This is a genomic window from Mycolicibacter sinensis (genome assembly GCF_001673565.1).
Classification (GTDB): Bacteria; Actinomycetota; Actinomycetes; order Mycobacteriales; family Mycobacteriaceae; genus Mycobacterium; species Mycobacterium sinense_C.
Window position 1 is genome coordinate 1 of the sequence record NZ_LZMF01000005.1, and the last position, 57,245, is coordinate 57,245.

At 69.5% G+C, this 57,245-nt stretch carries 50 protein-coding genes (1 of these 50 running past the window's edge); 14 read left to right on the forward strand and 36 right to left on the reverse strand.

From position 1 onward, the window contains the following. The 7 genes from A5648_RS00610 to mutA form a co-directional block, all read right to left on the reverse strand. On the reverse strand, positions 1–899 hold an 899-nt coding region (locus A5648_RS00610), incomplete at its 3' end, for a polyketide synthase (RefSeq protein WP_131810496.1). Between the two features lie 57 nt (positions 900–956). After that, the gene (locus A5648_RS00615) at positions 957–2,714 is read right to left on the reverse strand and encodes an AMP-binding protein (RefSeq protein ID WP_065022689.1); all 1,758 of its coding nucleotides are present in this window, start codon (positions 2,712–2,714) and stop codon (positions 957–959) included. Between the two features lie 573 nt (positions 2,715–3,287). Continuing rightward, on the reverse strand, positions 3,288–3,998 hold the full coding sequence (locus A5648_RS00620) for a thioesterase II family protein (RefSeq protein WP_065022690.1): 711 nt from the start codon (positions 3,996–3,998) through the stop codon (positions 3,288–3,290). Positions 3,999–4,077: 79 nt separating this feature from the next. After that, the gene (locus A5648_RS00625; RefSeq protein ID WP_065022691.1) at positions 4,078–5,343 is read right to left on the reverse strand and encodes a serine hydrolase domain-containing protein; all 1,266 of its coding nucleotides are present in this window, start codon (positions 5,341–5,343) and stop codon (positions 4,078–4,080) included. A gap of 59 nt (positions 5,344–5,402) precedes the next feature. Continuing rightward, on the reverse strand, positions 5,403–6,401 hold the full coding sequence (gene meaB, locus A5648_RS00630) for a methylmalonyl Co-A mutase-associated GTPase MeaB (protein ID WP_065022692.1): 999 nt from the start codon (positions 6,399–6,401) through the stop codon (positions 5,403–5,405). Then, positions 6,402–8,690 carry a methylmalonyl-CoA mutase gene (gene scpA, locus A5648_RS00635; RefSeq protein ID WP_065022693.1) on the reverse strand — a complete coding sequence of 763 codons (2,289 nt, stop codon included), beginning with the start codon at positions 8,688–8,690 and terminating at the stop codon, positions 6,402–6,404. It abuts the gene before it with no gap. Positions 8,691–8,695: 5 nt separating this feature from the next. Further along, positions 8,696–10,609, reverse strand: a complete 1,914-nt coding sequence (gene mutA, locus A5648_RS00640) for a methylmalonyl-CoA mutase small subunit (protein WP_065022694.1) — start codon at positions 10,607–10,609, stop codon at positions 8,696–8,698. A gap of 165 nt (positions 10,610–10,774) precedes the next feature. On the opposite strand from mutA, the gene A5648_RS00645 reads away from it, so the two are divergent. The 3 genes from A5648_RS00645 to A5648_RS00655 all read left to right on the forward strand — a co-directional run bounded on the left by A5648_RS00645 (position 10,775) and on the right by A5648_RS00655 (position 12,807). Next, on the forward strand, positions 10,775–11,527 hold the full coding sequence (locus A5648_RS00645; protein WP_065022695.1) for a TVP38/TMEM64 family protein: 753 nt from the start codon (positions 10,775–10,777) through the stop codon (positions 11,525–11,527). A 2-nt stretch (positions 11,528–11,529) separates the two neighbouring features. After that, positions 11,530–12,000: a nitroreductase family deazaflavin-dependent oxidoreductase gene (locus A5648_RS00650; RefSeq protein ID WP_065022696.1), complete on the forward strand. Its 471-nt coding sequence runs from the start codon at positions 11,530–11,532 to the stop codon at positions 11,998–12,000. Between the two features lie 126 nt (positions 12,001–12,126). Then, complete coding sequence (locus A5648_RS00655) at positions 12,127–12,807, forward strand: MIP/aquaporin family protein (protein WP_207511555.1); 681 nt, start codon at positions 12,127–12,129, stop codon at positions 12,805–12,807. Here the strand turns inward: A5648_RS00655 and A5648_RS00660 are convergent. From A5648_RS00660 to A5648_RS00670, 3 genes are read right to left on the reverse strand one after another with little or no spacing between them, the layout of a single operon-like run. Further along, positions 12,804–13,193 (reverse strand): DoxX family protein, encoded by a 390-nt coding sequence (locus A5648_RS00660; RefSeq protein ID WP_065022697.1) that lies wholly within the window; start codon positions 13,191–13,193, stop codon positions 12,804–12,806. The two genes, A5648_RS00655 and A5648_RS00660, sit on opposite strands and share 4 nt — an antisense overlap. Then, a complete protein-coding gene (locus A5648_RS00665) occupies positions 13,190–14,338 on the reverse strand; it encodes an SPFH domain-containing protein (RefSeq protein ID WP_065022698.1) in 1,149 nt (382 codons plus the stop codon). The genes A5648_RS00660 and A5648_RS00665 overlap by 4 nt, the downstream gene beginning before the upstream one ends. Positions 14,339–14,353: 15 nt before the next feature. Beyond that, complete coding sequence (locus tag A5648_RS00670) at positions 14,354–14,788, reverse strand: NfeD family protein (RefSeq protein ID WP_065022699.1); 435 nt, start codon at positions 14,786–14,788, stop codon at positions 14,354–14,356. A 79-nt stretch (positions 14,789–14,867) separates the two neighbouring features. Here A5648_RS00670 and A5648_RS00675 point away from each other — a divergent pair, with 79 nt between their 5' ends. Next, a complete protein-coding gene (locus A5648_RS00675; protein ID WP_065022700.1) occupies positions 14,868–15,701 on the forward strand; it encodes a hypothetical protein in 834 nt (277 codons plus the stop codon). A gap of 17 nt (positions 15,702–15,718) precedes the next feature. Here the strand turns inward: A5648_RS00675 and A5648_RS00680 are convergent, their stop codons facing one another. The 9 genes from A5648_RS00680 to A5648_RS00720 form a co-directional block, all read right to left on the reverse strand. Continuing rightward, on the reverse strand, positions 15,719–16,735 hold the full coding sequence (locus tag A5648_RS00680; protein WP_065022701.1) for a ferrochelatase: 1,017 nt from the start codon (positions 16,733–16,735) through the stop codon (positions 15,719–15,721). Further along, the gene (inhA, locus tag A5648_RS00685; protein ID WP_065022702.1) at positions 16,736–17,545 is read right to left on the reverse strand and encodes an NADH-dependent enoyl-ACP reductase InhA; all 810 of its coding nucleotides are present in this window, start codon (positions 17,543–17,545) and stop codon (positions 16,736–16,738) included. Between the two features lie 34 nt (positions 17,546–17,579). Then, positions 17,580–18,323, reverse strand: a complete 744-nt coding sequence (gene fabG1, locus A5648_RS00690) for a 3-oxoacyl-ACP reductase FabG1 (protein ID WP_065022703.1) — start codon at positions 18,321–18,323, stop codon at positions 17,580–17,582. A 98-nt stretch (positions 18,324–18,421) separates the two neighbouring features. Continuing rightward, positions 18,422–19,429 carry a VWA domain-containing protein gene (locus A5648_RS00695; RefSeq protein WP_065022704.1) on the reverse strand — a complete coding sequence of 336 codons (1,008 nt, stop codon included), beginning with the start codon at positions 19,427–19,429 and terminating at the stop codon, positions 18,422–18,424. 97 nt (positions 19,430–19,526) lie between these two features. Continuing rightward, positions 19,527–20,438, reverse strand: coding sequence for a DUF58 domain-containing protein (locus tag A5648_RS00700; RefSeq protein ID WP_065022787.1), 912 nt, complete (start codon positions 20,436–20,438; stop codon positions 19,527–19,529). Between the two features lie 59 nt (positions 20,439–20,497). Then, the gene (locus tag A5648_RS00705; protein ID WP_065022788.1) at positions 20,498–21,607 is read right to left on the reverse strand and encodes an AAA family ATPase; all 1,110 of its coding nucleotides are present in this window, start codon (positions 21,605–21,607) and stop codon (positions 20,498–20,500) included. Between the two features lie 121 nt (positions 21,608–21,728). Then, positions 21,729–22,424, reverse strand: coding sequence for an NlpC/P60 family peptidoglycan endopeptidase RipB (gene ripB / locus A5648_RS00710; protein ID WP_065022705.1), 696 nt, complete (start codon positions 22,422–22,424; stop codon positions 21,729–21,731). 11 nt (positions 22,425–22,435) lie between these two features. After that, positions 22,436–23,851 (reverse strand): NlpC/P60 family peptidoglycan endopeptidase RipA, encoded by a 1,416-nt coding sequence (ripA, locus tag A5648_RS00715; RefSeq protein WP_065022706.1) that lies wholly within the window; start codon positions 23,849–23,851, stop codon positions 22,436–22,438. 242 nt (positions 23,852–24,093) lie between these two features. Next, the gene (locus A5648_RS00720; protein WP_065022707.1) at positions 24,094–24,645 is read right to left on the reverse strand and encodes a DUF6676 family protein; all 552 of its coding nucleotides are present in this window, start codon (positions 24,643–24,645) and stop codon (positions 24,094–24,096) included. Positions 24,646–24,798: 153 nt separating this feature from the next. On the opposite strand from A5648_RS00720, the gene acnA reads away from it, so the two are divergent. Next, a complete protein-coding gene (acnA, locus tag A5648_RS00725; RefSeq protein WP_065022789.1) occupies positions 24,799–27,591 on the forward strand; it encodes an aconitate hydratase AcnA in 2,793 nt (930 codons plus the stop codon). Between the two features lie 23 nt (positions 27,592–27,614). Beyond that, on the forward strand, positions 27,615–28,178 hold the full coding sequence (locus tag A5648_RS00730) for a TetR/AcrR family transcriptional regulator (RefSeq protein ID WP_065022708.1): 564 nt from the start codon (positions 27,615–27,617) through the stop codon (positions 28,176–28,178). A 12-nt stretch (positions 28,179–28,190) separates the two neighbouring features. On the opposite strand, the gene A5648_RS00735 is transcribed toward A5648_RS00730, so the two are convergent. From A5648_RS00735 to trxA, 4 genes are all read right to left on the reverse strand, one after another. After that, on the reverse strand, positions 28,191–28,379 hold the full coding sequence (locus A5648_RS00735; protein WP_065022709.1) for a helix-turn-helix domain-containing protein: 189 nt from the start codon (positions 28,377–28,379) through the stop codon (positions 28,191–28,193). Positions 28,380–28,479: 100 nt separating this feature from the next. Beyond that, positions 28,480–30,117 carry an ABC-F family ATP-binding cassette domain-containing protein gene (locus tag A5648_RS00740; RefSeq protein ID WP_065022710.1) on the reverse strand — a complete coding sequence of 546 codons (1,638 nt, stop codon included), beginning with the start codon at positions 30,115–30,117 and terminating at the stop codon, positions 28,480–28,482. A gap of 16 nt (positions 30,118–30,133) precedes the next feature. Beyond that, a complete protein-coding gene (locus A5648_RS00745) occupies positions 30,134–30,955 on the reverse strand; it encodes an enoyl-CoA hydratase (RefSeq protein ID WP_065022711.1) in 822 nt (273 codons plus the stop codon). Between the two features lie 26 nt (positions 30,956–30,981). After that, positions 30,982–31,356: a thioredoxin gene (gene trxA / locus A5648_RS00750; RefSeq protein WP_065022712.1), complete on the reverse strand. Its 375-nt coding sequence runs from the start codon at positions 31,354–31,356 to the stop codon at positions 30,982–30,984. Between the two features lie 177 nt (positions 31,357–31,533). Here trxA and A5648_RS00755 point away from each other — a divergent pair, with 177 nt between their 5' ends. Further along, the gene (locus A5648_RS00755) at positions 31,534–32,187 is read left to right on the forward strand and encodes a DUF5666 domain-containing protein (protein ID WP_065022713.1); all 654 of its coding nucleotides are present in this window, start codon (positions 31,534–31,536) and stop codon (positions 32,185–32,187) included. Positions 32,188–32,446: 259 nt separating this feature from the next. Beyond that, the gene (locus A5648_RS00760) at positions 32,447–37,249 is read left to right on the forward strand and encodes a cation-translocating P-type ATPase (protein ID WP_065022714.1); all 4,803 of its coding nucleotides are present in this window, start codon (positions 32,447–32,449) and stop codon (positions 37,247–37,249) included. A gap of 30 nt (positions 37,250–37,279) precedes the next feature. On the opposite strand, the gene A5648_RS00765 is transcribed toward A5648_RS00760, so the two are convergent. The 9 genes from A5648_RS00765 to A5648_RS00805 form a co-directional block, all read right to left on the reverse strand. Further along, complete coding sequence (locus A5648_RS00765; RefSeq protein ID WP_065022715.1) at positions 37,280–39,016, reverse strand: amidohydrolase; 1,737 nt, start codon at positions 39,014–39,016, stop codon at positions 37,280–37,282. Between the two features lie 119 nt (positions 39,017–39,135). After that, on the reverse strand, positions 39,136–39,948 hold the full coding sequence (locus A5648_RS00770) for an MBL fold metallo-hydrolase (RefSeq protein WP_065022716.1): 813 nt from the start codon (positions 39,946–39,948) through the stop codon (positions 39,136–39,138). 15 nt (positions 39,949–39,963) lie between these two features. Further along, positions 39,964–40,305 carry a metal-sulfur cluster assembly factor gene (locus A5648_RS00775; RefSeq protein WP_064853875.1) on the reverse strand — a complete coding sequence of 114 codons (342 nt, stop codon included), beginning with the start codon at positions 40,303–40,305 and terminating at the stop codon, positions 39,964–39,966. Then, positions 40,302–40,799 (reverse strand): Fe-S cluster assembly sulfur transfer protein SufU, encoded by a 498-nt coding sequence (sufU, locus tag A5648_RS00780; RefSeq protein ID WP_065022717.1) that lies wholly within the window; start codon positions 40,797–40,799, stop codon positions 40,302–40,304. Before sufU ends, A5648_RS00775 begins: the two co-directional genes overlap by 4 nt. A gap of 4 nt (positions 40,800–40,803) precedes the next feature. Continuing rightward, positions 40,804–42,066 carry a cysteine desulfurase gene (locus A5648_RS00785; RefSeq protein WP_065022718.1) on the reverse strand — a complete coding sequence of 421 codons (1,263 nt, stop codon included), beginning with the start codon at positions 42,064–42,066 and terminating at the stop codon, positions 40,804–40,806. Between the two features lie 2 nt (positions 42,067–42,068). Next, positions 42,069–42,854: a Fe-S cluster assembly ATPase SufC gene (gene sufC, locus A5648_RS00790; protein ID WP_065022719.1), complete on the reverse strand. Its 786-nt coding sequence runs from the start codon at positions 42,852–42,854 to the stop codon at positions 42,069–42,071. A gap of 25 nt (positions 42,855–42,879) precedes the next feature. Further along, the gene (gene sufD, locus A5648_RS00795) at positions 42,880–44,076 is read right to left on the reverse strand and encodes a Fe-S cluster assembly protein SufD (RefSeq protein ID WP_082966259.1); all 1,197 of its coding nucleotides are present in this window, start codon (positions 44,074–44,076) and stop codon (positions 42,880–42,882) included. Beyond that, positions 44,076–45,524, reverse strand: a complete 1,449-nt coding sequence (gene sufB / locus A5648_RS00800) for a Fe-S cluster assembly protein SufB (RefSeq protein WP_065022721.1) — start codon at positions 45,522–45,524, stop codon at positions 44,076–44,078. The genes sufD and sufB overlap by 1 nt, the downstream gene beginning before the upstream one ends. 67 nt (positions 45,525–45,591) lie before the next feature. Beyond that, the gene (locus tag A5648_RS00805) at positions 45,592–46,368 is read right to left on the reverse strand and encodes a helix-turn-helix transcriptional regulator (protein WP_065022790.1); all 777 of its coding nucleotides are present in this window, start codon (positions 46,366–46,368) and stop codon (positions 45,592–45,594) included. Between the two features lie 207 nt (positions 46,369–46,575). Between A5648_RS00805 and mptB the strand changes: the two genes are divergently transcribed. The 4 genes from mptB (at position 46,576) to A5648_RS00825 (ending at position 50,976) form a co-directional block, all read left to right on the forward strand. Then, complete coding sequence (gene mptB / locus A5648_RS00810; RefSeq protein ID WP_065022722.1) at positions 46,576–48,261, forward strand: polyprenol phosphomannose-dependent alpha 1,6 mannosyltransferase MptB; 1,686 nt, start codon at positions 46,576–46,578, stop codon at positions 48,259–48,261. Next, a complete protein-coding gene (locus A5648_RS00815; RefSeq protein ID WP_082966261.1) occupies positions 48,258–49,196 on the forward strand; it encodes an ABC transporter ATP-binding protein in 939 nt (312 codons plus the stop codon). Before mptB ends, A5648_RS00815 begins: the two co-directional genes overlap by 4 nt. Next, positions 49,193–49,975: an ABC transporter permease gene (locus A5648_RS00820; RefSeq protein ID WP_065022723.1), complete on the forward strand. Its 783-nt coding sequence runs from the start codon at positions 49,193–49,195 to the stop codon at positions 49,973–49,975. Before A5648_RS00815 ends, A5648_RS00820 begins: the two co-directional genes overlap by 4 nt. A gap of 71 nt (positions 49,976–50,046) precedes the next feature. After that, entirely contained in the window at positions 50,047–50,976 is a 930-nt protein-coding gene (locus A5648_RS00825) for a COX15/CtaA family protein (RefSeq protein ID WP_065022724.1), read from the forward strand. Here the strand turns inward: A5648_RS00825 and A5648_RS00830 are convergent. Next, entirely contained in the window at positions 50,932–51,624 is a 693-nt protein-coding gene (locus A5648_RS00830) for a hypothetical protein (RefSeq protein ID WP_065022792.1), read from the reverse strand. The two genes, A5648_RS00825 and A5648_RS00830, sit on opposite strands and share 45 nt — an antisense overlap. Before the next feature lie 31 nt (positions 51,625–51,655). Between A5648_RS00830 and A5648_RS00835 the strand changes: the two genes are divergently transcribed. Continuing rightward, positions 51,656–52,633 (forward strand): quinone oxidoreductase family protein, encoded by a 978-nt coding sequence (locus tag A5648_RS00835; RefSeq protein ID WP_065022725.1) that lies wholly within the window; start codon positions 51,656–51,658, stop codon positions 52,631–52,633. On the opposite strand, the gene A5648_RS00840 is transcribed toward A5648_RS00835, so the two are convergent. Both A5648_RS00840 and A5648_RS00845 read right to left on the reverse strand, forming a co-directional pair. Continuing rightward, positions 52,630–54,081, reverse strand: a complete 1,452-nt coding sequence (locus tag A5648_RS00840; protein ID WP_065022726.1) for a PPE family protein — start codon at positions 54,079–54,081, stop codon at positions 52,630–52,632. The genes A5648_RS00835 and A5648_RS00840 overlap by 4 nt on opposite strands. Before the next feature lie 62 nt (positions 54,082–54,143). Then, the gene (locus A5648_RS00845; protein ID WP_065022793.1) at positions 54,144–55,703 is read right to left on the reverse strand and encodes a PPE family protein; all 1,560 of its coding nucleotides are present in this window, start codon (positions 55,701–55,703) and stop codon (positions 54,144–54,146) included. Between the two features lie 171 nt (positions 55,704–55,874). On the opposite strand from A5648_RS00845, the gene A5648_RS00850 reads away from it, so the two are divergent. Continuing rightward, complete coding sequence (locus A5648_RS00850) at positions 55,875–56,354, forward strand: NUDIX hydrolase (RefSeq protein WP_065022727.1); 480 nt, start codon at positions 55,875–55,877, stop codon at positions 56,352–56,354. Here A5648_RS00850 and A5648_RS00855 read toward each other — a convergent pair. Further along, on the reverse strand, positions 56,351–57,245 hold the 3' portion of the coding sequence (locus A5648_RS00855; RefSeq protein WP_065022728.1) for a heme o synthase. Its footprint extends 29 nt past the window's final position; the window shows 895 of its 924 coding nt (coding positions 30–924); the start codon falls outside the window, past its right edge; its stop codon occupies positions 56,351–56,353. The two genes, A5648_RS00850 and A5648_RS00855, sit on opposite strands and share 4 nt — an antisense overlap.

A 57,245-nucleotide genomic window follows, 5' to 3' on the forward strand; every position in this document is an offset into this window, starting at 1 on the left:
CGCACCAGCGCCAGAATCCGGTCACCATCACGCTGAGCATCCGAAAGCCGCTTGAGCACCACCACCCCGGCGCCCTCACTGCGCACGTAGCCGTCGGCGCCGGCGTCGAAAGTCTTGCACTGCCCGTCCGGCGCCAACATCCCCCACCGCGACGTCGCCACACTGTTCTGCGGAGTCAGCATCAGGTTCACCCCGGCAGCCAGCGCCTGATCGGACTCGCGGCGCCGCAGACTCGCACACGCCAGATGAATCGTCACCAGCGACGACGAACACGCGGTGTCCACCATGATCGCCGGGCCATGCACGCCAAGGAAATACGACAACCGGCCGGCCGCGAAATTGGCGGCGTTGCCGAACGGAAGGTAAGGATCGATGTCGGCGGCACGGAGCTTGCCGAAAATGTCGACGGCGTAGTCGTAGGCGGTCACACCGACGAAGACACCGGTCTGGGTGCCGCGGATCGCCTCCTTGGTGATCCCGGCATGCTCCAACGCCTCCCAGGCCACCTCCATCAGCAACCGCTGCTGAGGATCCATCGCGTCGGCCTCACGCGGCGAGATACCGAAAAACTCCGCATCGAACTCCGCAGGAGCCCACGACGACAAGAACCCGCCCTCGCGCGAACAAATCGTCCCGGGAACCGAACGGTCCGGCGCGAAAAAGGCATCGGCGTCCCAGCGATCCGCCGGAACCCGAACGATGCCCGAACCCTCATCACACAACAGCTGCCAGAACGCGGCCGGGCCATCCGCCCCGCCCGGAAACCGGCAGCCCATCCCGACCACCGCGATCGGCTCGGTGTCACCGGCCTCAGCCACCGCCAATCGCGCCGTCAGGTCATCGATCTTGCGCAGCGCCTCAGCAACAATCGCCCGGCGGTCCGGCCCCCCGGCCGGCACGGCATTCTTCTCGCTCAACTCAACCTCCCCGAAAGCTGCGCGGCAGCTCGTCATCGCTCACACGGACCGAGCGGAAACATCCAATCGGTCGAACCCGTCCCGCTGGTAGATCTCCACGCAGCTGGAACGGCGGATCTTGCCGCTGGTCGTGATCGGGATGGCGCCTTGGGGCACCAGAACCAGATCACCGACGGCCAGCCCGTGGGCCTTCGACAGCGCGGCCGTGACCTTCCGCCTCACCTCGTTCAGCCTGTCCAGGACCTCCTCGTCCGAGCCCCCCTTGTTCTTGAACTCGGCGATCGTAACAAGCTGCTCCGACCGGCTGTTGGGGACGGAGACCGCGGCGACACGCCCGCCGGTGATCTCCTGGACGGTGGCCTCGATGTCGTCCGGGTAGTGGTTACGCCCGTCGACGATCAGCAGGTCCTTGATCCGGCCGACGATGTAGAGCTCGCCGCCGGAGATGACCCCGAGGTCGCCGGTCTTGAGCCACGGCCCCTGCGACGTGCCCGGCGACGGGTCGGCCAGCTTGCCACTGAAGGTCGCCTCGGTCGCCGGCTGGTTGTGCCAGTAGCCGGCGGCGATGTTGGGGCCACATGCCCAGATCTCGCCGACCTTGCCCTCCGGGTTCTCCGTCTGGGTCTCCGGGTCCACGACGCGAACCGTGCAGGCCCGCGGCACCCCGCAGCTGACCAGCTCGACACCGCCTTCGGGCCCGCTCGGCTCGGCCGACCCGTCCGCCAGCTTGGTGTAGTCGAAACGCGCGGTCGGCGGCGGGCTGCCCGGAGTGTTCGACGTCAGGTACACGGTGGCCTCGGCCAGTCCGTAACCGGGCCGCAGCGCCGCCGGGTTGAGGTTGAACTTGGCGAACCGGTCGGCGAGACGCCGCAGCGTGGCCGCGTGCACCCGCTCCGCGCCGAACGCGAAGGTGTGTACCCGTCCCAGGTCGAGCCCGGCCATGTCCTCGTCGGAGGTCCGCCGGACCGCCAACTCGTAGGCGAAGTTGGGCCCACCGGTGTAGGCGTTGGGATAGCTGGCCACCAGCTGCATCCAGCGGGCCGGCTTGGCCAGGAAGGCCATCGGGCTGAAGATCACCGCCTGGTGGCCGCCCACCAGCGGGAAGATGATGCCGCACATCAGGCCGAGGTCGTGATAGAAGGGCAGCCACGCCACCAGGGTGGTGTCGGCCGGCACCGCCCCACCGATGTCCTCGAACGTGTCGGCGATCATCTGCCGCATGTTCTCGATCGCGTTCTGATGCCCGACCATGACGCCGGCGGGGGTCCGGGTGGACCCGGAGGTGTACTGCAAAAACGCCGTCTTGGTGGGCGCCGTGGCGGTGGCCGTCACCACCGGCTCCGAGTCGAGGTCCAAAGCGTCGACCTCGATCACCACCGGCGGTTTGCCGCCAAGGTCACGAATCGAGTTGGCGATGTCGCCGACCGCCGCCGACGTGGTCAGGATCGCCGCCGGGGTGCAGTCGCGCAGTGCTGCCGTGACCCGCTCGTCGTGCGCCCCGAACATCGGCACCGGCAGCGGAACGGCGATCATCCCCGCCTCCAGCGCGCCGTAGAACCCGACGATGTACTCCATGCTCTGCGGGGCCAGCAGCGCCACCCGGTCGCCCGGCGAGGCGCAGGTCGCCAATTCGGCCGCCACCACTTGCGCGCGGTTGCGCAATTGCGACCAGGTCACGGTCTCGGGGTAGCCGGCCGGGTCGACGTCGAAGTCGATGAAGGTGTACGCAGGCGCATCCGGCTTCTCCCGGGCCCGGTCCGCCAGCAGGCTCGGGATGTGCGATTGACTGACCGCCATTGCGATGTTTTCTCCTTGTGATGTCAAGTCCGCGTACCTCAACTGCTGAAGCACGTCGTCCCCGTCGAGATGTGTCACGCCTGTGGTCCAGCCGGACGGTTTCGCTGCGCGGTCTCGCTGCACAGCGGAGGGATATGCAATTGGATGAGTGACATGTGGGATGCCTCCCGACGTGGGGTCAGGTCCGGTGGCGCTGGTGCCCGGCCTATTTCAGCTGAGTGCTTCAGCCTTGCCCGGGGCCGCTTGCCCGCCATGTCGGATCAAATGTCGGGGCGGGTACATCCAGGCGCCGAGATCGCGCGGCCGGGGCAGCCGGCGCGGGTGATTCGACCATCGACACGGGTACCCCTTCTGGGTGTTTGGAACTTGGGCAAAAACTCCTCGGACCCCGACATCCCAGGCGTTTTCCTCCTGCGGAGGCTACCACGTATGCCCTGTTGACCGGGAATTTATGAGTCTCCTACCGGGCGCACGGAGCAGATCCGGCATATTAGCCCAGGAATCGTCCCTAGCACCAGGGGTCACACCGGCACCAACAGGAATTTCACAGACTGAGGGGCGTCGCAGCCGGGGTCATCCTCGGCAATAAACCGCCAGTTTCTCCTCGATGTCGCCGACGAGCTCGGGCAGATGATCGTTGAGGTAGAAGTGATGACCGGGCGCGGTGAAGGTCCGAACGCTGAATTCGGCGGTGGTGCGCTCGGCCCACGGGGTGACTTTGTCGGCGGTGGCGACGCCGTCCTCGTCACCGTGGAAGGCGACGATCGGGCAGGACACTCGCGCCTCCGGTGGACAGTCGTAGTTGGCGATCGCTTTCAACCCGCGCAGCGTCGGGAGGATCTTCGCCGCGAACTCCTCGTTCTCCAGGAACTCCGGATTGACCCCGGTCATCTGGCTGACCGCCTCGAGCAGGTTCCGGTCGGAGTCGCCGATGTTGTCATATCCCGCTCGCCCGGGCGCGCCCGCCGCGGACACGAACAGCGCAGCGATCGACTTGCCGTCCGCCTCGAACCGGCGGGCCACCTCGAAGGCCAGCAGGGCGCCCATGCTGTGCCCGAAGAAGGCGGCCGGTCCGTCGGTCGGCGAGGGCAGCTTGTCGCAGACCCGGTCGGCGAGGTCCTCGATGCTGGTGAACGCGCCGAGGTCGTGGTTGCCGCCTTTGCCCGGGTACTGCACACCGATGCGTTTGACATCGGTGACAAACGCTTTGGAGAACGGAACGTAGTACTGCGGCGATCCGCCGGCGTGCGGGAAGATGTAGAGCTTCGGCGTACGGTCTGTCACTCGGGACACCCTAATGGGAACGGCGGGCCCGCCCGGAGCCCGGTGTTGGGGTGCTGCTCCGCCTGCGGTGTGCAGACGGCTATCCGATGGCGGCGTCGCGCTCGGCGAACGGCGCCCCGAGCAGCGGGACGGGGTGGAACCCGCGCCGGCGGCCGGCGGCGACGCCCCGGCGGATCAGCGCGGCCGTCCCGACGAAGCCGGCATGGTCAAGCGCCACGAACGGGGTCAGCAGCCGGTTGTGGACGAATCCGAACGCCAGCCCGGATGCCGGGTCGGCCCAGCCCAGCGAGCCGCCCAGCCCGACGTGGCCGAAGCCCGGCAGCACCGGGCCGAACGGGACCGCGTGGTACCCCAGGTGGAAGGCCAGCGGAACCCCGATGGTGCGGTCCAGTTCCATACGGTGCCGGCCGGTGAGGCCTCTTACCAACCGGCGGGACAGGAACTGCGTTCCGTCGATCTGCCCGCCGTTGGCCAGTGCGCCGTAGAGACGGGCCAATCCGCGTGCGGTGGCGACACCGTTGATCGCGGCGGCCTCGGTGTCCAGGAAGGGGGTGTCGCCGCGCACCGTGTTCATCACGCCGGGGAAATAGAACGCGCCGAGCCCGCCGAAGGGCAGCAGTGCGGCAGCCTTGGGGGCCAGGAGATTCACCACCGGGTTCTGACGGTCGCGTTGCGGCATGATGATCTCTGCGGCGACGGTCGGCGCGCCGGCGGGTGGCCGGCCCAGGTGCAGGCCGTCGGTGTTCAACGGGGCGGCCAGTTCGGCGCGGAACAGATCGCGCATGCCGGTGCCGGTGACGGCCCGGGCCAGCCCCGACATGAGCCAGCCGTAGGTCAGCGCGTGGTAGGCGGGCTTTCCGAACTCGCGTCCCGGTGCCGCGGCGGCCATCCGCGCTTCCATGGTCACGTGGTCGAGCAGGTCTGCCCGGCTGGCTCCGTGCAGGTGGGTCAGCCCCACCCGGTGGTCGAGCAGCTGCCGGACGGTGATCGCGGCTTTGCCGCGGGCGCCGAACTCCGGCCAATACTGCGCCACCGGGGCGTCGTAGTCGATGAGGCCCCGGTCGACCAGCCGGTGGATGACCGTCGACGCCGCGCCCTTGGTCGCCGAGAACACCATGGCGCCGGTGTCGGCCGACCACGGCACCCGGCCGGCCCGGTCCGACCATCCGGTCCACACGTCGACGACGGGCCGGCCGTCCAGGTACACCGCCAGCGCGCCGCCGCCGTAGCGGCGGCCGGGGAACATCGCGGCGAAGGCGCGCACGGCGCAGCCGAAGTTCGGGTCGGCCGCGCCGTGCACGTTCGCCGGAAGCATCATCCGGCGAGCGTCGAAATGCTGCATCATGGTGGGCAATCTACCGTGTGACCGGCGCAGATAAGTCGTGTTACTGCACCGGTTCGGTATCAACCCGGCTGCGCGAAGATCGCCGTCAGAATTTGCTGAGCGGCCAGCGCAGGCGTCAGCTCGCCACTGAGCACCTGCTGTTCGACCTCGACGCGAAGCTCGCGCACGGCCGGATCCGACAGCGCCCGCTCCAACACCGCGTCGGCCACCAGCTGGCGGGTCCAGTCCACCTGCTGAGCACGCCGCCTGGTGTCGAACTCACCCGCGTCGATCAGCGTCTGGCGGTGCCGCTCCACGGTCTCCCAGAACTCCGGCAGCCCGGTGCCCTCGACCGCGCTCATCGTCAAAACCGGTGGCCGCCATAAGGTTTCACGCGGATAGATGAGCCGAACCGCGGCGGACAGCTCCCGCGCGGCGACCCGCGCCTCGGCCAGATGCTCGCCATCCGCCTTGTTGACCACGATGACGTCGGCCAGTTCCAGCACGCCCTTTTTGATGCCCTGCAACTGATCGCCGGTGCGGGCCAGGGTCAAGAAGACGAAGGTGTCGACCATGTTGGCCACCGTCACCTCGGACTGGCCGACACCGACGGTTTCGATCAGGATCACGTCGAAGCCGGCGGCCTCCAGCAGCACGACCGTCTCGCGGGTGGCCCGGGCGACTCCGCCCAGGGTGCCCGACGTCGGCGATGGCCGGATGTAGGCGTCCGGGTGGGCGGCCAGCCGCTGCATCCGGGTCTTGTCGCCCAGGATCGAACCGCCGGTACGGGTCGACGACGGGTCGACAGCCAGCACCGCCACCCGGTGGCCGTGCTCGATGAGGTGCATGCCGAGCGCCTCGATGGTGGTCGACTTGCCGACGCCGGGAACGCCGGTGATGCCGACTCGTCGGGCCCCGCCGGCGGCCGATAACAGCTCCAGCAGCAACTCCTGGGCCTGTTGGCGGTGGTCGGCGCGGGTGGACTCGACCAGGGTGATGGCCCGCGGCAGCACGGAGCGATCACCGGAGCGCACCGCCGCCGCCAATTCGGCGACGGTGTCACCTAGGTGGGCGGCCATTTATTTCGGGTCTGCGACCGGTCCGCCCGGCTCGAGCTCGTAGCCTCGCCGGGACGCCAGCGCGTGCAGCAGGTCCACCGCGGCGTCGGCGATCACCGTGCCGGGCGGGAAGATCGCGTTCGCCCCGGCGGCATGGAGTTCGTCGAAGTCGCCGGGCGGGATGACCCCGCCGACCACGATCATGATGTCGGGCCGGCCCGCCTCGGCCAGGGCGTCGCGCAGTGCCGGCACCAGCGTCAGGTGCCCGGCCGCCAGCGAGGACACCCCGACCACGTGCACGTCGTTGTCGGCGGCCTGGCGCGCCACCTCGTCGGGGGTGGAGAACAGCGCGCCCACGTCGACGTCGAAGCCGATGTCGGCGAACGCGGTGGCGATCACCTTCTGACCGCGGTCGTGCCCGTCCTGACCCATCTTGGCGATCAGGATGCGGGGGCGGCGGCCGTCGGCCTCGGCGAACTTCTCCACCAGGGCGGTTGCACTAGAGATGTTGCTGCCCTTCCCGACTTCATCACGGTAGACGCCAGAGATGGTACGGATCTCGGCCTGGTGGCGCCCGTAGACCTTCTCCAGGGCGTCGGAGATCTCCCCGAGGGTCGCCTTGGCCCGCGCGGCGTCGATGGCCAGCGCCAGCAGGTTGTTGCCCAGCCCGTCCTCCCCTGCTGTACCGGTGGCACCGGCGGCCCGGGTCAGCTCGGCCAGCGCGGCCTGGCAGGCGTTTTCGTCGCGCTCGGCGCGCAGCTGCTCCAGTTTGGCCAGCTGTTCGGCGCGTACCCGGCTGTTCTCGACCTTGAGCACCTCGATCTCGGTGTCCTCGGCAACCTGGTACTTGTTGACGCCGATCAGCGGCTGCCGCCCGGAGTCGATTCGGGCCTGGGTGCGCGCGGCGGCCTCCTCGATGCGCAGCTTGGGAATGCCGTCACTGATGGCTTGGGCCATCCCGCCGTGCTGGGCCACTTCCTCGATGTGCGCACGGGCGCGCTGCGCCAGCTGATGGGTCAGCCACTCCACGTAGTAGGAGCCGCCCCAGGGGTCGATCGGCCGGGTGGTGCCCGACTCCTGCTGCAGCAGCAGCTGCGTGTTGCGGGCGATGCGGGCCGAGAAGTCGGTGGGCAGCGCCAGCGCCTCGTCGAGGGCGTTGGTGTGCAGCGACTGGGTGTGGCCTTGCGTGGCGGCCATCGCCTCGATGCAGGTGCGGGCCACGTTGTTGTAGACGTCCTGAGCGGTCAGCGACCATCCCGAGGTTTGCGAATGGGTGCGCAGCGACAGCGATTTGGGGTTGCGCGGGTTGAATTGCGCGACCAGCTCACTCCAGAGCAGCCGGCCCGCGCGCAGCTTGGCGACCTCCATGAAGAAGTTCATCCCGATGCCCCAAAAGAACGACAGCCGGGGCGCGAACTTGTCGATGTCCAAGCCGGCGTCCAGCCCGGCCTTGATGTAGTCCACCCCGTCGGCCAGCGTGTAGGCCAGCTCCAGATCCGCTGTGGCACCGGCTTCTTGGATGTGGTAGCCCGAGATCGAGATCGAGTTGAACTTGGGCATCTTGGCACTGGTGTAGCCGAAGATGTCGGAGATGATCCGCATCGACGGCTTCGGCGGATAGATGTAGGTGTTGCGCACCATGAACTCTTTGAGGATGTCGTTCTGGATGGTGCCGGCCAGCTTCTCCGGCGGCACCCCCTGTTCCTCGGCGGCCACCACGTACAGCGCCAGGATCGGCAGCACCGCGCCGTTCATGGTCATCGAGACACTGACCGCGCTCAAGTCGATACCGTCGAACAACTGCCGCATGTCCAGGATGGAATCGATTGCCACCCCGGCCATTCCGACATCACCCTGCACCCGGGGGTGGTCGGAGTCGTAGCCGCGGTGGGTGGCCAGGTCGAATGCGACCGACAGCCCCTTCTGCCCGGCCGCGAGGTTGCGGCGGTAGAACGCGTTGGAGTCCGCCGCGGTGGAGAACCCGGCGTACTGGCGGATGGTCCAGGGCTGGTTGACATACATCGTCGGGTAGGGCCCGCGCACAAACGGGGCTTCGCCGGGGAAGCTGTCCAGCGGGTAGCCGTCGGCGACCGCTGCGGCGCGGTCCGCGGCGGTGTAGACCGGCTTGACCTCGATACCTTCCGGGGTGTGCCAGTCCAATTGGTCCGGCGTGTAGCCGTGCGCGGCCGCGGCGGCCGCGACGTGCTCGGCGACGGCGCTTGCAGAGACTTCGGCCACCGGTTCGCCATCGCCGTGCAAAGCGACGTCGGCGAAACTTCCGATGGTGCCGGGTGAGGTGCTGGTGGTCATGGCTCTCAGGCCCCCAATCGGGTGAGTAAGTCCGACAACGCCTGCACCGCATCGATTTTCATGGTCAGGTAGTCGTCTGGCTTGGGATCGGTGTCGGGGTTGCCGGCCAAGGCTTTGGCCGGCCCCGCCAGGTAGACCCGGTCGATTCCGGCGTCACGAGCCGCTGCGATGACCGCGGCCGCTTCGGCGCCGTAGCGGGCGTCGCTGCCGCACAGCACTGCCACCCCTGAGCCGGCCTCGGCCACCGCCGTGGCGACCTGCCCGGCGTCGACCGTGCCGGGGTTGATCACCGCGATGCCGCCGGAAGCCAGCAGGTTGGCCGCGAAAGTGGTCCGGATGTTGTGTTCGGCCATCGGTCCCAGCGGCAGCAGCAGCACCTGCGGCCGGGAACCAGTGCGCGCCAGGTGGGCGTCGGAACGGTCCCGCAAGGCCTCGAACTGCGCCGCATAGCGCCGCAATCCGGCCGACACCGACGCGTCGGCCGGCCCGGACGGCACAGCCAGCGGGGGTTCGTCCAGGTTCGGGTACTCGTTGACCCCGGTGATCGCACTGCGCCGGTGCGCGATGTCGTCGGCGCGGGCAGCGGCGACCTCGGCGATCCGCTCGGCGAGGTGGTCGCGGGCGGCCTCGAAACCGCCTAGTGCTGCATGGTTTTCGAGCTGCTGGAACAGCCGCCAGGCCTGCTGCGCCAACTGCTCGGTGAGGTCTTCGACGAACCACGATCCCCCAGCCGGGTCCAGCACCTGGCCCAGATGCGACTCCTCCAGCAGCAACAACTGGGTGTTCCGCGCGATGCGCCGGGCGAACGTGGCCGAGGCTCCCGGCTGACCGCCGGGAATGGCGGCGTCGAAGGGGCGCACCAGCACGGTGTCAGCGCCGCCCACACCGGCTCCGAACGCGGCCAGCGTGGTGCGCAGCATGTTCACCCACGGGTCCCGCTGGGTCATCATCGCCAATGACGTCTCGGCGTGGACGACGGCGCCGCCGGACTCCGGCGCCCCGGCCACCTCGGCCACCCGCGCCCACAGCCGGCGCGCCGCCCGGATCTTGGCGATCGTCATGAACTGGTCGTCGTCAGCGGCGAGCCGGAAACTGATCTGGCGGGCCGCATCGGCGACCGACAGGCCGGCGTCGGTGAGCAGCCGCAGGTAGGCCACGCCGGCGGCCAGCGCACCGGCCAGCTCCTCGGCCGCGCCGGCGCCCAGGTTGTGCAATGCCGGGCCGTTGACGGCGATCGCCCGCACCCCGCGCTGGCCGGCGGCGCGCGAGGCGGCCGCGATCACCTCGTCGATCGCCGGCGCCGGCCGGCCGGCCAGCGGTGCGGTCAGCGGGTCGGCGCCCAGATCCACCGACAGGTTGGCGCGGTTGTCCGGGTCGAGGCCGTCGACCAGCGCCAGCATCACCTCGGCCGCGGCGGTGTAGTCGCCGGCACCGGCCCCGTCGACAAGCACCGGGACCAGCTGCAGGTAGACGTCGTCGAAGACGCCGCGCAGCTCGCCGGCCGGCACGCCGACGTCGCCGACGCGAACGACCAGCGCGCTGACCCCTTCGGTCAGCGCACCCAGGACGGCGCCGTTGGTGTCGGAACCCGATACCAGCCCGTTGGCCGGGAAGACTTCGGCGACCTTCCAGCCGGTGTTGACGTCACGCAGGGCGTCGGCGCCACGCACGTAGGGCCAGCGGCCCGGCAGCGGGTGTTCGGGCAGCGCGTCGAAAGCGGTGTATAGCGCCCGGATCGCGAAACCGTCCGGTCCCTGCACCGGGGTGTCCAACAGCCGCTCGGGCTCACCGCCGGTCTCGGAGTCGATGTCGGCGGGCTCGCGGCGCGAGCTCTTGGCCAGCACCCCGGCCACCGCGGCACGCCAGCGGGCGCGGGCCTGCTCCATCCCGGCGGGTTCGGCGGACACGTCGATGGACACCGGCGGCTCCTGTTGTTACTCATGGGTAGCAGATGGATCGCTACCCGACACGTGTTAACCAGGCTAAATGATGGCTGTCGGGGGGTGCGGCCGAGGTGCGCCGAGCGGCGAAACGCCCGCTACGTGACACGTTGTGTTAACCCTCGGCCCGTAGCCTTGAGCCCCGTGACGCCCGCCGCGACCCGACCCCCCCACGCGCTGCGTGGGGCATGGTCGGTGGTGCTGGGCACCGCGCGGCAGGTGGCGCTGCGGCGGTTGGCGTTGACCACCGTGGTGATCGTCACCCTGGTCGCGGTGGCGCTGCTGGTTCCGGTACCCACCGCCGTGCAATTGCGCGACTGGGCGCAGACCCTCGGCCCCTGGTTTCCGCTGGCGTTTCTGGCGGCGCACACCGTGGTCACGGTGTTCCCGTTCCCGCGGACCGCGTTCACCCTGGCCGCCGGGCTGCTGTTCGGCCCGTGGCTGGGCGTCGTGCTGGCGGTGGCGGCCAGCGCGCTCAGCGCGGTAGCCGTGCTGGTCCTGATGCGGGTGTTCGGCTGGCAGCTCAGCCGGGTGGTGCGCCATCCGCGGATGCATGCGCTGGACGCCCAGCTGCGTCAGCGCGGTTGGCCGGCGGTGGTGTCGCTGCGGCTGATTCCGGCCATCCCGTTCTCGGTGATCAACTACGCCGCCGGCGCGTCGGCGGTGCGGCTGGCGCCCTACGCGGTGGCCACCCTGATCGGGTTGCTGCCGGGCACCGCCGCGGTCGTGGTGCTGGGCGACGCCCTGACCGGCGAGGTGAGCCCGCTGCTGTTCGCCGTGTCGGCGTGCACCGCCGCCGTCGGGGTCGCGCTGCTGGTCTATGAGGTGCGCCGGCACCGTCAGCATCCGGCCGCAACTGAAGCCGCGGCACCCGCCGCACCGGCGGTAACCTGCTGAGCATGCCCGCCCTCGCCGACACCGCCAGCCGCCTGTTGCGGTCGCGGTGGCTGGTGCGGGCCCCGATCTGGCTGTATCGGGCACGCCTGGGCGGCCTGCTCGGTGGACGGCTGCTGATGCTCGAACACCTCGGACGCAAGAGCGGCGCCGTTCGCCGGGTCGTTCTGGAGGTGGTCGATCAGCCCGGCGCCGACCGCTACATCGTGGCATCGGGTTTCGGCGACCGCGCCCAATGGTTCCGCAATATCACCGCCAATCCGCGGGTTCGGGTCTACGCCGGCAGCCGGCGCCCGGCACCGGCCACCGCCCGGGTGCTCGATCAGCGGGAGGCGGACCGCGTGCTGGGTGACTACATCGCGCGCCATCCCCGCACCTGGGAACAGTTCAGCGCGGTGCTCGAGCAGACCCTGGGTGAGCCGGTGACCGCCACCGACACCGCGCTGCCGATGGTCGAGCTGCGGCTGCAGGGCTAACCGCCGCAACACAAAGGATTGCTCAATCCGGCAACAATTCGGTGTAAGGCGGTCCGCAATATCGGGAGACACACCGGTAGGCCGTTAAAGTCTTTTCCTACTGCCGTGTGTGAAGGGACCGGATCAATGGCTGATCAAAACGCCGCCGTGCGCAAATATCTGACCGAAATGATCGGCACGTTTGTTTTCATGTTTGCGGTGATCGGCATCTTGCTATCCGGGACGGAATGCCCCGCCGCGGTCGCCCTGGGCATCGGCTCGGTGCTGATGGTGATGGTCTATGCCAGCGGGCACATCTCCGGGGGCCACCTCAACCCGGCGGTCTCGATCGCCGCCTATTTGCGGGGCGCGCTGCCGCTGGGTGATCTGGGGCCCTACATCGTGGCTCAGTTGGTCGGTGCCCTCGCCGCATTCGGCGTGGGATTCGGGTTGTGGCACGACAAGTACTCGACCGGAACTCTTGATCTGTCCGGCACTATCTGGCCGGCATTGCTCGCCGAGCTGATATTCACCTTCGCGCTCTGCTACATCGTGCTGCACACCGCAACCAGCAAAGACAGCGCCGGCAACAGCTTCTATGGATTGGCGATCGGGTTCATCGTGACCGTCGGCGTGGTGGCGGTCGGTGGCATCTCCGGCGCCGCGTTCAACCCGGCCATCACCTTCGGCCTGATGCTGTCGGGGATCTTCGCCTGGAAATTCCTCTGGGTCTACCTGGTCGCCCAGGTCCTCGGCGGAGTTGTGGCCGCCTACGCCTACAAGGCGACCAGCCTCGACGAGCACACCGCCGCCGCCCGTAAGGGTTAAGCCGCCGTCCCCAGGGCCCGTGCCCCGCCGCCGGCGGCGTGCGGGCCCTGCACCGTCATCACCGCGAACACCGCCAGCAGCAGCACCGCCGGGACGATGTTCGCCGCGCGGTTGCGGACCCGCAGGTGAATGCCGAGCGCCCCGGCGAAATACAGCGTCAACGCCGCGGTGGTGGCCCGGGCGACACCCGGGAAGCGGAACACCGAAGCCAGACCCAGCGCGGTGGCGGCTTTGGCCACCGGGACCGCCCAACGGACCTCGGGCGGGATCCGCATGGCATCCATGTTCGCCGCGACGTAGGGCACCGGAATCGCCGATGCCACCGCGTCACCGGCCAGGAATGCCGCCAGTGCGGCGTAGGTCGCCCGAGCGGTCAGAACGCTCACGCCATGCCGGGATCGAGCTGCGGCGGCAGTATCGCGCCCTCGACCGGCTTGCGCGCATCGGCCTCGGCCTTGGCGACCGCCTGGGCGATCGCCGGGTCGGTCTGGGTGGTGAACCAGTCGGCGACCTCGTCGCTGTCGTCCTCCGGCTGGGTCGCGTGCTCATCGACGGGTGACGGCTGGTAGCGGAAGACCCCGTCCTCGCCGGGGGCACCGAGCAGCTTGGTGAAGCCCTGCAGGGCGGTGTTGAAATCGCTGGGCACCACCCACACCTTGTTGGCCTCGCCGCGGGCCATCTCCGGCAGCACCTGCAGGTACTGGTAGGCCAGCAGCTCCGGGGTGGGCCGGGCGGCCTTGATCGCCGCGAAGGTCTTCTCGATGGCCTTGGCCTGCCCCTGGGCCTGCAGGTAGGCCGCGGCCCGCTCGCCCTGGGCCCGCAGCATCCGGGACTGCCGGTCGGCCTCGGCGGCCAGGATCGCGGCCTGCTTGGCGCCTTCGGCGGTCAGGATCTCGGATTGCTTCTGGCCTTCGGCCTGCTTGATGGCGGCCTCCCGCTGCCCCTCGGCGGTCAGGATCATCGCCCGCTTCTCGCGGTCGGCCTTCATCTGCTTCTCCATCGACGCCTGAATCGACGGCGGCGGGTCGATGCTGCGCAGCTCCACCCGGGCCACCCGCAGTCCCCAGCGGCCGGTCGCCTCGTCGAGCACGCCGCGCAGCTGGCTGTTGATCACCTCGCGGGAAGTCAGGGTCTGCTCCAGCGTCATCCCGCCCACCACGTTGCGCAGGGTGGTGGTGGTCAGCTGCTCGACGCCGACGATGTAGTTGCTGATCTCATACACCGCGGCTTTGGGGTTGGTGACCTGGAAGTAGACGACGGTGTCGATGTTCAGCGTCAGGTTGTCCTCGGTGATCACCGGCTGCGGCGGGAACGACACCACCCGCTCACGCAGGTCGATGCGGGCGCGCACCCGGTCGATGAACGGCACCAGCAGGGTCAACTGGCCGCTGACCGTGCGGCTGTAGCGGCCCAGGCGTTCGATCACCGCCGCCTCGGCCTGTGGAATCAGCGCCACCGATTTGGCGACCACGATCGCCGCGAAGATCACCAGTACTGCCAGCAACACCAGGCCGGTCGTAGCGCCTTCCATGAGCACTCCTTTTCTCTACAGGACCTTGCCGACCACCGCGGTGGCCCCGTCGATATGCATCACCGTGACCTGCTCGCCGGGCTCGAAGACGTCACCGTCGGCCAGCGGGCGCGCCGTCCACACCTCACCGTCGAGCTTCACCTGGCCGCCGTGTTGTTCGACGCGGTCAAGCACCAGCGCGGTCTTGCCCTGCAGCGCCCGCACCCCGGTCTCACTGCCCGTCCCGGCCCACAACCGCCGCCGCAGGGCCGGGCGCACCAGCACCAGCAGCAGTACCGAGATCACCAAAAACACCGCGCCGTCGGTCCACAGCGGCCAGTCCGTCAGCCAGCTGGCCCCGGCCGCCGACAGCGCGCCGCCGGACAGCATCAGCAGGAACATGTCGCCGGTGAGCGCCTCGGCACCGGCGAGCCCGAGCGCGAAGACCAACCAGACCAGCGCAGCCGACATGCGGCCAGGATAGCCCGAGAATCACCCGAACCCGTGCGGACCGGGACGGGTGGCGCGGACAACTACACTGCCTTGCATCATGTGGTGCCCGAGTGTCTCTCTGTCGGTGTGGGCCAACGCCTGGCTTGCCGGCCGGGCCGCGCCCGACGACCTGTTGGACGCACTATCGGCTTGGGCGCCAGTGCAATCGGTGGCCGCCTACAATGCGGTGGTCGCGAGCAGCATCGGCCTGTCATGGCCGGACACGTGCGACGGCGGCGCCGCGTCACTGCTGCAGGTGGTGCGCGGCGCGGCGGCGCCCGGCGCCGGTGCTCGTATCCACCCGGTGTTTCCGGTGCCCGGCGACGTGCGCGGGCTGCCGGCCGGAACCGCGTTCGCACAAGAAGCGATCCTGGCCGGCGAGGCGGTGCTCATCGGTTCCTCTGACGCATCACCGCCGGTCGGGTTGGTGCCGGCGTATCTGGAGGACGCCGACTCCCCCGACGTCGCCGAATTGTGCTGGACGGCTTTCCCGCTGACCAGCGTGCCGGTGGCCGAGCAGCACGATCTGGGCGACGCCGAGTACGCGTTGCGCTCGGCGGTCCGGACGGCCGCCGAGGCGCTGGGGTCCACCGCTTCGCGGTGGGCCGACTACGGTGTCGAGGATCCGCGATTGCGGGTCGAGCAGATGATGGAAGCCGTACTCCGGCATCGCATTCCGGACCATGCGCCGACCCGCGCGGTGCGGGTGCTGCACAGTGCGGCGCACGTCGAGGCGATCATCGCGGTCAGCGCCGATCTGCTGACCGCCAGCGCGCATTCCTCGGCTGCGCTGCACAGCGCCGTCAATGCGGTGCGGCCGCTGGTGGCGGTGGTGCGTTCGTCGCGCAGCGCCGCGGTGACCGCGATCCTGCAGTCGGCCTGGCGGAACTGACCCGTGGCGGCGATCCGCTAGCGCGGGTCTGCCACGTCGGCGACGCAGTGCGCGGATCCGCACCGGGCACCGTTGACGCCGAACCCGCAGCCCAGCCCGACCGTGTCCGCGACCCCTCCGTCGCGCAGTTCTTCGATGAGTCCGCGCGCCAGGCGGGCCAAGCGGCGGTCGGCGTTCGGGGTGCTGGCACGCGCGTAGGCGATTCCGGCGGCCTGCGCCTGCGCGCGCACTTCGTGGTCGAGGTCCCACAGCACCTCGATGTTGTCGCTGAGGAATCCGATCGGGCACACGATCACCGCGCCCACCCCGGCCTCGGCCAGGGCAGCCAGGTGGTCTTCGACGTCGGGCTCCAGCCAGGGCACCTGCGGCGGCCCGGAGCGCGACTGCCACACCTGGTCGTAGTCGGGATATCCGGCCGCGGCGGCGACGCGGGCGGTGGCGTGGGCGACCTGGCGGCTGTAGAGCTGCGGGCCGTAGCGTTCGTCGGCGGCCACCGGAATCGAGTGCGCGGTGAACACCAGCCGAGCGGTGTCGCGTAGATCGGCGGGCAGGGTGTCGGCGGCCGCGACGATCGCCTCGGCGAACATCGCCACGAACAACGGATGATCGAAGTACTGGCGCAGCTTCACCAATTCGGGGGCCCGCTCCCCGACCGCGCGGCGCGCCCGGGCGATGTCCTCGGCGTACTGATCGCAGCCGGAGTACCCGCCCCAGGCCGAGGTCGCGAAGACCGCGGCGCGGCGGATCCCGTCGTCGGCCATCCGGGCGACGACGTCCTCGACGTAAGGCTCCCAGTTTCGGTTACCGAAATAGATTGGCAGCCCGGGCAATTCGGCCTGCAACGCCTGCGCCAGCGCGCGGTTGATCGCGTTGATCGGCGACACCCCGCCGAAATGCAGGTAGTGCTGCGCGACGGCGTCGAGCCGGGCCGGTGGCACGCCGCGTCCCCGGGTGACGTTCTCCAGGAACGGCCGCACTTGCTCGGGGCCTTCGGGTCCGCCGAAGGACAGGAGCAGGACGGCGTCTGGCTCCATCTACAGCAACTGGGTGTGGGCGCCGCCGTCGGCGTAGACGACCGTGCCGGTGGTGGCGGGCAGCCAATCCGACAGCAGTGCGCAGACGGTCTTGGCCACCGGGGCCGGGTCCTTCATGTCCCAGCCGACCGGGGCGCGCTGGTCCCAGCCCTCCTCGAGCAGCCGGATCTGCTCACCGGCGCCCTCGCCGAGCGCACCGCCGACGATCGCGCTCATCGCCAGGGTCCGGATCGGACCGGCCGCAACGAGATTCGACCGCACGCCGTGCGGGCCGGCTTCGCGGGCGACGAAGCGGTTCACCGACTCCAGCGCGCTCTTGGCCACCGTCATCCAGTTGTAGGCCGGCATCGCCCGGGTCGGGTCGAAGTCCATGCCCACGATCGACCCGCCCGGGTTGATGATCGGCAGGGTCGCCTTGGCCAGCGAGGCGTAGGAGTAGGCGGAGATGTGGATGCCCTTGGCGACGTCCTCGTAGGGAGCATCGAAGAACGGGTTGACGCCCATTCCGGTCTGCGGCATGAACCCGATCGAGTGCACCACGCCGTCGAGCTTGTTGCCCTCCCCGATCACCTCGGTGATCCGGTCGGCCAGGGTGTCGAGGTGCTCGGTGTTCTGCACGTCGAGCTCGAGCAGCGGCGCGGGCTCGGGGAGCCGGTCAATGATGCGCTGGATCAGCCGCAGCCGATCGAAGCCGGTGCAGACCAGCTGGGCGCCGGCCTCCTGCGCCACCTTGGCGATGTGAAACGCGATGGAGGAGTCGGTGATGATCCCGGTGACCAGGATCCGCTTGCCGTCGAGAATGCCTGCCATGAAATGTCCTCTGTTTTCGTGAGTGAACGAGTCGCTAGTGGCCCATGCCCATGCCGCCGTCGACCGGGATGACCGCACCGGCGATGTACCCGGCGTCCTCGGAGGCCAGGAAGCTGACCGCCCCGGCGACCTCCTCGGCGGTGCCGACCCGCTTGGCCGGGATGAACTCCAACGCGCCCTCCTGGATCCGCTCGTCGAGGGCCCGGGTCATCTCGGTGTCGATGTAGCCGGGTGCGACGACGTTGGCGGTGACGCCCGCCTTGGACAGTTCGCGGGAGATCGAGCGGGCCATGCCGATCAGACCCGCCTTGGCCGCCGCGTAGTTGGCCTGGTTGCCGATGCCCCACATGCCCGAGACCGATCCGATGTAGATGATCCGGCCGAAGCGCTTGCGCTGCATGCTGCGCGAGGCGCGCTGGGTCACCCGGAAGGCGCCGGTGAGGTTGGCGTTGATGACCTCTTCGAAGCGTTCCTCGGTCATCCGCATCAGGAACGCGTCCTTGGAGATGCCGGCGTTGGCCACCAGCACCTCGACGGGTCCCTGGTGCTCTTCGACCTCTTTGAAGGCGCGGTCGACGGCGTCGTTGTCGGTGACATCGCACACCACCCCGAACAGGCCCTCGGGGGCCCCGGAGCCGCGGTGGGTCACCGCCACCTTGTGGCCGTCGGCGGCCAGCCGCTGCGCGATCGCCAATCCGATGCCGCGGTTTCCGCCGGTGACCAGGACCGAACGGGACACGAACGCGGGCTTGGCGGCGGGTGTTTGGCTGTCTGTCACCCGGCCAACTTATCGGACCAATGCGTTGACTCTGCGCTGAGGGCGCGCGCTACTCGCACTTTTGCGCCGTGAGCGCAGGGTCAACGGGGCCTCAGCCGTCAGGCGGGCAGCCGCCGGTTCAGCAGCAGCGCCGCCAGCCCGGCCAGCGCGAGGATGAGCGAGCCGAGGCGCAGCCAGCCGGTGGACGCGTCGCCGCGGATCGTCTCGTAGCCGATCTGGTCCTGCAAGGTCGAGTAGACCTCTTTGAGCTGGGCCAGGCTCGAGGCGGTGTAGGCGCTGCCGCCGGACAGGTCGGCGATCTTCTTCAGCGAGTCGTCGTCGACCGGCACCGGCTGGCGTTGCTCGTTGATCTCGACGTAGCCGTAGGCCGTGCCGAACGAGATCGTCGAGACCGGCACCCCCTGGTCCTTGGCGGTGCGCGCCGCGGTGAACGCCCCCTTGGGGTTGTCCGGGTTGGACGGGACGGTCTCCTTGCCGTCGGAGAGCAGCACGATGCGGGCCGGCGGGGGCGTGTCGCCGCCGCCGATGACCGCGCCCACGGTGGCGATCGCCTGCAGCGCGGTGAAGATGCCCTCCCCGGTAGCGGTCCGGTCGGCCAGTTGCAGCTTGTCGATCGCGGCCTTGGTGGCCTCGCGGTTGGTGGTCGGCGAGGTCAGCACGGTCGCGGTGCCGGCGTAGGCGATCAGACCGAGGTTGATGCCCGCGGTCAGCTCGTCGGCGAACTGCTTGCCGGCCTCCTGCGCCGCGGCCAGCCGGGTCGGTTCGACGTCGGTGGCCCGCATCGACTGGGACACGTCGATCACCAGCATCACCACCGCACGGTTGCGCGGGATCCGCACGTCATGGGTGGGGCCGGCCATCGCGACGGTGAACAGCATCAGCGAGGCCACCAGCAGGGCCGCCGACAGGTGCCGCCAGCGGGTCGGCGCCTTGGGCGCCACACTCTCCAGCAGCTCCATGTTGGCGAACCGCAGGATGCGCCGCTGCCGCGCCACCTGCACGAGGATGTACAGCGCGACCAGGCCCAGGACGACGAACAGGAACAGGAAGAACCACGGGTGAGCGAAGCCGGACAACGTCATCGGCCCGAGCAGCGGCAATGTCATAGCAGACCTGTCTTTTGGCCGGCGAGCAGTCGCGAAAGCCCCCATTCAGTGGCTGAAATCGGGGCTTTCACGTCTGTTCGCCGAGGGAAGGTGAGCGTCACGGCATCCCCGCCAGCGCGCCGCGCCGGCGTGACTCGACGAATCGGACGATATCGGCGATCCAGTCCCGGTCGGTGCGCAGCGACAACAACGGGGCGCCGCAACTGCGCAGCGCATGTGCGACGTCGGCGCGGTGGGCGGCTGCGGCCCGGGCGAAGTCGTCACGCAGCTTGGCGTCGATGGTGAACTCGCGGGTGACGCCGGATTCGGTGTCCTGCAACACCACATCGCCGACGTCGGGCAGTTCGACGTCACGCGGGTCGAGCACCTCGATACCCAGCACCTCGTGGCGGGCCGCGATCGCGCGCAGCGGGCGCATCCAGTTGACCGGTCCGAGGAAGTCGCTGATCACGACCGCCATGCCGCGCCGCCGTTCGGGCCGGCGCAGCGCGTCGATGGCCGCCGCCAGATCACCGCGCACCCCGAGCGGGGCCCGCGGCACGGTGGCGATGGTGCGCAGCAGCGTCTGCTCGTGGTTGCGCCCGGAGCGCGCCGGCACGCGCACCACCCGTTCGCCGTTGGCCACCAGCGCGCCCAGCCGGTTACCGCCGCCGCTGTTGAGGAAGACGATCGCCGCGGCCGCGGCCACCGCCAGGTCGCGCTTCTCACAGGTCGAGGTGCCGAAATCCATGCTGGCCGACATGTCGATCACCAGCCAGGTCTCCAGCTCGCGGTCGGCGATCATCTGGCGCACGTGCGGGTGGGTGGTACGCGCGGTGACCGACCAGTCCATCCGGCGCACGTCGTCGCCGGGCTGGTAGAGCCGCGACTCGCCGGGTTCGGAACCCGGGCCGGGGATCAAGCCCAGGTGATCGCCGTGCAGCACCCCGTCGAGCTTGCGTTTGACCGTCAGTTCCAGGGTGCGCAGCGCCGCCGCCAGCTTGGGGTCACGGATCCCGCCGCGCAGCATCGACGGCGGCGCGGTGCTGGTTCCCGGGTCTGCTGCGCCCTGCCCGGTGCCCGCGTCGCTCACCGACCGCTGGCCACTGCCGCCGCGGTCGGGGCACCCGGCGACGCCGAATGCGGCTGCTGCGGAACGGCATTCACCTGCGGCAGCGGCACCGTCTGCAGCACCCGGTTGATGACGATCTCCGAGGTGATCTCATCGGCCAGGGCATCGTAGGACAACACCAGCCGGTGCCGCAGCACATCGGGGATGACCTCGATGACGTCCTGCGGGATCACGTAGTCGCGCCCGCGCACCAACGCCAGCGCCCGGGACGCGGAGATGATGCCCAGCGAGGCACGCGGGGAGGCCCCGAAGGACAGCCAGTTCTTGACATCGGGCATCCCGAACTGCTCGGGCTGGCGCGTCGCGGTGATGACCCGGACCACGTAGTCGACCAGCGCGTGGTGCACGAAGTTGTTGGCCGCCAGACCCTGCAACCGCAGCAGGTCGCCGGGGTTGAGGATCTGCTTGGGCTCCGGCGGGGTGACACCCATCCGGTAGATGATCTCCCGCTCCTCCTCGGGCGAGGGATAGCCGACGTTGATCTTGAACAGGAAGCGGTCGCGCTGCGCCTCCGGCAGCGGGTAGACGCCCTCGTGCTCGATCGGGTTCTGGGTGGCCATCACCAGGAACGGGGTGGGCAGCGGGATGGTCTTGCCGCCGATGGAGACCTTGCGCTCCTGCATGACCTCCAGCAGCGCCGACTGCACCTTGGCCGGCGCCCGGTTGATCTCGTCGGCGAGCAGGAAGTTGACCATCACCGGGCCAAGCTCGGTGTCGAACTCCTCGCGGCCCTGCCGGTAGATGCGGGTACCGATGATGTCGGTCGGCACCAGGTCCGGGGTGAACTGGATGCGGGCGAACGACCCGCCGACCACCTTGGCGAAGGTCTCCACGGCGAGGGTCTTGGCGACACCGGGCACGCCCTCGAGCAGCACGTGCCCCTTGGCCAGCAGCCCGACCAGGATCCGCTCGACGAGCTGGTCCTGCCCGACGATGACGCGCTTGACCTCGAAGATGGCCCGCTCCAGCGCGTGTACGTCGGCGGCCAGGCCTGAGCCGGGGCCCTGGGCGCCCTCCGGGCCGGGGAAACCGCTGGCGCCCGCGGGCGTCCCATCCGATGACGTCATCGAGAAATCCTCCACAAAGGTCGGTCAGACACAACTGCTTGCACGGCACACGGCCGCGGGGCAGCGTCGTGCCCGCGTTTCACTATTCCAGGGTTCGCAGCATCCGTCGACGTACGGGCCGTCAGTACTCGATGATGCGGGTCAGATACGGCGTCATGCCGGCCGTGCGCACCGGACTGACGACGACTTTGCCGGCGCTGCCGGATGCTTCCAGCATCTTGCCGCCGCCGAGGAACATCGCGACGTGCTGGCCGCCGCCGGGCCCCCAGAACATCAGGTCGCCGCGGCGGGCCTGACTGGGCGGAATCTGCCGGCCGGCCTTGTACTGGTCGCCGGAGAACCGCGGAATCAACACCCCGACGCCGGCGAACGCGTACCGCATCAGCCCCGAGCAGTCGAAGCCGACGGTGCCCGCCCCGGAGTCGATGCCCTTGCTGGGGCCGGTGAGCGAACCGCCGCCCCAAGAGTAGGGCACGCCCATCTGGGACCCGGCGCGGCGGATGACGTATTCGATGGCCTGCTTGCCGTGCACCCGCTGACCGGGTGACACGTTGGCCTGCTCGCCGACGTTGAACCCGAGTCCGGACAAGAACTTGCGGCCCAGGTCCATCGTGGTCTGGGTGGCCTGCGCGGTGGCCTGCAGCGACGCGTTGGCCACCGCCAGCGGGTCACCGGGCGCCCCGGCGCTGATCGTCGCCGGCAGGGTGGGATCCCATCCCGGCTCCGCCGCGGCCGGTGTGGCCAAGCCCAGCATCACCGGGCCCGCCACCAGCAACGAGGCGATAAGCCGGGATAGACGTCGTGCACTCTGTCGCATTCGCTCCACCGTCAGTATTCGATGTATCGGACTACAAAAGGCGTCATGCCGCTTTTCCGTACCGGCGACACCTTCACCACCTGACCCACGTCGGGGGCCTCGAGCATCAGGCCGTTGCCTAGGTACAGCGTCACGTGCTGGCTGCCGCCGGGGCCGTAGAAGATGACGTCGCCGCGCCGCGCCATTGCGGTCGGGATCTGGCGGCCCATCTTGTACTGCGAGCCCGAGTAGTGCGGCAGCTTGATGCCCACCCCGGCGAAGGCGTAAAGGATCAGCCCGGAGCAGTCGAACCCGACGGTCCCCGAACCGGATCCGATACCGCGGCCGGGTCCCGCGGCGGTGCCGCCGCCCCAGGAGTAGGGCACCCCGCGCTGCGACAGGGCGCGGCGGATCACGTATTCGGAGGCCTGCCGGCCGTACACCCGCGGGATTTTGCCGTTGTTGATGCCGGTGTCATCGGGTTTGGCCAGCCCGATCGACTGCAGGAACTGGCGGCCCAGGTTCGAGGTCACCTGCGCCGAGGTCTGGGAGATTCCGAGCACCTGGTTGATGACGGCGATCGGGTCGCCGGGGACGTTGGCGCTGGGCACCGCCGGCAGGGTGGGATCCCATGGGCCGTCCCACGTCTCGGCGCGCTTGGCGGCCGGCGGGCCGGCCGGGTTGCCCCACCGGTCCCCTGCCGGCGCGGGCCCTTCCTGGGGTTGCTGCCGGCCGCGGGCGGCGGCGAGCTTGGCCTGGGCCTCGTTGCGCTGGGCGGCCAGCCGGTCGATCTCGCCCTGCTGTTCGCCGAACTTGCGCTGGGTATCGGTGAGCGAGGCCACCGCGGCGTCCTGGCTGGACTGGGCGTCGGCGACCGCCTGGTCGGCCTTCTGCTTGGCCAGTCGGGCCGCTGACTCCTTGTTCAGCTGCTCGGTGCGGGCCCGCTTGAGGTTGTCCAATGCCTGCTGGGAGGACAGCGCCAGGGTCCGGCCGGCGGCCGCGGTGGCGATCATCTCCGACGGGTCGGTCGCGGTGAGGTAGCTCTCCGAGGGCCCGTTGACATAGGTCGATGCGGCGAAGGTGTTGAACCGCTGCTGGGCGGCAACGATCTTGGCGTCGGCTTCGACGATCGCCGCCCGGCCGGCCTCCACCTCCTGTTGGGCCGAGGTTGCGTCTTCCCGCGCGGTCTGCAGGTCGACCAGGGCCTTATTGACACTTTCCTTCTGTTGCTGGATCTGGGCGCCCAGGTCTTGCAGCTGCTGGTTGGCCTCGGCGACGTCGGCGATCAGCCTGGCGATGCCGTCGGGGTCCGGTGCCGGTTGGGCCGCGGCCAGTCCGGGGGTTCCCAGCAGCAGCGCGGAACTCAGCACCGACGCTGCGGCGGTGCGGGTGAGCCTGGCGACCGGCGGGAAGACCGAGACCTCGGAGCCACAGCGGATGCGTCTCATTCGGCTTGGATCTCCTCGGACTCGGGCAGGCGGAGCCACGCTTCGACCGGCGGCAAAGCACAGTTACAACAGCAACGCCTTTTGAACCATACGTCACATCAGTCACTGGAGAAACGTTCGTAACAAACTACGTTATTGTAATTAAGCCGGTTGTGACCGACTGGTGACCTAGTTCTTTGCAGCAACGCGAATAGAAGCGATCACGGATCGCCGAGGAAGATGCGTTTCAGCAGGTGAGCGCGCTACTCAGGAGCGTCGACGCGAGCGAGGGCGCGTTTGCTGCGCCGCTGCAGCAAGCGGGTGCCGACGGCCGCTGCCGCCACCCCGATCAGCAGTACGACCGTCAGGCCCGTCCAGGGCAGATCAGGCTTGTTCAATTCATTGACGAAATTCTGCGCCGAGGTCACCGCATCGCCGGTTTTGGCGTGGTCTTCGGCGGCCTCCAATTTGGCGCGGTGAAACTGCCCGCTATAGCTGCCGACGTAGGTAGTACTGAGCACCAGCACGGTGGCATCGGGATAGTCATAGCCCACCACCGTGGCGACGTCGCGCAGCGCGGTGTCCATCCCCGGGTTGCGGGCGACCTCGACGATCTTGAGGTCGATACCGTCGCGCGCCGCGTCGGCGACCACGTTGCGCAGCGCCGGCACGTCGGCGGCCGGGGCGCTCACCCCGTCGACGGCCACGGCGACCTTGACCAGCGCCATGCACTCGTCCGGCGGAGTGGCCGGGTCGAGGCCGACGGTGATGCAGAGCTCGCCGGGAATATAGGCCGGCGGGTGCGGGGTGGTCACGAGCGATGACGGTAGCAAAGTGCGGCTCAGGTGAGGTGATCCTTACTTCATACAGGACAACCGTACTGTTAGGGTTTATGACGCCCGTCGGCGCGGACCCGTCGACGGAGGAGAACTCGATCTCGGGGAGTTGAAGTGACCAGCAAAGATTCGGTGAATTCGTTCGGAGCCCGCGACACCCTGACGGTGGGTGACGACGAATATCAGATCTACCGCCTCGACGCCGTCCCGGGCACCGAGAAACTCCCCTACAGCCTCAAGGTGCTGGCCGAAAACCTGCTGCGCACCGAGGACGGCGCCAACATCACCAAAGACCACATCACCGCGATCGCCAACTGGGACCCGGAAGCAGAGCCCAGCGTCGAGATCCAGTTCACCCCCGCCCGGGTGGTCATGCAGGACTTCACCGGCGTGCCCTGCATCGTCGACCTGGCCACCATGCGCGAAGCCGTCGCCGCCTTGGGCGGTGACCCCGCGAAGGTCAACCCGCTGGCGCCGGCCGAGCTGGTGATCGACCACTCGGTGATCCTGGACGTGTTCGGCCGCGCCGACGCCTTCGAGCGCAACGTCGAACTGGAGTACCAGCGCAACGGCGAGCGCTATCAGTTCCTGCGCTGGGGCCAGGGCGCCTTCGACGACTTCAAGGTCGTCCCGCCGGGCACCGGCATCGTCCACCAGGTCAACATCGAGTACCTGGCCCGCACCGTGATGGTGCGTGACGGGGTGGCCTACCCGGACACCTGCGTGGGCACCGACAGCCACACCACCATGGTCAACGGCCTCGGCGTGCTCGGCTGGGGCGTCGGTGGCATCGAGGCCGAGGCCGCCATGCTGGGTCAGCCGGTGTCGATGCTGATCCCCCGCGTCGTCGGGTTCAAGCTGACCGGTGAGATCAAACCGGGCGTGACCGCCACCGACGTGGTGCTCACGGTCACCGACATGCTGCGCCGGCACGGTGTGGTGGGCAAGTTCGTCGAGTTCTACGGCAAGGGCGTCGCCGAGGTGCCGCTGGCCAACCGCGCCACCCTGGGCAACATGAGCCCCGAATTCGGTTCCACCGCAGCGATTTTCCCGATCGACGACGAGACGATCAGCTACCTGCGGCTGACCGGCCGCAGCGAACAGCAGCTGGCGCTGGTGGAGGCCTACGCCAAGGCTCAGGGCATGTGGCACGACCCCGCCCGGGAGCCGGCCTACTCCGAATACATCGAACTGGACCTGGGCACCGTGGTCCCCTCGATCGCCGGCCCCAAGCGCCCGCAGGACCGCATCGAACTCTCCGACGCAAAGACCGCCTTCCGCAAGGACATTCACAACTACGTGGGTGAGGACCGCGACGCCCCGCACAGTCAGCTCGACGAGGCGGTCGAAGAGTCGTTCCCGGCGTCCGACCCCGCGGTGCTGTCCTTCGCCGACGACGACGCGGCGGTGCCCTCGGCGGCGCAGGACTGCGACGGCCGGCCGAGCAAGCCGGTCAAGGTGTCCTCGGCCGAGCGCGGTGACTTCGTGCTCGACCACGGCGCCGTCGTCGTCGCCGGGATCACCTCATGCACCAACACCTCCAACCCCGAGGTGATGCTGGGTGCGGCGCTGCTGGCCAAGAAGGCCGTCGAGAAGGGCCTGACCTCCAAGCCGTGGGTCAAGACCAACATGGCGCCGGGCTCGCAGGTGGTGACCGACTACTACAACAAGGCCGGCCTGTGGCCGTACCTGGAGAAGCTCGGCTTCTACCTCGGCGGCTACGGCTGCACCACCTGCATCGGCAACACCGGCCCGCTGCCCGAGGAGATCTCGAAGGCCATCAACGACAACGACCTGTCGGTGACGGCGGTGCTGTCGGGCAACCGCAACTTCGAGGGCCGCATTCAGCCGGACGTGAAGATGAACTACCTGGCCTCCCCGCCGCTGGTCATCGCCTACGCCATCGCCGGGACCATGGACTTCGACTTCGCCTCCCAGCCGCTGGGCCAGGACACCGACGGCAACGACGTGTTCCTCACCGACATCTGGCCCTCCACCGCCGAGATCCAGGAGACCATCGCCTCCTCGATCGACCGCGACATGTTCACCAGCTCGTATGCCGACGTGTTCAAGGGCGACGAGCGGTGGCGCTCGCTGCCCACCCCGGAGGGCAACACCTTCGCCTGGGACGAGAAGTCGACCTACGTGCGCAAGGCGCCGTACTTCGACGGCATGCCCGCCGAGCCGGCACCGGTCGAAGACATCACCGGCGCCCGGGTCCTTGCGCTGCTGGGTGATTCGGTCACCACCGACCACATCAGCCCGGCCGGTGCGATCAAGAAGGGCACCCCGGCCGCCCAGTACCTGGAAGCCAACGGGGTCTCCCCCCGCGACTACAACTCGCTGGGTTCGCGGCGCGGCAACCACGAGGTGATGATCCGCGGCACGTTCGCCAACATCCGGCTGCGCAACCAGCTGCTCGACGATGTGTCCGGCGGCTACACCCGCGACTTCACCCAGGACGGCGGCCCGCAGGAGTTCATCTTCGACGCCGCGCAGAACTATGCGGCGCAGAACGTTCCGCTGGTCGTGCTGGGCGGCAAGGAATACGGGTCGGGCTCGTCGCGCGACTGGGCCGCCAAGGGCACCGTGCTGTTGGGGGTGCGTGCGGTGATCACCGAGTCGTTCGAGCGCATCCACCGCTCCAACCTGATCGGCATGGGCGTGATCCCGCTGCAGTTCCCCGCCGGCGAGTCCGCGGCGTCGCTGAAGCTGGACGGCACCGAGGTCTTCGACATCACCGGCATCGAGGAGCTCAACAAGGGCAAGACCCCGAAGACGGTGCACGTCAAGGCCACCAAGGCCGATGGCAGTGCCGTCGAATTTGACGCGGTGGTGCGCATCGACACCCCCGGTGAAGCCGATTACTACCGCAACGGCGGCATCCTGCAGTACGTGCTGCGCAACATGCTGACCTCGAAGTAGCCCGCGTAGGCGGCGAAAAGCTGATGCCCAGGGTCAGCGAGGATCACCTGGCGGCCCGGCGTCGCCAGATCCTTGACGGCGCGCGGCGGTGCTTCGCCGCCTACGGCTACGACGGGGCCACGGTGCGCCGTCTGGAGCAGACGGTCGGGCTGTCGCGGGGGGCGATCTTTCATCACTTCCGCGACAAGGACACCTTGTTCTTCGAGCTGGCCCAAGAGGATGCCGCGCAGATGGCGGAGGTGGCCGCCCGGGCCGGCCTGATCGGCGTCATGCGTGACATGCTGGCCGCGCCCGAGCAGTACGACTGGCTGGCGACCCGGCTCGAGATCGCGCGCAAACTGCGCCACGACCCCGAGTTCAGCCGTGGCTGGGCGGAGCGGTCAGCTGAATTGTCCGCTGCGACAACGGATCGGCTCAATCGGCAGAAGCAGGCCGGCCGGCTGCGCGGCGACGTTCCCGCCGACGTGTTGCACACCTATCTAGACCTGGTGCTCGACGGCCTGGTGGCCCGGCTGGCCTCCGGCGAGGACCCCCAGCGGCTGTCCGCGGTGCTCGATCTGGTCGAGGATTCGGTGCGGCAGCGCTGATTTCGCGAGAAGTCAGCGCGACCGCGTGCGGTGGTTGGGTCCGCCGCGGCTGCGCATCGCCACCCCCGACTCGCGCAGCATGCTGTGTACGGATCCATACGATCGCCCGGTTGAGGCCGCCAGGGTGCGGATGCTGGCCCCGCGCTCATAGGCGTTACGCAACTCGACCAGCTGTCGATCGCGCAGCTTGTCCGGTTTCATCGTGGCCACGTCCCCTCACCATCCCCTCGCCGACCCAACGGGTTCAGCGTAAAAAGGCGTCGGCGATACCGGGCGGCTTTGGCCGAAAAACAGCCGGCACTCAGGCCAGCTCGATCAGATCCCGGTAATCGGTCGACCAGTGGTCCTCGGTGCCGTCGGGCAGCAACACCACCCGCTGCGGGTCGAGCGCCTCGGCCGCCCCGGGGTCGTGGGTGACCAGCACGACGGCCCCGGTGTAGCTGCGCAGCGCGTCGAGCACCTGCTCCCGCGAGGCGGGATCGAGGTTGTTGGTCGGCTCGTCGAGCAACAGCACGTTCGCGGTCGAGGCCACCAGGCCGGCCAGCGCCAGGCGGGTCTTCTCACCACCGGACAGCGTGCCGGCCGGTTGGTCCAACTGCGCCCCGGTGAACATGAACGCGCCCAGCAGTCCGCGCAGATCCTGTTCGGAGGTGTTCGGTGCGGCGTGAACTGTGTTCTCCCACACCGTCGCTGCGTTATCGATGGTGTCGTGTTCCTGGGCGAAGTAGCCGATCTTGCAGCCGTGCCCGGGCTCGAGCTGACCGGCATCGGGGGTTTCAACTCCGGCCAGCACGCGCAGCAGCGTGGTCTTGCCGGCACCGTTGAGGCCCAGCACGACCACCCGCGATCCGCGGTCGATGGCCAGGTCCACGCCGCTGAACACCTCCAGCGAGCCGTACATCTTGGTCAGGCCGCTGGCCATCAGCGGAGTTTTTCCGCACGCGGCCGGAGTCGGAAACTTGATCCTGGCCACCTTGTCGGCGACCCGTTCCTCGTCCAGGGCGGCCAGCATCCGGTCGGCGCGACGCAACATGTTCTGCGCGGCAACGGCTTTGGTGGCCTTGGCGCCCAGTTTCGCGGCCTGGGTGCGCAGCGCGGCGACCTTGCGTTCGGCGTTGGCGCGCTCGCGGCGGCGGCGCTGCTCATCGGTGGCCCGGGCGTCGAGGTACTTCTGCCAGCCCATGTTGTAGACGTCGGCTTCACCGCGTACCGCGTCGAGAAACCACACCCGGTTGACCACGTCGGCCAGCAGATCCACGTCGTGACTGATCAGCACCAGTCCCCCGCTGTGGTTCTTCAGGAAGTCGCGCAGCCAGCCGATCGAATCGGCGTCGAGGTGGTTGGTCGGTTCGTCGAGCAGCAGCGTGGTGTCCGAGCCGGCGCCACCGGAGCCACCCTCGCCGGCAGCGAACAGGATGCGGGCCAACTCCACTCGGCGGCGCTGGCCGCCGGACAGGGTGCGCAGCGGCTGGGTCAGCACCCGCTCCGGCAGGCCCAAGCTGGTGCAGATCCGGCCCGCTTCGCTCTCGGCGGCATAGCCGCCCAGCGCGGCGAACCGCTCCTCGAGTTGGCCGTAGCGGCGGATGGCGCGGTCCCGCGCGGCGTCGTCGACGACTTCGGCCATCAACACCTGCTGCTTCTCCAGGTCGGCCAGGATGGTGTCGAGGCCGCGGGCCGACAGCACCCGGTCCCGGGCCAGGATCTCGAGATTGCCTTCGCGGGGATCCTGCGGCAGGTAGCCGACCTCGCCGGTACGGGCGATGGTGCCCGCGTACGGCTCGCCCTCACCGGCCAGGATGCGCAGCGTGGTGGTCTTGCCGGCGCCGTTGCGACCGACCAGACCGATCCGGTCGCCGGGCTGCACCCGCAACACCGATCCGACCGAGTCGAGCAGGGTGCGCGCTCCGGCGCGGACCTCCAGGTCCGTAGCGGTGATCACGCACGTACTCCTGTTGCTATTTGTCGTCAGTGAAGGCCGGTGGGCGCTTCTCGGCGCGCGCAGCGACGGCTTCCTCGAAGTTGCTGGTCAACAGGCGCACATAGAGCTGTCCAAGGCCCTCGGCCTGCATATGCCCCTCCAGACTACCGGCATCGAGTCCGCTCCACAGCGTCCGCTTGGTCAGTTCGGTGCCCGGCCGGGAGAACCCGGCGATCCGCTCGGCCAGCTCATAGCAGGTGTCCAGCAGATCCGGCTGCTCGACCACCCGGGAGACCAAGCCGATCCGCTCGGCCTCGGCAGCGTCGACGTCGCGGCCGGTGAGCATGATCTCGAACGCCCGCGACGCCCCGATCGCCCGCGGGAGCAGGTAGCTCAGGCCCAGTTCGCTGGCGGTCAGGCCGTTGTTGATGCCGGCCGCCCGGAAGTAGGCGTCCGTCGCGGCGACCCGGATGTCGGCCGCCAGTGCGAGGCAGAGTCCGCCGCCGATCGCCGCGCCGTTGACCGCGGCGATCACCGGCTGGTGCAGCCGGCGCAGCGCCAAGATGATGTCGTCGAGCAGCTCCATCGACCGCAACCCGAAACTGGGCCGGGTCAGCCCGGCCACGTGCGGCACCGATCCGGCCGATTTGTGGTCGGCGCCGGACGAGAATCCCCGCCCCGCTCCGGTCAGGACCACCACCCGCACCGCGTTGTCGTAGCTGATCTGCGCCAGGACGTCACGCAGCGGCACCATCACGTCGAACGCCATCGAGTTCATCCGCTCCGGGCGGTTCAGCGTGATCAGAGCGACCTGCGGACGGGGGCGTTCGATGACGACGTACTCGGATGCGGCGGCCACGGTTGCACGCTATCGCGTGCGGCGGATCAGACCTGTTCTGGCTTGTCCTGGGACGCCTGCTCGGCCAGGGCAGCCTCGACGTCGAGGTCCTTGACCTGCTGGACGAGGTGTTCCAGCGCCGCTGGGGGCAGCGCGCCGGCCTGGTTGAACACCAGGGTGCCCTTCTTGAACGCCATCAGGGTCGGGATGGACCGGATCTGGGCGGCAGCGGCCAGTTGCTGCTCGGCCTCGGTGTCGACCTTGGCGAAAACCACGTCGGGGTGGTTCTCGGAGGCGGCCGAGAATGTCGGCGCGAACGAGCGGCACGGTCCGCACCAGGACGCCCAGAAGTCGACCAGCACGATGTCGTTATCGGCGATGGTTTCTTCGAATTTCGCTGCGGTGAGGTCTTGAGTTGCCATGATTGGGCCAACGCCCGGGCTTCCCGCGGTGTTCCCGGCCCGGCCGGGCAATGGCGGAGCCGCTTACACAGCGGGCTCACAGCACAGAGCTAGCTGTGCGCTAAGTCGGCCATTGACGGTGGTAGCACCTGTCCGGCGGCACACCCGTCGCCGACATCGACGATCGGAGAAACGCTGATGTCCGCTCGCCCCAGCACCCTTGCCCCGGCGATGAGCACGCTCACCGGCGCCGCCGCGCTGTTCGCTGCCGCGCTGTTCGTTCCGGCGCCGGCCCACGCTGAAGGCGACCGGGTGATCGGCCCGGTGTCCTCGGTGACCGGCAGCACCTTCGAGGTGGCCAGGCCCGCCGGCGCCACCACGGTGGCCTTCAGCGAGTCCACCCGCATCGTCGAGCCGGTACCTGCGCAGCTCGGCGAGATCACCGCCGGCACCTGCATCAAGGCCGGCGCCACCCCGGACAGCGCCCCGGCCGACAGCGGGGCGATCTCGGCGAAATGGGTGGCGATCAGCACTCCGGTCGACGGCAAGTGCCCGCAGCGCCCGGGCGGTGCCGACGCCCCGGCACCGCCGGCACCGCATCGCGGCGTGCGCGGCGTTGTCGACTCCGTCGCCGGCAACACCATCACCGTGACCGGCGCCGCCGGGCAGACCACCGTGACCGTCACCGACGACACCCACCTGCGCCGGATGGTCACCGCCGGCGCCGGGGTGATCAGCGACGGCAAGTGCGTCGCGGCCCGCGGCGACAGGGATGCCGACGGCGTGCTGCAGGCGACCAGGATCTCGGTCTGGGCGCCCGACGGTGGTGCCTGCCCCGAGCCGCCGCGGTAGGGAGACCGGCTCCCGCCGGCCCGTTCTCCGCGAGCGGGATCCGCACCCACGGATCCGCTTCCACACCGCGTCGATCATCTGATGCGTCTGCTTGCGGCCGGCGTCGCGCTCGCTGGCCTCCCCCACACGTCGACGCAGCGATTTTGCCTAGCTGCGACCGGGTCGTCGTAACCGAGTCGCACGGTGCCGAGGATCAATCACGGCACTATGGGTTGGTACGCAACCTGCTTTTGCGACGACGTCCTCGAGGGGTGAGGCAATGATGATGCCGGGTATAGCCACCGCTGTCGGTGGTATCACCGATGGTGCGGTGCAGATGCTGCGAGCCGGCGTGAAGGACGCAGCCGAAAGCACCGCCCGGTTGCGCGACAGTGCCACCGATGCGGTGCAGTTGCTCCTGGGCCCGGCGGTCGAGTCGGTGAGCCAATCCGCCGGCCGCTTTCTCGGTGGTTCGAGCGGCGCTTCCCGTGCCAGCGCGGCCATGCCGGTGCGCTGGCGCAGCAAGCAGCGGGTGCACCTGGACCTTGAGCAACTGCTGCCGTTTTCGCTCTGGCATGAAAATGCCGACGCGGTCGAGCAACCGGTCGCCACCATCGCCGGAGTGGCCAGCGCACACATCGAGGGAGCACTGGGCCGGCTGGTGGTCGATCTGGAGCCGGATGCCGACTCCGACGAGGTGCTTGATGAGGTCCGCGTGGCGGTCTGTGCGGTGGCCGCCAAGGTGGGCCGGTCGGCACCGCGGTCGGCGTCGCGCACCGCGCCGTTCGCCGATCCGGGTAACCCGCTGGCGTTGCTCGTACCGATGGCCGCCGCGGCCATGGACGTGGTAGCCGTCGGTGCCGCGGTAGGTGGCTGGGTGGGCCGCCTGCCCGGCGCCCCGCTGGCCACTCGCGGTGCCGCCGCCGTCGTCAGCCACCAACCGCGCATCGTGTCGATGCTGGAATCGCGGCTGGGCCGTGTCGGCACCGATCTCGCGCTGGCCGCCTCGCTGGCGACCACCAACGGGCTGACGCAGGCCGTCGGTGCCCCGCTGCTGGATCTGGCCCAGCGCGGTCTGCAGATCTCCGAGGCCGCGGCTCATCGGCGTCGGTGGCAGGACCGGGAGCCCCAACTGGCGTCACCGAGACGGCCGCAGGCCGCGGTGGTTCCGGTCATTTCGTCGGCCGGACCCGAGTCGCACACGCGCCGACACAACTCGCCGGCTGCGGCGGCCGGTGAGGCCTCGCACGTCGTGGTCGACGGCGCCATCGATTCCGCTATCGACACGGCGAAGGGGGCGATGGCCGGGCCGGTAGAAGAGTACGCCGACCAGGCCGCCAATGCGTCGTTGATCGCCGCGGCGGGTGCGCTGTTGGCCGGCGGCGGCGCCGACGAGGCGGCCGGCGCGATTCTGGCCGGGGTTCCGAAAGCAGCGCATCTGGGCCGGCAGGCGTTCGGTGCGGTGCTCGGCCGCGGCCTGGCCGACGCCGGACAACTCTTGTTGGACCCCGGTGCCCTGCGCCGACTGGATCGGGTGAAGGTCATCGTCGTCGACGGTGCGGCGCTGCGCGGTGACGTGCGCGCGGTGCTGCATGCACGTGGCGAGATGCCCGGCTGGGACGAGGACCGGGTCTATGAAGTCGCCGACGCGTTACTGCACGGCGAACAGGCACCGGACCCCGACCCGGACGAGTTACCGGCTACCGGCGCTCGGCTGCGGTGGGTCCGGTCGCAGCCATCCGCGGCGCCGGTGCAGGGGCTGGAACGCGCCGATCTGGTCGTCGACGGCGACACCGTCGGCAGGGTCAAGATCGGCTGGGAAGTCGATCCGTTCGCGGTGCCACTCCTGCAGACCGCGCATCGGACCGGAGCGCGGGTGGTACTGCGCCATGTGGCCGGCACTCAGGATCTGACCGCCAGCGTCGCCGCCAGTCACCCCGCCGGTACGCCGCTGCTGAAGTTGGTCCGCGAACTGCGTGCCGACCGCGGGCCGGTCTTGCTGATCACCGCACTCCACCGTGACTTCGCCTCGACCGACACGCTGGCGGCGCTGGCCATCGCCGATGTGGGGGTGGCCCTCGACGACCCGCAGGCGGCCACCCCGTGGAGCGCGGACATCATCACCGGCACCGACTTGGCTGCCGCAGTCCGGATCCTGTCGGCGCTGCCGGTGGCCCGGCGCGCCAGCGAATCAGCAGTGCGGCTCGCCCAGGGCGGCAGCACGCTGTCGGGGCTGTTGCTGGTCGCCGGAGACTCCCGGGGCAAACCGGGTCCGCTGAGCCTGCGGCGCTGGCTCGATCCGGTGAACGCGGCCGGGGCGGCGGCGTTGGTGGCCGGCTCCCTGTCCGCGCGCAAGGTGCTGAGCCAACCCGACCCCACCCCGCAGCCGCTCACCGCCTGGCATGCCCTGGATCCGGAGATCGTCTACTCGCGGCTGACCGGATCGGCGCGGCCGCTGGCCGTCGAGGTCGGTACGCCGGTCTGGCGCCGCGCCCTGGGAGACCTCTCCGATCACCCGGTGGTGGCACCGTTGCGCGGCCCGGCAGCTCGCGTGGGACGGCTGCTGACCGCGACGCGCGAAGAACTTGCCGATCCGCTGACCCCGATTCTGGCGGTAGGAGCCGCAGCGTCGGCGATCGTCGGCAGCAACATCGACGCCCTGCTGGTCGCGGGCGTGATGACCGCCAATGCCCTGGTCGGCGGGACGCAACGGGTGCGCGCCGAAGCGGCGGTCGCCGAACTCTTCGCCGAACAGAAAACCGTGGCGCGCCGCGTCGTTCTGCCCCCGGTAGCGACGACACAACGCCGGCTGAAAGCGGGGCGGACCTCCCGGCGCACGGTGACGGTGACCGCGAAATCGCTGCGGCCCGGCGACATCATCGACCTGGCCGCTCCCGATGTGGTGCCCGCGGATGCCCGCCTGTTGACGGCCGACGACCTCGAGGTCGACGAATCCTCGCTCACCGGCGAGTCGCTGCCGGTGGACAAACAGGTCGATCCCGTCGCCGTCGCTGACCCCGAACGGGCCAGCATGCTGTTCGAGGGCAGCACGATCATCGCCGGGCATGCCCGGGCGATCGTGGTCGCCACCGGCGCCGGCACCGCTGCGCGCCGAGCGATTTCGGCGATCGCCGACGTCGAAACGGCGGCCGGAGTACAGGCCCGGCTGCGTGAGTTGACGGCCAAAGTGCTGCCGATGACGCTGGCCGGCGGCGCAGCGGTGACGGGTTTGGCTTTGCTGCACCGCGGACCGCTGCGCCAAGCGGTGGCCGACGGGGTGGCGATCGCGGTGGCCGCGGTCCCGGAGGGTCTGCCGCTGGTGGCGACCCTGGCGCAACTGGCTGCTGCCCAACGGCTTTCGCGCCACGGGGTGTTGGTTCGAACCCCACGCGCCGTCGAAGCGCTGGGCCGGATCGAGACCGTCTGTTTCGACAAGACCGGCACCCTGACCGAGAATCGGCTGCAAGTGGTGCGCAGTGTGGCGCCCACAGCCGCCCCGGGAGACGCCGACGGCCTTGATACCCGGGCACTTCGGGCCGCGGCGCGGGCCTGCACCCAGCCGCGTGAGGGGCAGGGCCATGCGCACGCCACCGACGAGGCCATTCTCACTGCAGCAGAGTCGCTTGCCGACCCTGTTGGTTCGGGATGGACAGTGCTTGCCGAGGTTCCGTTCGAGTCGACTCGCGGCTACGCCGCCACGATCGGCCGGCCCGACACCAACCCGCCGATACTGATGATCAAAGGTGCACCGGAAGTCATCCTGCCGCGCTGCCGTTTCGCCGATCCGGACGGCGGGTACGACCGCGCCGAGACCCTGGTGTCCAGCCTCGCCGAACAGGGGTTGCGTGTACTCGCAGTGGCGCAGCGCAGCTGGGACGGGCCTACCGCCGCGGAGACCGACACCGATGCCGACGCCGTGGATGCGGTGGCCAAGAATCTGGAGTTGATCGGCTTCATCGGGCTGGCCGACACGCTACGGCCGTCGGCACGGCCGCTGATCGAAGCACTGGGCGATGCCAAGCACAAGGTCGTGCTGATCACCGGGGATCACCCGGTCACCGCACGGGCCATCGCCCGTCAACTGGGTCTGCCCCCGGACGCACCAGAGGTCACCGGGGCCGAACTCGCCGTCGTCGACGAGGAAGGCTTCACCAATCTCGTCGCCGACGCCCAGGTCTTCGCCCGGGTCACTCCGGAACAAAAAGTGCAGATCGTTGCCGCGCTGCAGCGCAGTGGACAGGTGACTGCGATGGTCGGCGACGGTGCCAACGACGCCGCGGCGATCCGGATGGCCGACGTGGGCGTAGGCGTCAGCGGTCGCGGTTCGTCGGCGGCCCGCGGGGCCGCCGACATCGTGCTGACCGAAGATGATCTCGGTGTGCTGCTCGACGCGTTGGTCGAGGGCCGCGGCATGTGGACCGGCGTGCGCGATGCGGTTGGCGTCTTGGTCGGTGGCAACGTCGGCGAGGTGTTGTTCACGATCATCGGGACCGCGCTGGGTTCCGGGCGAGCGCCGGTGGGCACCCGCCAACTGCTGCTGGTCAACCTGCTCACCGACATGTTCCCCGCGCTGGCAGTGGCCGTCACCCCGCAGTACCCGCAACCCGACGACGACGAGGGACCCGACCGGGCGGAGGAGGAGGCCGAACGCGCCCACCAGCGCGCGATCCTCTCGGCGCCGGCCCCCTCGCTGGACGCGTCGCTGATGCGCCACATCATCACCCGCGGCGCGGTCACCGCTGCGGGCGCAACCGGCGCCTGGGCGATCGGCAGGTGGACGCCGGGCACCGAGCGGCGGACGGCCACCATGGGGCTGACCGCCCTGGTCGGAACGCAGTTGGTACAGACGCTCCTGACGCGGCGGCACAGCCCACTGGTGGTGGCAACTGCACTGGGCAGCGCGGTGGTGTTGGTCGGAATCGTCCAGACCCCGGTCATCAGCCAGTTCTTCGGGTGCACGCCACTGGGCCCGGTCGCCTGGGCCGGGGTGGGCGCCGCTACCGGCGCCGCCACCGCCCTTTCGCTGCTGGCGCCGACTGCGCTGGCGAAAACGATCGGAGTCGCCGACGTCGATACCGGTTAGCGGCCCTGCAGCAAGACAGCCGCCCCGCGGCTACCCCAGCACCTTTCCGTAGGTCTGCCGGCCCATTAGGTAGGTCGCCTCGACCGCGACGTCGCGCAGGTCGGTCGGCGGCACCCGACGTGGATTGTGCGAGAGCACCACCAGATCGGCGTACTTGCCTTGCTCCAGGCTGCCGATCTCGGTGTCCAGCCGCAGCTGCCAGGCAGCGTTCAACGTCTGCGCCCGCAGCGCCGCGTCGACACTGATGCGCTGCTCGGGGGCCAGCACCCGGCCGCCGCTGCCCTTGGCGACCCGGTTCACCGCGGTGGCGATGTTGCCGATCGGGTCGGGCGGGGTGACGGTGCCGTCGTTGTGGAACGAAACGCGCAGCCCCGCATCGAAAGCCGAGCGCGCCGACATCCAGTGCGCCCCGTGGTCGGGACCGAACAGCTTGTCCACCAACACATCTCCCCAAAAGTAGATGTGCTCGATGAACAGGCTCGGGGTGACACCCAGGCGCGCGGCGCGGGCGAACTGATCGGGCCGCATGGCGCCGACGTGTTCGAGCCGGGGCCGCAGCGCCGGCGGCACCTGCGCCTGTTCGAAGGCGTCCAGCACGACGTCGATCGCGGCGTCACCATGCACATGGCAGGAGACCTGCCAGCGCTGATCGATGAACGCCTTCGCCAGCTGCTGGATCTGCTCGGGCGAATAATTCATCCCGCCGCGATGATCGGGGCCCAGCCCCATGCGCGCCGTGGTGGCGTTGGTCAGGTACGGGAACGTGGTGAAGATGTTGCCCTGCCACGGCGATCCGTCCGCCCAGATCTTCATCCCGATCTTGTCGAACAGCACGTCGGCGCCGGCCCGCTTGCCGCGCACATTGTTCGAATCCTCGGCAAGCTCGGCCGTCCCGATCTCATAGGCACGCACGCGCACCGCGCAGTCGGACTGCTGGGCCAGCTTGCCGAACACCTCGGATTGCGAACGCGCATCGTAGGAATGCTCGGTGGCGGTCGCGATACCCGCGCGGGCCAGCTGGGCGTAGGCCCAGCGCAGGTTGTCGCCGGCGTTGGCCATGATCGCACCGGAGAACGGCGCGGTCAGCGCCATCAGCGCCGCCGCCTCACGCACCTCGCCACTCAGCTGCCCGTCGGGGCTGTGCAGATACTGCGCCCCGGCCGGGTTGGGGGTGGTCTTGGTGATCCCGGCCGCGGCGAACGCGGCGGTGTTGGCGTAGCCGGCGTGGCCGCTGTTGGTGATGATGACGACGGGGTTGTGCGGGGCCAGCCGGTCCAGCTCGGCGCGGGTGAACGGCCCCAGCCCGGTCTGCAGCAGTGGGTCCACCCCGTTGAGCAGGATCGGCTGGCCCTTGGGCGTGTCGGCTACGGCCTCGTTGAGCTTTTCGAACACGCCGCCGGCGGTCGACACCGTGAACGGCCGCACATCGATGGCCGGCGGCGCCAAGGTGGTGCCCATCTCGAACGGGTGGCCGTGCGGTTCCACGAACGCCGGCAGCAAGGCCCGTCCGCGCAGGTCGATGACCTTGGTCTCCGACCCTCGTAGCCCCAGCACCTCATCGGCCGTGCCCACCTTGCTGATCCGCGCTCCGGTAACCGCGAGTGCCTCGGCCTCAGGACGCCCCGGCGCCACTGTCACCACCGGACCGCCGATGAAGATGGTGTCGGCGCCCGGGCCGCGCGATCCGCATCCCGCGAGCCCGCCGACTGCCGTGCCGGCCGCCGCAGCGGCCATCCCCGCCAGGAACCGTCGCCTGCTCGTCGTCACCGTGTGTCTGTTCTTCCTCAGTCGCAGTCGACCGCCGCCGCCCACGGCCTTACGCGGTTCACGCGACGAGTATGGCAGCGACCCGCCCGCTTCCACCGACCAGCCACCCGGGGGCGGCATTAGGTCAGGTCGTCGTGGTCACCGCGCGCCCACGCGGCGTGCCGGTCCGCCGAGAACCGGACTGCGGCGGCGCCGTCGCTGTCGATGGCATTGTCCACCAGCCCGTAAATACGGTCGAAGCGCAGGTCCGCCAGGGTGTCGGCCATCCGGTGCGCCACCGCGGCCGACAACGGAATCCGATTCGGATAGCTGCGCAGGAAGGCCACGGTGCGCCGGTCCGGGTTCGGGAAGATGGTGTCGCCGACCAGCAGCACACCGCGCCCGTCGGCGCCGTCGTCCCAGCAGGCCACCGCACTGCCGGGAAAGTGGCCGCCGACCTCGATGACCGCCAGCGTCGGCGTGAGCTGCAACCGGCCCGACCAGTAGCTGATCACCGGGTCCGGTCGCATCACCCACGGCGCGTCGGCGGCGTTGACATACACCGGCACCCCACCGAGCCGGCGGCTCCACTGGACCTGCGCGCCGAACATGTGCGGATGGCTCGCGACGATCCCGACGACCGGGCCGTGCTCGGTCACCGCGGCCACCGCGGCATCGTCGAGAAAACCTGAAGGGTCCCACAGCACGTTTCCGCCCGCGGTGCACACCAGCTTGCCGAGCTGGCCGATGCCGACCGGCGGGGTGCTGCCGATCGCGATCAGTCCGGGTTCCAGGGTGGCAACGGTGGATCGCACACCCTCGGCGGCCAGCTCCTCAAGCGTGGCCCACTGCTGACCCGCGGCCGGCACCCACTGCCGCTCGTCGGCGCAGATCGCGCAGACATCCGGCGTGGCATCGTGCTCGACGCCGCATGTCCGGCACAGCCAGAACACGCGGCCGGCTCCGCTTTAGACCGTGAAGCCGACGGCGCGCATCATCTCGCGGCCCTCGTCGGTGATCTTGTCCGGTCCCCAGGCCGGCTCCCACACCCAGGACAGGTCGAGCTTTTTGACCAGGCCCGCGCCCACGGTCGCGTTCTCGACCTGCTCGGCGATCATGTCCTGCAGCGGGCAGGCCGGCGAGGTGAGCGTCATGGTCACCACGGCGGCTGACCCGTCCTCGTCCTGCCGGATCGACAAGTCATAGACCAGTCCCAGGTCCATGACGTTGATGCCGATCTCGGGGTCGATGACATCGTGCATCGACTCTTCGACCTCGGCGAGCAGCTCCTCGGGTGCGGTTTCGCTCATTGCTTCATCTCCTGGGTTGTCACACTGACGGATGCCAGCGCGTGTTCTTCCGTATTCGCGAGCGCTTGGGCCAGCGCGTCTTTGAACGCCATCCAGCCGAGCAGCGCGCACTTGACCCGCGCCGGGTACTTGGCCACCCCGGCGAACGCGACACCGTCGCCGAGCACGTCCTCGTCGCCCGCCACGGTCCCCCGCGACGAGATCATCTCGTGGAACGCGTCGAACTTTGACAAGGCTTGCGGCACAGTCAATCCGATCACCTCGGAGGCCAGCACTGAGGTGGCCGCCTGCGAGATCGAGCAGCCCTGCCCGTCGTAGGAGATGTCGGCGATCTGCTCACCGCCGGCCGACAGCGCCACCCGCAGCGTCAACTCGTCACCGCAGGTCGGGTTGACGTGGTGCACCTCGGCGCCGTACGGCTCCCGCAGACCGCGGTGCTGCGGGTGCTTGTAGTGATCGAGGATCACTTCCTGATAGAACTGCTCCAGACGCATCCGGTCACACTCCGCCGAAGAATTTCACGGCCCGGCGGATTCCCGCCAGCAGTCGCTCGACCTCGTCGTGGGTGTTGTACACCGCGAACGACGCCCGGGCGGTGGCCGCCACATTGAACTTGCGGTGCAACGGCATGGCGCAGTGGTGGCCCACCCGCACCGCGACACCGTCGTCGTCGAGCACCTGCCCGACATCGTGGGCGTGCACGCCGTCGATCACGAACGAGACGGGCGACCCGCGGTCGGTCATCGTCGTCGGCCCGACGATGCGCACCCCGTCGATTTCAGCGAGGCCCTCGAGGGTGGCGGCCACCAGCTCGTGCTCGTGAGCCTCCACCACGTCCATCCCGATCGCGTCCAGGTAGCGCGCGGCCGCGGCCAGCCCGACCACCTGCGAGGTCATCGGTGTACCGGCCTCGAAACGTTGCGGCGGCGGCGCGTACGTGCTCGTTGACATCGTCACGGTCTCGATCATCGATCCGCCGGTGAGGAACGGCGGCAGCGCCGCCAGCAGCTCGCGGCGGCCGTAGAGCACCCCGATGCCGTTGGGGCCCAGCATCTTGTGACCCGAGAACGCCGCGAAATCAACACCGAGTCCATGCAGGTCGACCGGCTGGTGCGGCACGGACTGGCAGGCGTCCAACACGGTCAGCGCGCCGACGGCCTTGGCTCGCGACACCAGTTCGGCGACCGGCGCCAGTGCCCCGGTCACATTCGAATGATGGGTGAACGCAACGACTTTCACCCGCTCATCGAGCTTGAGCGAGTCCAGGTCGATACGCCCGTCGGGCGTCACCTCGTACCACCGCAACGTCGCACCGGTGCGCCGCGCCAGCTCCTGCCACGGAATCAGGTTGGCGTGGTGCTCCAGCTCGGTGGTGACGATGACGTCGCCCGGGCCGACCGCGTTCTCCAAGCGGTCGTCGCCGAGCGCATAGGACACCAGGTTCAGCGATTCGGTGGCGTTCTTGGTGAACACCAACTCGTCCGGGCCGGCGCCCACGAAGCTCTCGATGGCGGACCGACCGTCCTCGTAGGCGTCGGTGGCCTCCTCCATCAGCTGATGCGCGCCGCGGTGCACCGCACCGTTGGAGTTCAGCAGGAAGTCCCGCTCGGCGTCGAGCACCTGCAGCGGGCGCTGCGAGGTGGCGCCGGAATCGAGATAGGCCAGTCGGCTTCCGCCGCGCATGACGCGATTCAGGATCGGGAAGTCCGCCCGGATCGCGTCCAGGTCCGGCGCCGCCGGACGACTGACCGAAAGTGTCATGCTCAGGCCTCCGCCGCGGCCTCGGCCTGGGTGAAGCGCTCGTAGCCGTTCTCCTCCAGCTCGTTGGCCAGTTCCGGGCCGCCGGACTCGACGATGCGCCCGCCAGCGAAGACGTGCACGAACTGCGGCTGGATGTAACGCAGGATGCGGGTGTAGTGCGTGATCAGCAGTACGCCGCCGTTCTCGGCGTCCCGGTAGCGGTTCACGCCTTCGCTGACCACCCGCAGCGCGTCGACGTCCAGACCCGAGTCGGTCTCGTCGAGGATGGCGATCTTGGGCTTGAGCAGGCTCAACTGCAGGATCTCGTGGCGCTTCTTCTCCCCGCCGGAGAAGCCCTCGTTGACGTTGCGCTCGGCGAAACCGGAGTCGATACCCAGCTCGGCGAAGGCCGCCCGCTGCTCCTTGATCCAGGCGCGCAGCTTCGGTGCCTCCCCGCGTACCGCGGTCACCGCGGTGCGCAGGAAGTTCGACATCGACACCCCCGGCACCTCGACCGGATACTGCATCGCCAGAAACAGGCCGGCCCGAGCACGCTCGTCCACGGTCATCTCCAGCACGCTCTCACCGTCGAGGGTGATCGACCCAGAGGTCACCGTGTACTTGGGGTGGCCGGCGATCGCGTACGACAGGGTGGACTTGCCCGACCCGTTCGGGCCCATCAGGGCATGCGTCTCACCGGAGTTCACCGTCAGGTCCACGCCGTGCAGGATCGGGATCGCCGAGCTGCCGTCGTCGGCGCCGCCCGGCGACACACTCACGTGCAGATCCTTGATTTCCAGTGTGCTCATTGCTGTTTCGTGTCCTTTAAGTCGTTTACTTGTTCTCGGTGATCGCGAGTTCGCGCTCGACGGCGTCGGTGAGGCGCTCCTGGATGAACGCCACCGGGATCTTGGAGATGATCTCGCCGAAGAAACCGCGCACGATCAGGCGCCGGGCCTGGTCTTCCGGGATGCCGCGGGCCTGCAGGTAGAACAGCTGCAGGTCGTCGAATCGGCCGGTGGCGCTGGCGTGGCCGGCCTGGACGATCTCGCCGGTCTCGATCTCCAGGTTGGGGATCGAATCCGCCCGGGCACCGTCGGCCAGGATCAGATTGCGGTTCACCTCGAAGGTGTCGGTGCCCACGCCGGCCGCGCGGATCAACACGTCGCCGACCCAGACCGTGTGCGCGTCCGGCCGTGCCGAATCCGGGTCGCCCTGCAGCGCACCCTTGTAGAGCACGTTGGAGCGGCAGTTGGGCTGGCTGTGATCGACCAGCAGCCGTGATTCGAGGTGCTGGCCGTCGTCGGCGAAGTACAGGCCGAGCAGCTCGGCGTCACCGCCCGGTCCGTCGAACCGGACCCGCCCGGTCAGCCGCACCAACTCGCCGCCCAGCTGCACGGCGGTGTGGCGCAGCACCGCGTCCTTGCCGAGCACCGCGTGGTGCATGCTGACGTGCACCAGGTCGTCGGCCGCTGCCTCGATGATCCACACCACCGTGAGCTGCGCGGCATCGCCGACGACGAATTCAACGTTGTCGGCATAGGTTCCGCTGCCCCGCACATCGATCACGACCGTCGCGCGCGACAGTTCCTCGGCACGCAGCTGCAGATGCCCGTAGGCGGTGGCACCCGCACCGGGACCGGTGACGGTGATGGTGATCGGTTCCTCGACGCTGGTGTCCTTGGGAACGGTGACCACCGTCGCGTCGCCGAATGCCGAGAAAGCTTGGGCAGCAACACGATCCGCTGGCATACCGGCCGCCCCCAGCCGGTCGTCGCCGCGCTGCACGGTCTCGGTCCGCACCGCCGTGTCCGCGGAAACCTCGATCGTGGCGGAGGCGTCGGCGACCGCGGAGCCGTCGTGCAGGCCGCGCAGCCGGCGCAGCGGGGTGAACCGCCATGCCTCGTCGCGACCGTGCGGCACCTCGAAGGCGTCCACGTCGAACGAGGTGAACGCGGTGCCCTTGTTGATGCTTTCGGCGGCCTCGGTGAGGTTGGCAGCCGGGTTTGGACTCAAACCAGTCGAAGCCACTAGCCCACCGAGCCTTCCATTTGCAGCTGGATCAGCTTGTTGAGCTCCAGCGCGTACTCCATCGGCAGTTCCTTGGCGATCGGCTCGACGAAGCCGCGCACCACCATCGCCATCGCCTCGTCCTCGGTCAGGCCCCGGCTCATCAGGTAGAACAGCTGGTTCTCGCTGACCTTCGACACGGTGGCCTCGTGGCCCACAGTGACGTCGTCCTCTCGGATGTCGACGTAGGGATAGGTGTCGCTGCGGCTGACGTCGTCGACCAGCAGCGCGTCACACTTCACGCTGGACTTCGCCCCCTGGGCGCCCTTGTGGATCTCCACCAGGCCCCGATAGGAGGATCGGCCGCCGCTGCGCGCCACCGACTTCGAGACGATGTTGGACGAGGTGTTGGGCGCCAGATGCAGCATCTTGGCGCCGGTGTCCTGGTGCTGGTCCTCGCCGGCGAACGCGACCGAGAGCACCTCGCCCTTGGCGTGCTCGCCGGTCATCCACACCGCCGGGTACTTCATGGTCACCTTGGAGCCGATGTTGCCGTCGACCCACTCCATGGTGGCGCCCTCTTCGGCCCGCGCCCGCTTGGTGACCAGGTTGTAGACGTTGACCGACCAGTTCTGGATGGTGGTGTAGCGGCAGCGGCCGCGCGGTTTGACGACGATCTCCACCACCGCCGAGTGCAGCGAGTCGCTCGAGTACACCGGGGCGGTGCAGCCCTCGATGTAGTGCACGTAGGCGTCTTCGTCGACGATGATCAGGGTGCGCTCGAACTGGCCCATGTTCTCGGTGTTGATCCGGAAGTAGGCCTGCAGCGGGATGTCGACGTGCACACCCTTGGGCACGTAGATGAACGATCCGCCGCTCCACACCGCGGTGTTCAGCGCCGAGAACTTGTTGTCCCCGGCCGGAATCACGGTGGCGAAGTACTCCCGGAACAGCTCCTCGTGCTCTTTGAGCGCGGTGTCGGTGTCGAGGAAGATCACGCCCTGGGCTTCCAGGTCCTCGCGAATCTTGTGGTAGACGACCTCGGACTCGTACTGGGCCGCCACCCCACCGATGTAGCGCTGCTTCTCGGCCTCCGGGATGCCCAGCCGGTCATAGGTGTTGCGGATGTCCTCGGGCAGGTCCTCCCAGGTCTGGGCCTGCTTCTCGGTGGACCGGACGAAGTACTTGATGTTGTCGAAGTCGATGCCGGACAGATCCGAGCCCCAGTTGGGCATCGGCTTCTTCATGAACGTCCGGTAGGCGCGCAGCCGGGCCTCGAGCATCCACTCCGGCTCGTTCTTCTTCGCCGAGATGTCGCGCACCACGTCCTCGGACAGGCCACGCTGGGCGGCGGCGCCCGCGGCATCGGTGTCAGCCCAACCGTATTCGTACCGGCCCAGCGACGCGATCGTCTCTTCCTGGGTGCTCGGCTCGACCGCTGCTGCGGTGGCCTCCGGTGTGAGTGTCATGGTGACGCTCCTTCAGTGCTCGTGATGGCTTCGGCGCAGGCGGTGCGCCGAAGGTCGATCGGTGCTACTAGTGCTGTTTTTTGGCGGTCCCGGCCTTGCCGGGTTTGGCGGTCTTGCCGGCTCGGACGGACTTGGCGCTCTTGTTGATCAGCGGTACGTGGGTGGTGCAGACGTATCCGCCGTCGGCGATGGTCGCCAGCCGCTGCACGTGAGTGCCCAGCACTTCGGCCATCGCCTGCCGCTCGGCCCGGCACAGTTCCGGGAACTCCTTGGCGACATTGGCCACCGGGCAATGGTGCTGCAGGATCTGCACCCCGGGAACACCGCCCTCCACCCGCGCGGTGGAGGCGGCATAACCGGCGTCGGTCAGCGCCGCGGCGATCCGTTCGGCGGTGACCTCCAGATCCTCGTCGGCGTCGGTGTCAGCACCGGCGGCAACCTCGGCGACCTCGGACAGGATGGTGTCGATGCGCTGGCGGGCGAAGGCGACCACCGCGTCCTCGCCGCCGATCTCGCGCAGTTGGCGCATCGCGGCCACCGCCAGGTCGTCGTAGCGGTGCCCGAGCTTGCCCCGGCCGGCGGCGGTGAGCTGGAACCGCTTGGCCGGACGCCCGCGCCCCACCTGCTGCCAGGACGCCGGCGCGTGCGCCTCGGCGTCACCCATCTCGATCAGGGCGTCCAGGTGGCGCCGCACCCCGGCGGCCGACAGCCCCAGCTGGGCGCCGATCTCACCGGCGGTGATGGACCCGGACTCCATCAGCAGACGCACCACGGCCTGGCGGGTGGGGCCCTCGGGTGAATCATGGCTGCCGGCGAGGTCCACGGCCGGCTGAGGCCCAGGCAATACCGCACCGCCGGGACGGTGCCCGGCGGATTCGGTGGCGGCCTTCGCCTCGGCCTTGAATTTCACAACACCAGTGTGACGCAATTCCGCGGCCGGGTCCAGAAAGGGTTACCTCAGTTCGGCCGGAATCGGCAGTTGCGCTGATCACACTCCGCTGTTGTCCGGACGGCCCCGAGGACCTCGGGGACGGGCCGTTACGCTGCTGGGATGGCAGCCCGCCGGCACTCGCTGAGCACGTCGATCGCGCATTTGCACGGCGACGAGCGCACCGTCGGCACTCCCCTCAACAACGCGGAACTGGTCGCGCTGCGGCGCACTCGCCTGTTCGGCGCGGCCGGCACCGTGCTGATGGCGATCGGTGCGCTGGGGGCGGGTGCGCGCCCGGTGATCCAAGACCCCACCTTCGGGGTACGGCTGCTGAACCTGCCGTCGCGGCTGCAGACGGTGGCGCTGACCATGACCACCACCGGGGCGGTGATGATGACGCTGGCCTGGCTGATGCTGGGCCGGTTCGCATTGAGCGGGCGGCGCCGGATGTCGCGTAGCCAGCTCGACCGCACGCTGCTGCTGTGGATGCTGCCGCTGCTGGTCGCGCCGCCGATGTACAGCAAGGACGTGTACTCCTACCTGGCGCAGAGTCAGATCTCCCGGCTGGGACTGGACCCCTACCGGGTGGGCCCGGCGCCGGCGCTGGGGCTCGACCACGTGTTCACCCTGTCGGTGCCCAGCCTGTGGCGGGAGACACCGGCTCCCTACGGACCGTTGTTCTTGTGGATCGGCCGCGGAATCTCCGCGCTGACCGGGGAGAACATCGTCACCGCGGTGTTGTGCCACCGGGTAGTGGTGCTGCTCGGTGTCGGGTTGATCGTGTGGGCGGTGCCGCGCCTGGCCGCACGCTGCGGGGTGGCCGAGGTCAGCGCCCTGTGGTTGGGCGCGGCCAATCCGCTGCTGCTGATGCACCTGGTCGCCGGTATCCACAACGAAGCGTTGATGCTCGGCCTGATGCTGACCGGCACGGAGTTCGCCCTGCGTGGGATCACCGTGGCCAAACCCCTGCTGCCGGGCCTGCGCCGGCCGCCGCGGGAGTGGATGCCGCTGGCCGAGTTGATCTTCGGGGCGGTGCTGATCGCGATGTCGTCGCAGGTCAAGCTGCCGTCGCTGCTGGCGCTCGGATTCGTGGCGATGGCCCTGGGCTGGCGCTGGGGCGGCGACCTGCGGGCGTTCGTGCTCGCCGGGGTCGGGAGCAGCGCGGTGGCGGTGGCGGTGATGGGCGTGATCGGCTGGGCCAGTGGCCTGGGCTTCGGCTGGGTGTTCACCCTGGGCACCGCCAACGTGGTCCGCAGCTGGATGTCACCGCCGACGCTGCTCGCGCTGGGTACCGGTCAGGTCGGGATCCTGCTGGGCCTGGGCGATCACACCACCGCGGTGCTGTCGCTGACGCGTGGCATCGGTGTGCTGATCATCGCGGTGATGGTGATCTGGCTGCTGCTGGTGGTGTTCCAGGGCCGGCTGCATCCGGTCGGCGGGCTCGGCGTCGCGCTGGGCGTCACGGTGCTGCTGTTCCCGGTGGTGCAGCCCTGGTATCTGCTGTGGGCGATCATCCCGCTCGCCGCCTGGGCGACCCGCCCCGGTTTCCGGATCGCGGTGATCGCGGTGACGCTGGTGGTCGGCATCTTCGGCCCGACCGCCAACGGCGACCGCTTCGCACTGTTTCAGATCGTGGACGCCACCCTGGCCAGCGCCGTCGTGGTGCTGGCGTTGTTCCTGCTGACCTACCGGCATCTGCCGTGGCGGGAGTTGCCCGCCGAGCGCGGCCGTGCCGGCGATGAGCCGACGCCGGGACCGACCCCGCGCTCCGCCGCCGTCGCCGACGCTTACGCTGATTCCCCGTGAGCTCAGCTGTCGCGGTGCGGTTGCGCGGAGTGCGCAAGCGTTACGGGGCCGGTCCAGCAGCGACCGAGGCGGTCGCCGGCCTTGATCTCGAGGTGCACACCGCCGAAGTCTTCGCGCTGCTCGGCCCCAACGGCGCCGGCAAGACGACGACGGTCGAGATGTGCGAGGGCTTCGTACGCCCGGACGCCGGCAGCATCGAGGTGCTAGGACTGGACCCGGTCGCCGACAACGCCCGGCTGCGGGAACGCATCGGGGTGATGCTGCAGGGCGGCGGCGGCTACCCGGCGGCCCGCGCCGGCGAGATGCTCAAGCTGGTGGCGTCCTATTCGGCGAACCCGCTGGATCCGCAGTGGCTGCTGGACACCCTCGGCCTGACCGACGCCGCCCGCACCACCTACCGCAGGCTCTCGGGCGGCCAGCAACAGCGGCTTGCCCTGGCCTGCGCCTTGGTCGGGCGCCCGGAGCTGGTGTTCCTCGACGAGCCGACTGCCGGCATGGACGCCCATGCGCGCCTGCTGGTGTGGGAGCTGATCGACGCCCTGCGCCGCGACGGCGTGACCGTGGTGCTGACCACCCACCATCTTCGGGAGGCCGAGGAACTCGCCGACCGGCTGCTGATCATCGACCACGGCGCGGCGGTGGCCGCCGGGACGCCGCAGGAGTTGACCCGCAGCGGCGCCCAGGGTCAGGTGCGGTTCACTGCCCCTCCGCGCCTGGATCTGTCGTTGCTGATCACCGCGTTGCCGGAGGGCTACCGAGCCAGCGAGGTGCAACCCGGCGAATACCTCGTCGAAGGGCGGGTCGACCCGCAGGTGCTGGCCACGGTGACCGCCTGGTGCGCTCGCCTCGACGTGCTGGCCACCCAGCTGCGGGTGGAGCAGCGCAGCCTGGAGGACGTGTTCTTGGAGCTGACGGGACGGGAGCTGCGCGCATGACCACCTCGTTTCCGCCCGGCACCTTCACCCCCGACCCGCGGCCGGCCAGCGTGCCGGCCATGCTGGCCGCCCAGTACCGGCTGGAGCTGACCCTGCTGCTGCGCAACGGCGAGCAGCTGCTGTTGACCATGTTCATCCCGATCACCTTGCTGATCGGGATGTCGCTGCTGCCGCTGGGCCCGTTCGGCGAGGGCCACGCCGAGCGCGCCACCACCCTGCTGCCGGTGATCATGTCGCTGGCCGTGATCGCCACCGCCTTCACCGGCCAGGCGATCGCGGTGGCATTCGACCGCCGCTACGGCGCGCTGAAACGCCTGGGCGCCACCGCACTGCCGGTGTGGGGCGTGATCACCGGCAAATCACTGTCGGTGGCGACGGTGGTGCTGCTGCAGTCGGTGCTGCTCGGGCTGATCGGCGTGGCTCTGGGCTGGCGGCCGACGCTGATCGGGCTGGGTCTGGGGGCGGTGGTCATCGCGCTGGGCACGGCGTGCTTCGCAGCGTTGGGTCTGCTGCTCGGCGGCAGCCTGCGGGCCGAGATCGTGCTGGCCGTGGCCAACCTGCTGTGGTTCGTCTTCGGCGGGTTCTCGGCGCTGACGGTGGAGACCGATCTGGTGCCCGACCCGATCCGCTGGCTCGCCCGGCTCACCCCCTCGGGGTCGCTCACCGAGGCGCTGGCGCAGGCACTGACCGTCTCGTTCGACTGGTTCGGCATCGCGGTGGTGGCGGTGTGGGGGCTGCTGGCCGGCGTCGGCGCGGTGCGCTGGTTCCGGTTCAGCTGAGCCGCCCACGCCTGAGCTACTACATGCTGTAGTTCCCGATCCTCTACGATCAGCCCGTGCGACCCTTCCTGATGCGCCTGGTGGATCTGCTGCCGGACCCGAGCCTGCGCACCCAGCGACTGCTGGCCGCCGCCGTCGTCTTCACCCAGGGCTTCATCTCCGTCACCGGTGCGATCGTCCGCGTCACCGCCTCCGGGTTGGGCTGCCCGACCTGGCCGCAGTGCTTCCCGGGCAGTTACGTCCCGGTGGCCGTGTCCGAGGTCCCGCGAATCCATCAGGCCATCGAGTTCGGCAACCGGATGGTGACCTTCGCGGTGGTCATCACCTCGGCGCTGGCCGTATTGGCGCTGATCCGGGCGCGGCGGCGCCGCGAAGTGCTGGTCTACGCCTGGTTGATGCCGGGCTCCACGGTGCTGCAGGCCGTGATCGGCGGTATCACGGTGCGCACCGGGCTGGCGTGGTGGACGGTGGCCGTGCACCTGCTGGTCTCGATGCTGATGGTCTGGCTGGCGGTGCTGCTGTTTGTGAAGGTCGGCGAACCCGACGATGCGGTGGTGCGCCAGCGGGTGCCGGCGCCGCTACGCACTTTGACGGGGCTGTGCGCCATCACGCTGGCCGCGGTACTGGTGACCGGCACCTTGGTGACCGGCGCCGGACCGCACGCCGGCGACAAGAGCGCCACCCGCACGGTGGCCCGGCTCAAGGTCGAGGTGGCCACGCTGGCCCACCTGCACGAGTCCCTGTTGATCGCGTTCCTGGGGCTGCTGGTGGGTCTGGCGTTCGGGCTGGTCGTGGTGGGGGCGGCCAAGCCGGTGACCCGCCGGCTTGCCGTGGTCATCGCCCTGACCTTCGCGCAGGGGCTGATCGGCGTCATCCAATACTTCACCGGGGTGCCCGCCGTGCTGGTCATCCTGCACGTGGCGGGCGCCGTGCTGGTCACCGGCGCGAGCGCAGCCCTATGGGCGTCGCTGCGCGAGCGGACCGAGCCCGAGCCGCTCTAACGCCGCGGAGACCTCGACGGCGAACCGGCGCTGCGCCAGCTCACCTTCGCCGGCCTGGAGTTCGCTGAATCCCAGTTGCGGCGCAACGAGATCCAGGCCGACCAGCCGAGCGTCGGCGGCCGTTCCCGAGACGTCGGCGCGCGCGTAGAGCAACTCCTCGATGCGGATGCTCAAGCGTTCGGCAGCCGCGCGCAGGGCGGCGCGGCCGACATCCCACAGCTCGAAGTCCGGGTCGGGCCCGGCAGCGCCGAATGCGTGCGACCGGCCGGCGCCGAAAAACACCAGCGCGGTCTGAGCCGTCGCGCCGGGCGCTGTGGGCACCCCGTCGCATTGCAAGTCCGCCAGGTAGCGCGGGTCGGCGTTCCAGGCGACTACTTCCGGCGGGTTCAACAGGTGGCGCACCCGCGTGGTCCACGCCGCGAACTCAGCGCGCCGGTCCGGGTCGCCGGCCGAGCGCAGAATCACCAGGTCGGCCTCGAGGGTCTCCGGGGCATCCCAGGCCAGCCGGCGGGCCTGCAGCCCCCGGTGCCGCAGCGCGGCGAGCAGGCCCGCGTCGTCGTCGGAGCCGGGGCGCTCCTCGTGCCCGCGGCGCGGATCGCCCGCCAACACGATGCGCGGGTGGAAGATATAGGGCCGGGCCAGCTTCATGCAGACCTCACATTCGGAGATGATAGTCACCATGCACGCCGTGGAAATCGCCGCGACCGGCGGCCCAGAAGTCCTGAACGTAGTCGACCGACCGCAGCCCTCCCCCGCCGCCGGCGAGGTGTTGATCCGGGCCGAGGCGGTCGGGGTCAACTACATCGACACCTATTTCCGCTCCGGGACGTACCCGGCCGAGCTGCCGTTCGTGCTCGGCAGCGAAGCCGCGGGCACCGTGGCCGAAGTCGGCGCCGAGGTGACGACGCTGAGCGTCGGTGACCGCGTGGTGACCGCCGCCGCCACCGGGGCCTATGCGCAATACTGCACGGCCCCAGCATCTTTGGCGGCGCCGATCCCCGCCGGCGTCGACTCGGGTGTGGCGGCGGCCGTACTGCTCAAGGGCCTGACCGCGCACTACCTGATCACGTCGGTGTACCCGGTGCAACGCGGCGACACCGTCTTGCTGCACGCCGGCGCGGGCGGAGTGGGCCTGATCTTGACCCAGTGGGCCACGGCGCGCGGCGCACGGGTGATCACCACGGTCTCGACGCCGGCGAAGGCTGAGCTGTCCCGGCGGGCCGGCGCTGTCGAGGTGCTCGACTACCCCGGCTCGGACGCCGCCGCGTTCGGCGCCCGCATCCGGGAGTTGACCGACGGCGCCGGGGCTGCCGCGGTATACGACGGCGTAGGTGCGACGACGTTCGACGCCAGCCTGGCCAGCCTGGCGGTTCGGGGCACGCTGGCGCTGTTCGGTGCGGCCAGCGGACCCGTCCCGCCGGTGGATCCGCAGCGGCTCAATGCTGCGGGGTCGGTGTATTTGACCCGGCCGAACCTGGCTCACTTCACCCGCTCGGCGCAGGAATTCTCTTGGCGCGCAGGAGAGTTGTTCGACGCGATCGCGGCAGGCTCGATCGAGGTGACGGTGAGCCGGCGTTATCCGCTGGCCGAGGCGGCCGACGCGCACCGGGATCTGCAGGCCCGCAAGACCACCGGTTCGATCGTCCTGGTGCCCTAGCCGACCTTCCAGCCTTCGGGCAGCAGTGGCAGCCGCGGACTTTGGCCGAATTCTGCCCCGGCCAGCCGGGTCAGCCCGGCCGCATTGACGCCCGGCGTTACGCTCCCGCTGCTCCCCAGCGGCCCCGCCCCTTGATCCGAGGCGTCGGCGCCGACTTTGATCACCGCGTCACCGTGGTCGCGCTTGATCGCGCGCCGGTGGCGGCGTGCGCGTGCTCGTGCGGCGGCTTCGGCCGCGACGGTGGCGAGATCCGGCTCCGCTGCTTTTCTGCTGGCGCTCGCCGGGGCGCTCGCCCCGGCGCCGGTACCGACCCGCGGGGTGGCGCCGGGCCCGCCACCGACCAGATACGGGTAAGCGAATGCCTGGACAGCCGGGGGCGGTGTCGGGGCCGGTGGCGGGCTCGCCGGCGGGCCGGCCGGCGCCGCGGGCGAAGCCGTTGCCGGAGCGGCTGCGGCGGGGACCGCCGGGGCGCTGCTGACGACCGTCGGCAGGGCCGACGCCGACGGGACGGGCGCTGCCGCTGCGGCCCCTGCCTCGGGAGGTGCGGGCAGGCTCGCCAAGCCGCCGAGCCCGCCGAGAGCGCCGACCGGGGCAGCCAACGCGCCGGTCGCGGCCGCCAGCAGGGGCGCCGACTGGCTCAGCGTTGCGGTGAACTGCGCCACGTGGGTCGGCCAGTCGAGCAGCGCCACGGCCAGCAGGTACTGCCACGCCGCCGTCGGGTCCTGCGTACCGGCGTATTGGAAGTTGGCCACCAGTTCCAGGGCTCGGGCGAGATACCACATCGGGTCGTTGGCGTTCGCGTAGTAGTCGTACACGTGCCCATTGATGGTTCCCGCCGTCGGATCCCAGTTGATGCCGACGTTCTTGAGCAGTTGCACGATCTCCAGGTTCAGCGGGTTGTCGACCTTGGGATCGTGCACCCCCGGGCCATTGGTGATGGGCGGCGCGGCGCTGAGGCGCGGGGTCGAGGCCACCGCCGAGCCCGCCACCGCCTCATAGCCGGCCATCGTGGCGGCGGCCTGCACCCACATCCGGACGTAGTCGGCTTCGTTGAGCGCGATCGGAATGGTGTTGATACCGAAGAAGTTCGTCGCGATCAGCACGCCGTGGGTGGCGTGGTTGGCCGCCAACTCCGGCAGCGTCGGCATCGCCGCCAGCGCGGCGCTATAGGCCGCGGCCGCCGTCTGGCATTGCGCTGCGGCCACCGCACTGTCCGCGCCGGCGCGGCTCAGCCAGGCCAGGTACGGAGTGTGGGCAGCCAGATACTCCTCCGCGCTCGGCCCCTGCCAGGCTCCGGCTTCCACCGCGGCCAGGACAGCGGTCAGCTCCTGGGCCACCGCGATGTACTCGGCGCTCAGCGATGACCACGCCCCAGCCGCCGCCCACAGTGGCCCGGCTCCGGGCCCAGCGCTCAACAGCGCCGAATGCAGCTCCGGCGGCGACGCCATCCACACCCCTGGCACGCCGAGTAACTTTAGTACAAGGAACTCTGTTTTTCGGCTACCCAAACTTAATTGTTTCCGTCGTCGTCCCAACTGGCCGGCATCATCGGCTCCGTCGGCCCGTTGCCGAACACACCGGTCAGCCGGGTCATCCCTGCCGCAGCGAGCTGCCCTTCGGCCGCGCTGCCGGTGAAACCCAGCGGTCCGGCGCCCCGGCCGGCGGCCAGCACCGGCTCCTCGTCGGGCAGCTGCCAGTCCGGGTCGACCTCCACCCCCATCGTCATGAACCGATCGGCGTGATCCTGCCTGGCGGCACGCCGACGGCGCCGGGCCTGCGCCCGTTCGCGATTGGCCTCCCGCGCCGCTGCCGCCGCGGCAGTGCTGTCGGGTTCGGGCGCCTTGCGTGCCGAACGCGCGGCGGCACCCATCCCCGATCCCGTACCGATACCGGGTCCGCCGATCAGGTAGGGCGGGACGAACGACGCCCCGGCCGGCGGCGGTGGCCCGGCCGCTGCCGGCGCGGCGCCGCCGGCCGCGCTCGCCGGTGCCGGCGGCGCGGGGGCCGATGCGCTGACCGATCCGGAAACCGCCGGCGCGGGCGGGACACTGCCCACCGCCGGCAACGCCTGCCCAGCCGTGTCGGCGGGCAGCGCAGCCATCGTCGGCGGCGCCGGCGGCACGCCGGCCAGCCCGGCCAGCCCGGCGAAGCCGCCCACGGCGCCAACGGGGGCGACCATCACGCCGACCGCGACGGCGAGCAACTGGGGCGTTTGCCCCAGCGAGGTGGCGATCTCGGCGATGTGGGTCGGCCAATCGAACTCGGCGAGCTGGACCAGATACTGAAAGGCCAGTGCCGGATTGTGTTGGAGATACACGCCGAACTGTTGGAAGTCCTCGAACAACTCCAGCGACCGGACCAGCCAGAACATCGGCTGGCTGGGATCGGTGTACTGGTCGTACGGAATGCCGTTCATCATGGCGTGGCCGGGGTCCCAGTTGATCTGTCCATTGCTGGCGGTGTTCAGCATCTTGGCGATGAGCTGATCCAGCGGATTGTCGACGGTGGGGTCGGTGTCATCGTGGTCGTCCTGCGGCGTTGCGGCATCGGTTTTCGCGATCTGTGGCGCCGGCGGGATGTCGGGCACCGTGGCCACTGCCGCGCCACTGACTGCTTCATACGTCGCCATCGTCGTAGCCGCCTGCACCCACATCCGCGCATAGTCGGCCTCATTGACCGCGATCGGAATGGTGTTGATCCCAAAGAAATTCGTCGCCACCAGCACACCGTGCACCGCGTGATTGGCCGCCAGCTCCGCCAACGTCGGCATCGCGGCCAACGCCGTCGTATACGCGGCGGCCGCCGTCTCAGACTGCGCCGCCGCAGCAGCACCGTCCGCACCGGCTTGGTTCAGCCACGCCAGATACGGAGCGTGCGCGGCCACATACGACTGTGCGCTCGGCCCCTGCCACGTCCCGGCCTGCACGGCCCCCAGTACCGCCATGAGCTCGTCGGCGACCGCTGTGTACTCCGCGCTCAGCGCCGACCACGCCGCTGCGGAGGCCAGCAGTGGGCCCGGTCCCGCGCCGGCACTCAACAGCGCCGAGTGCACCTCCGGAGGAGATGCCATCCATACCGGCGACGCGGCGGTCACAGCCGGGCGCCCGCCAGCTTGTTGAATATGATTGTCATTATCGTCGATTGAATAACCGTCGCGGCCACCAGCGCAAGATGTTCCACCCTCGCGTTACCTGGACTAATGCTGTGAGGCTGAACCGAGCTGCCTGGCACGATCGGTCACATGCCGATTCCGCAGTTCATCGTCGACCTCCGGGCCGCCATCGGCCACGCCCCGCTCTGGCTGACCGGCGTGACGGCAGTGGTGATCCGCGACGATGAGGTGCTGCTCATCGAGCGGGCGGATAACGGCATCTGGGCGCCGGTCACCGGGATCGTCGACCCCGGTGAGGAGCCGGCCGACGCCGCGGTCCGCGAAGTCGCCGAGGAGACCGGTGTCACCGCGGTGCCGCAACGCCTGGTCTGGGTGCACGCCACCGCGCCGGTGACTCACGCCAACGGGGATCACGCCCAATACCTCGACCACGTCTTCGCCATGCGCTGGGTGGCCGGCGAGCCCTACCCGGCCGACGATGAGAGCACCGATGCGCGGTGGTGCGCGCTGGCGGCGCTACCGGAGATGCCGGAACGGATGCGGCAGCGCATCGCGGCTGTGCTCAACGTGCACGGCGAGACCCGCTTCGAGTGGAACGGTGGGTCTTAGAACAGCGTGGGCAAGCCGATGGCCGAGTCCACCGCCAGTGCGCAGAACACCACCGCGAGGTAGTTGTTCGACTGCAGGAACAGCCGCAGCGGCTTGACCGGCTCCCCGCGGCGCACCCCGGCATAGAGCTGGTGGGCCATGGCCAGGAACCAGACCCCGGCCAGGAACGCCACTGAGGCGTACAGCCAGCCGGCGGCGGGCACCAGCGCCAGTGTGGCGGCCACCGTCGCCCAGGTGTAGACCACGATGCGGTGCGTGACGACGCGCTCGGTGGCGACCACCGGCAGCATCGGCACCCCCGCCGCGGCGTAGTCGTCCTTGTAGCGCATCGCCAGCGCCCAGGTGTGCGGCGGAGTCCAGAAGAAGATCACCAAGAACATCACCAGCGCCGGCCAGCCGATGGTGCCGGTCACCGCCGACCAGCCGATCACCACCGGCATGCAACCGGCCGCCCCGCCCCAGACCACGTTCTGCGAGGTGTGCCGTTTGAGCAGCATCGAATAGACCAGCACGTAGAAGGCGATGGTGGCCACCGCCAGCAGGCCCGAGACCAGGTAGGTGGTGCGCCACAGCCAGACGAAGGAGATGGCACCGAGCACCAGACCGAACACCAGCGCGTTGCGCGTCGGGACGGCATCGCGGGCCAGCGGCCGGCGCGCGGTGCGCTTCATCACCTTGTCGATGTCGGCGTCGACCACGCAGTTCAGGGCGTGCGCGCCCGCGGCGGCCAGCATCCCGCCGATCAGCGTGTTGAAGATCAGCAGCGGATTCACCGTACCGCGGTCGGCCAACAGCATCGCCGGAATGGTCGTCACCAACAGCAACTCGATGATCCGTGGCTTGGTCAACGACAGGTACGCCAGGAAGGTGGAACGTATTGCGCGTATTCGG

What these genes read in the sequence shown, in the direction of transcription:
- A5648_RS00845 (WP_065022793.1), bottom strand. Translation starts at nt 55,703, where the DNA reads ATGGCATCTCCTCCGGAGGTGCACTCGGCGCTGTTGAGTGCCGGCGCG.
- A5648_RS00675 (WP_065022700.1), top strand. Translation starts at nt 14,868, where the DNA reads ATGTGGTGCCCGAGTGTCTCTCTGTCGGTGTGGGCCAACGCCTGGCTT.
- A5648_RS00670 (WP_065022699.1), bottom strand. Translation starts at nt 14,788, where the DNA reads ATGTCGGCTGCGCTGGTCTGGTTGGTCTTCGCGCTCGGGCTCGCCGGT.
- ripB (WP_065022705.1), bottom strand. Translation starts at nt 22,424, where the DNA reads ATGCGACAGAGTGCACGACGTCTATCCCGGCTTATCGCCTCGTTGCTG.
- trxA (WP_065022712.1), bottom strand. Translation starts at nt 31,356, where the DNA reads ATGGCAACTCAAGACCTCACCGCAGCGAAATTCGAAGAAACCATCGCC.
- sufC (WP_065022719.1), bottom strand. Translation starts at nt 42,854, where the DNA reads ATGAGCACACTGGAAATCAAGGATCTGCACGTGAGTGTGTCGCCGGGC.
- scpA (WP_065022693.1), bottom strand. Translation starts at nt 8,690, where the DNA reads ATGACCACCAGCACCTCACCCGGCACCATCGGAAGTTTCGCCGACGTC.
- A5648_RS00700 (WP_065022787.1), bottom strand. Translation starts at nt 20,438, where the DNA reads ATGCTGCGCGGCGGGATCCGTGACCCCAAGCTGGCGGCGGCGCTGCGC.
- A5648_RS00840 (WP_065022726.1), bottom strand. Translation starts at nt 54,081, where the DNA reads ATGGCGTCGCCGCCGGAGCTGCATTCGGCGCTGTTGAGCGCTGGGCCC.
- sufB (WP_065022721.1), bottom strand. Translation starts at nt 45,524, where the DNA reads ATGACACTCACACCGGAGGCCACCGCAGCAGCGGTCGAGCCGAGCACC.
- mptB (WP_065022722.1), top strand. Translation starts at nt 46,576, where the DNA reads ATGGCAGCCCGCCGGCACTCGCTGAGCACGTCGATCGCGCATTTGCAC.
- A5648_RS00695 (WP_065022704.1), bottom strand. Translation starts at nt 19,429, where the DNA reads ATGACATTGCCGCTGCTCGGGCCGATGACGTTGTCCGGCTTCGCTCAC.
- A5648_RS00785 (WP_065022718.1), bottom strand. Translation starts at nt 42,066, where the DNA reads ATGACACTTTCGGTCAGTCGTCCGGCGGCGCCGGACCTGGACGCGATC.
- A5648_RS00625 (WP_065022691.1), bottom strand. Translation starts at nt 5,343, where the DNA reads ATGATGCAGCATTTCGACGCTCGCCGGATGATGCTTCCGGCGAACGTG.
- A5648_RS00615 (WP_065022689.1), bottom strand. Translation starts at nt 2,714, where the DNA reads ATGGCGGTCAGTCAATCGCACATCCCGAGCCTGCTGGCGGACCGGGCC.
- A5648_RS00730 (WP_065022708.1), top strand. Translation starts at nt 27,615, where the DNA reads ATGCCCAGGGTCAGCGAGGATCACCTGGCGGCCCGGCGTCGCCAGATC.
- A5648_RS00850 (WP_065022727.1), top strand. Translation starts at nt 55,875, where the DNA reads ATGCCGATTCCGCAGTTCATCGTCGACCTCCGGGCCGCCATCGGCCAC.
- A5648_RS00650 (WP_065022696.1), top strand. Translation starts at nt 11,530, where the DNA reads ATGCCCGCCCTCGCCGACACCGCCAGCCGCCTGTTGCGGTCGCGGTGG.
- A5648_RS00760 (WP_065022714.1), top strand. Translation starts at nt 32,447, where the DNA reads ATGATGATGCCGGGTATAGCCACCGCTGTCGGTGGTATCACCGATGGT.
- inhA (WP_065022702.1), bottom strand. Translation starts at nt 17,545, where the DNA reads ATGGCAGGCATTCTCGACGGCAAGCGGATCCTGGTCACCGGGATCATC.
- A5648_RS00825 (WP_065022724.1), top strand. Translation starts at nt 50,047, where the DNA reads ATGCGCCTGGTGGATCTGCTGCCGGACCCGAGCCTGCGCACCCAGCGA.
- A5648_RS00735 (WP_065022709.1), bottom strand. Translation starts at nt 28,379, where the DNA reads ATGAAACCGGACAAGCTGCGCGATCGACAGCTGGTCGAGTTGCGTAAC.
- A5648_RS00665 (WP_065022698.1), bottom strand. Translation starts at nt 14,338, where the DNA reads ATGGAAGGCGCTACGACCGGCCTGGTGTTGCTGGCAGTACTGGTGATC.
- A5648_RS00830 (WP_065022792.1), bottom strand. Translation starts at nt 51,624, where the DNA reads ATGAAGCTGGCCCGGCCCTATATCTTCCACCCGCGCATCGTGTTGGCG.
- ripA (WP_065022706.1), bottom strand. Translation starts at nt 23,851, where the DNA reads ATGAGACGCATCCGCTGTGGCTCCGAGGTCTCGGTCTTCCCGCCGGTC.
- A5648_RS00655 (WP_207511555.1), top strand. Translation starts at nt 12,127, where the DNA reads ATGGCTGATCAAAACGCCGCCGTGCGCAAATATCTGACCGAAATGATC.
- sufU (WP_065022717.1), bottom strand. Translation starts at nt 40,799, where the DNA reads ATGCGTCTGGAGCAGTTCTATCAGGAAGTGATCCTCGATCACTACAAG.
- A5648_RS00835 (WP_065022725.1), top strand. Translation starts at nt 51,656, where the DNA reads ATGCACGCCGTGGAAATCGCCGCGACCGGCGGCCCAGAAGTCCTGAAC.
- meaB (WP_065022692.1), bottom strand. Translation starts at nt 6,401, where the DNA reads ATGGCCGCCCACCTAGGTGACACCGTCGCCGAATTGGCGGCGGCGGTG.
- A5648_RS00705 (WP_065022788.1), bottom strand. Translation starts at nt 21,607, where the DNA reads ATGACGTCATCGGATGGGACGCCCGCGGGCGCCAGCGGTTTCCCCGGC.
- A5648_RS00680 (WP_065022701.1), bottom strand. Translation starts at nt 16,735, where the DNA reads ATGGAGCCAGACGCCGTCCTGCTCCTGTCCTTCGGCGGACCCGAAGGC.
- A5648_RS00820 (WP_065022723.1), top strand. Translation starts at nt 49,193, where the DNA reads ATGACCACCTCGTTTCCGCCCGGCACCTTCACCCCCGACCCGCGGCCG.
- A5648_RS00775 (WP_064853875.1), bottom strand. Translation starts at nt 40,305, where the DNA reads ATGAGCGAAACCGCACCCGAGGAGCTGCTCGCCGAGGTCGAAGAGTCG.
- A5648_RS00755 (WP_065022713.1), top strand. Translation starts at nt 31,534, where the DNA reads ATGTCCGCTCGCCCCAGCACCCTTGCCCCGGCGATGAGCACGCTCACC.